General features: G+C 60.2%; 33 protein-coding genes, 1 pseudogene and 1 riboswitch. Of the genes and pseudogenes, 12 read left to right on the forward strand and 22 right to left on the reverse strand.

Annotation, left to right across the window (positions count from 1 at the left end; all coding sequences use genetic code 11):
- Positions 1–817 precede the first annotated feature (817 nt).
- A riboswitch (FMN riboswitch) is annotated at positions 818–1,037 on the forward strand.
- A gap of 6 nt (positions 1,038–1,043) precedes the next feature.
- The 5 genes from DMP06_RS09975 to DMP06_RS09995 all read left to right on the forward strand — a co-directional run bounded on the left by DMP06_RS09975 (position 1,044) and on the right by DMP06_RS09995 (position 5,608).
- Positions 1,044–1,631 carry an ECF transporter S component gene (locus DMP06_RS09975; RefSeq protein ID WP_123209621.1) on the forward strand — a complete coding sequence of 196 codons (588 nt, stop codon included), beginning with the start codon at positions 1,044–1,046 and terminating at the stop codon, positions 1,629–1,631.
- 159 nt (positions 1,632–1,790) lie between these two features.
- Positions 1,791–3,788 carry an energy-coupling factor transporter ATPase gene (locus tag DMP06_RS09980; protein ID WP_123209594.1) on the forward strand — a complete coding sequence of 666 codons (1,998 nt, stop codon included), beginning with the start codon at positions 1,791–1,793 and terminating at the stop codon, positions 3,786–3,788.
- The gene (locus DMP06_RS09985) at positions 3,785–4,585 is read left to right on the forward strand and encodes an energy-coupling factor transporter transmembrane component T family protein (protein ID WP_123209595.1); all 801 of its coding nucleotides are present in this window, start codon (positions 3,785–3,787) and stop codon (positions 4,583–4,585) included. The genes DMP06_RS09980 and DMP06_RS09985 overlap by 4 nt, the downstream gene beginning before the upstream one ends.
- A gap of 14 nt (positions 4,586–4,599) precedes the next feature.
- On the forward strand, positions 4,600–5,013 hold the full coding sequence (locus tag DMP06_RS09990; RefSeq protein ID WP_123209596.1) for a pyridoxamine 5'-phosphate oxidase family protein: 414 nt from the start codon (positions 4,600–4,602) through the stop codon (positions 5,011–5,013).
- 175 nt (positions 5,014–5,188) lie between these two features.
- The gene (locus tag DMP06_RS09995; RefSeq protein ID WP_123209597.1) at positions 5,189–5,608 is read left to right on the forward strand and encodes a pyridoxamine 5'-phosphate oxidase family protein; all 420 of its coding nucleotides are present in this window, start codon (positions 5,189–5,191) and stop codon (positions 5,606–5,608) included.
- 292 nt (positions 5,609–5,900) lie between these two features.
- On the opposite strand, the gene DMP06_RS10000 is transcribed toward DMP06_RS09995, so the two are convergent.
- The 8 genes from DMP06_RS10000 to DMP06_RS10035 all read right to left on the reverse strand — a co-directional run bounded on the left by DMP06_RS10000 (position 5,901) and on the right by DMP06_RS10035 (position 17,487).
- Positions 5,901–7,172 carry a YkvI family membrane protein gene (locus DMP06_RS10000; RefSeq protein ID WP_148042530.1) on the reverse strand — a complete coding sequence of 424 codons (1,272 nt, stop codon included), beginning with the start codon at positions 7,170–7,172 and terminating at the stop codon, positions 5,901–5,903.
- Positions 7,173–7,506: 334 nt separating this feature from the next.
- Positions 7,507–8,631, reverse strand: coding sequence for a pyridoxal phosphate-dependent aminotransferase (locus DMP06_RS10005; RefSeq protein ID WP_161957905.1), 1,125 nt, complete (start codon positions 8,629–8,631; stop codon positions 7,507–7,509).
- Positions 8,632–9,025: 394 nt separating this feature from the next.
- Positions 9,026–9,355: a DUF1292 domain-containing protein gene (locus tag DMP06_RS10010; protein ID WP_123209600.1), complete on the reverse strand. Its 330-nt coding sequence runs from the start codon at positions 9,353–9,355 to the stop codon at positions 9,026–9,028.
- 10 nt (positions 9,356–9,365) lie between these two features.
- Positions 9,366–12,191 carry a protein translocase subunit SecD gene (gene secD, locus DMP06_RS10015; protein WP_380783694.1) on the reverse strand — a complete coding sequence of 942 codons (2,826 nt, stop codon included), beginning with the start codon at positions 12,189–12,191 and terminating at the stop codon, positions 9,366–9,368.
- Positions 12,192–12,376: 185 nt separating this feature from the next.
- A complete protein-coding gene (locus DMP06_RS10020) occupies positions 12,377–13,261 on the reverse strand; it encodes a methionyl aminopeptidase (RefSeq protein ID WP_123209623.1) in 885 nt (294 codons plus the stop codon).
- 867 nt (positions 13,262–14,128) lie between these two features.
- Positions 14,129–15,277 (reverse strand): tRNA guanosine(34) transglycosylase Tgt, encoded by a 1,149-nt coding sequence (gene tgt / locus DMP06_RS10025; protein ID WP_123209601.1) that lies wholly within the window; start codon positions 15,275–15,277, stop codon positions 14,129–14,131.
- A gap of 370 nt (positions 15,278–15,647) precedes the next feature.
- The gene (gene queA / locus DMP06_RS10030) at positions 15,648–16,733 is read right to left on the reverse strand and encodes a tRNA preQ1(34) S-adenosylmethionine ribosyltransferase-isomerase QueA (RefSeq protein ID WP_123209602.1); all 1,086 of its coding nucleotides are present in this window, start codon (positions 16,731–16,733) and stop codon (positions 15,648–15,650) included.
- A 16-nt stretch (positions 16,734–16,749) separates the two neighbouring features.
- The gene (locus DMP06_RS10035; RefSeq protein ID WP_123209603.1) at positions 16,750–17,487 is read right to left on the reverse strand and encodes an epoxyqueuosine reductase QueH; all 738 of its coding nucleotides are present in this window, start codon (positions 17,485–17,487) and stop codon (positions 16,750–16,752) included.
- A 93-nt stretch (positions 17,488–17,580) separates the two neighbouring features.
- Here DMP06_RS10035 and DMP06_RS10040 point away from each other — a divergent pair, with 93 nt between their 5' ends.
- Positions 17,581–18,438 carry an HAD family hydrolase gene (locus tag DMP06_RS10040; protein ID WP_123209604.1) on the forward strand — a complete coding sequence of 286 codons (858 nt, stop codon included), beginning with the start codon at positions 17,581–17,583 and terminating at the stop codon, positions 18,436–18,438.
- A 326-nt stretch (positions 18,439–18,764) separates the two neighbouring features.
- On the opposite strand, the gene DMP06_RS10045 is transcribed toward DMP06_RS10040, so the two are convergent.
- The 8 genes from DMP06_RS10045 to DMP06_RS10080 form a co-directional block, all read right to left on the reverse strand.
- On the reverse strand, positions 18,765–18,968 hold the full coding sequence (locus tag DMP06_RS10045) for a cold-shock protein (RefSeq protein WP_123209605.1): 204 nt from the start codon (positions 18,966–18,968) through the stop codon (positions 18,765–18,767).
- 397 nt (positions 18,969–19,365) lie between these two features.
- Entirely contained in the window at positions 19,366–19,773 is a 408-nt protein-coding gene (locus DMP06_RS10050) for a hypothetical protein (protein ID WP_123209606.1), read from the reverse strand.
- A 57-nt stretch (positions 19,774–19,830) separates the two neighbouring features.
- Positions 19,831–20,862 carry a Holliday junction branch migration DNA helicase RuvB gene (gene ruvB / locus DMP06_RS10055; RefSeq protein ID WP_245962479.1) on the reverse strand — a complete coding sequence of 344 codons (1,032 nt, stop codon included), beginning with the start codon at positions 20,860–20,862 and terminating at the stop codon, positions 19,831–19,833.
- Positions 20,863–20,902: 40 nt separating this feature from the next.
- Positions 20,903–21,490, reverse strand: a complete 588-nt coding sequence (gene ruvA / locus DMP06_RS10060; RefSeq protein WP_123209608.1) for a Holliday junction branch migration protein RuvA — start codon at positions 21,488–21,490, stop codon at positions 20,903–20,905.
- An 8-nt stretch (positions 21,491–21,498) separates the two neighbouring features.
- On the reverse strand, positions 21,499–21,957 hold the full coding sequence (ruvC, locus tag DMP06_RS10065; protein WP_338056827.1) for a crossover junction endodeoxyribonuclease RuvC: 459 nt from the start codon (positions 21,955–21,957) through the stop codon (positions 21,499–21,501).
- A 93-nt stretch (positions 21,958–22,050) separates the two neighbouring features.
- The gene (locus tag DMP06_RS10070) at positions 22,051–23,226 is read right to left on the reverse strand and encodes a lysylphosphatidylglycerol synthase transmembrane domain-containing protein (RefSeq protein WP_245962480.1); all 1,176 of its coding nucleotides are present in this window, start codon (positions 23,224–23,226) and stop codon (positions 22,051–22,053) included.
- Positions 23,227–23,602: 376 nt separating this feature from the next.
- Entirely contained in the window at positions 23,603–24,010 is a 408-nt protein-coding gene (locus tag DMP06_RS10075; protein WP_245962481.1) for a DMT family transporter, read from the reverse strand.
- A gap of 9 nt (positions 24,011–24,019) precedes the next feature.
- Positions 24,020–24,337 (reverse strand): DMT family transporter, encoded by a 318-nt coding sequence (locus DMP06_RS10080; RefSeq protein ID WP_123209611.1) that lies wholly within the window; start codon positions 24,335–24,337, stop codon positions 24,020–24,022.
- Between the two features lie 254 nt (positions 24,338–24,591).
- Between DMP06_RS10080 and DMP06_RS10085 the strand changes: the two genes are divergently transcribed.
- Positions 24,592–25,680, forward strand: coding sequence for a MerR family transcriptional regulator (locus DMP06_RS10085; protein ID WP_123209612.1), 1,089 nt, complete (start codon positions 24,592–24,594; stop codon positions 25,678–25,680).
- Positions 25,681–26,448: 768 nt separating this feature from the next.
- Here the strand turns inward: DMP06_RS10085 and DMP06_RS10090 are convergent.
- Together DMP06_RS10090 and nhaA are read right to left on the reverse strand one after the other, a co-directional pair.
- A complete protein-coding gene (locus tag DMP06_RS10090; RefSeq protein ID WP_123209613.1) occupies positions 26,449–27,252 on the reverse strand; it encodes a YebC/PmpR family DNA-binding transcriptional regulator in 804 nt (267 codons plus the stop codon).
- A 495-nt stretch (positions 27,253–27,747) separates the two neighbouring features.
- On the reverse strand, positions 27,748–29,439 hold the full coding sequence (nhaA, locus tag DMP06_RS10095) for a Na+/H+ antiporter NhaA (protein ID WP_245962482.1): 1,692 nt from the start codon (positions 29,437–29,439) through the stop codon (positions 27,748–27,750).
- Positions 29,440–29,766: 327 nt separating this feature from the next.
- Between nhaA and DMP06_RS10100 the strand changes: the two genes are divergently transcribed.
- The 3 genes from DMP06_RS10100 to hpf all read left to right on the forward strand — a co-directional run bounded on the left by DMP06_RS10100 (position 29,767) and on the right by hpf (position 34,026).
- The gene (locus tag DMP06_RS10100; RefSeq protein WP_245962483.1) at positions 29,767–31,530 is read left to right on the forward strand and encodes an amidohydrolase; all 1,764 of its coding nucleotides are present in this window, start codon (positions 29,767–29,769) and stop codon (positions 31,528–31,530) included.
- Positions 31,531–31,600: 70 nt separating this feature from the next.
- Positions 31,601–33,202 carry a pyruvate kinase gene (gene pyk / locus DMP06_RS10105; RefSeq protein WP_123209615.1) on the forward strand — a complete coding sequence of 534 codons (1,602 nt, stop codon included), beginning with the start codon at positions 31,601–31,603 and terminating at the stop codon, positions 33,200–33,202.
- Between the two features lie 254 nt (positions 33,203–33,456).
- On the forward strand, positions 33,457–34,026 hold the full coding sequence (hpf, locus tag DMP06_RS10110) for a ribosome hibernation-promoting factor, HPF/YfiA family (protein ID WP_123209616.1): 570 nt from the start codon (positions 33,457–33,459) through the stop codon (positions 34,024–34,026).
- A gap of 335 nt (positions 34,027–34,361) precedes the next feature.
- On the opposite strand, the gene DMP06_RS10115 is transcribed toward hpf, so the two are convergent.
- The gene (locus DMP06_RS10115; RefSeq protein ID WP_245962484.1) at positions 34,362–36,104 is read right to left on the reverse strand and encodes an FAD-dependent oxidoreductase; all 1,743 of its coding nucleotides are present in this window, start codon (positions 36,102–36,104) and stop codon (positions 34,362–34,364) included.
- 241 nt (positions 36,105–36,345) lie between these two features.
- Between DMP06_RS10115 and DMP06_RS10120 the strand changes: the two genes are divergently transcribed.
- Positions 36,346–37,854, forward strand: a complete 1,509-nt coding sequence (locus DMP06_RS10120) for a helix-turn-helix domain-containing protein (protein WP_161957906.1) — start codon at positions 36,346–36,348, stop codon at positions 37,852–37,854.
- 143 nt (positions 37,855–37,997) lie between these two features.
- Here the strand turns inward: DMP06_RS10120 and DMP06_RS10125 are convergent, their stop codons facing one another.
- Positions 37,998–38,528, reverse strand: a complete 531-nt coding sequence (locus tag DMP06_RS10125; protein ID WP_161957907.1) for a helix-turn-helix transcriptional regulator — start codon at positions 38,526–38,528, stop codon at positions 37,998–38,000.
- A 358-nt stretch (positions 38,529–38,886) separates the two neighbouring features.
- Between DMP06_RS10125 and DMP06_RS10130 the strand changes: the two genes are divergently transcribed.
- Positions 38,887–39,822 carry a 3-hydroxyacyl-CoA dehydrogenase gene (locus tag DMP06_RS10130; protein ID WP_123209619.1) on the forward strand — a complete coding sequence of 312 codons (936 nt, stop codon included), beginning with the start codon at positions 38,887–38,889 and terminating at the stop codon, positions 39,820–39,822.
- 197 nt (positions 39,823–40,019) lie between these two features.
- Here DMP06_RS10130 and DMP06_RS10135 read toward each other — a convergent pair whose 3' ends face one another.
- Together DMP06_RS10135 and DMP06_RS10140 are read right to left on the reverse strand one after the other, a co-directional pair.
- Positions 40,020–40,793: an amino acid ABC transporter ATP-binding protein gene (locus tag DMP06_RS10135; protein WP_123209620.1), complete on the reverse strand. Its 774-nt coding sequence runs from the start codon at positions 40,791–40,793 to the stop codon at positions 40,020–40,022.
- Positions 40,794–40,803: 10 nt separating this feature from the next.
- Positions 40,804–41,175: pseudogene (locus tag DMP06_RS10140) on the reverse strand (amino acid ABC transporter permease); the annotation flags it as partial.
- Positions 41,176–41,303 lie beyond the last annotated feature (128 nt).

Genomic DNA, 41,303 nt, shown 5'->3' on the forward strand with positions numbered 1-41,303 from the left:
TCGGCGGCCTCGGCGTGCGTCATGCCCTCCTCCAGGGCGAGCAGCGCAAGCTCCACCACGTCCCTATCATACATGCGGACCCCCTTCCGGACGCGTGAATCGCGTCCAACTTTTCGTCCGCAGTCCCGATTTTCTTCAAGTTGGGCAGTTTTCCTGAGTATGTAATCCTGTCTCACGTTTTTTTCAACTCAAGAGGGCGCTTTCATGGGCTGAGATTGCCAAACGATACCCCATTAAGATAATTGACCAGGCGTTTTGTCGCGATATCGAAATCTACCGAACACTCAATGTGAATCACGGACAAAAAATCGATGCGCAGTGGATTACATACTCAGAAAAACTGCCCAGCATTGCGTTCGAGGGGCAGAATATGGATTACATACTTGAAATAACTGGCAAACAGACTCGGAACCGCACTTGGTTTTAGCCTGAGTTTACATTCGCGATTCGAGCCAAACCGGGACCGGGGTCGAAATCGAATCCAGAACCGGATCTAATCCTGCATCCGGAAGGCAAACCGAAAAGAAAACCGAAGCCAAAGCGGCGTAGAAGCTGAAGCCAGAGCCAAGAGTCGAACCGAGAAGGAGCGAAGCCAAACCGGGCCAAAGACGAATACGGAGTTAGAGCCGGATCGGAGCTAAAAAGCGCATCCAGGGCAGGGCCGGGTACGGAGCCCAAAGCCAAATCTTAAGGCCGGGAACGAAACAAAGCAATCAGGCCAATCCAATCGTAGATGCATCGGCGGAGGCGAATGGGATTTCGCCCCACCCGGATAAAGTGGTTCACAATACAATTTCGTGGTGCTACAATCTCCCGCGTACTGTTTCAGGGCGAGGTGGAATTCCTCACTGGCGGTAAATCGGACGCAGGACGCGCGTGCCCGCTCGGCGGAAAGCGCGGTTACACCTGCGTGCGTCTGGGCACAGGGCCCGCGCTCACCGATGAGCCCGCGACCCTGCCGGCGTTGGTTCGCTTGGCAGGCTGATCCGGTGAAAACCCGGGGCCAACGGTCAAAGTCCGGATGGAAGAGGCAGGTGATTTTCATGTCTGAACAGTCGAAGACCGTCCAATTCCAGAACACGAATGCGTGGGACACCCGTCAGTTGGTGACCATGGCGCTTATGGCGGCCATTGGCGCATTGCTGGCGTTCGTGCAGATTCCGCTCATTCCGGGCGTCACGTTTCTGACGTACGACCCATCGTTCGTACCCGCGATGATCTGCGGATTCGCCTTTGGCCCAGGTGCCGGCGTGGCCGTAGGGTGCATCGGCGTGGTCATCTACGGCCTGATCATGGGCGACTGGGTTGGCGCGTTGATGAACGTAATCATGGCAGTATGCTACATTCTGCCCGCCGCGCTTATCTACCGTAAGTTCCACACCTTCAAGGGCGCCATCGCCGGCTTTGCCGTATCGTGCGTGACCATGCTCATTGGCGCGATCATCGCCAACCTGACCGTGGGCGTATGGTTCTGGTACGGCAGCGCCGATGTGATCATGCCGCTGCTGCTGCCCGCCGTGGTGCCGTTCAACCTGGCCAAGGCCATTCTGAACTCCGTGCTCACCATGGTTATCTACAAGGCGGTTTCCAACCTGATCACCCCTAAGAAAAATCAGGTCAAGGGCCGTTAGAAAGTCTCGCAAGTCCGGCAGGCTCATCTTGCCGGACTTGCTGCATTTTGGGTGCCGGCGGTTGCGAACGCCCGTCAAGGCAGAAGGCGACCCGTTAAGGCAAGACGACACCGAACAACATCGACTCCTATCATCAATCGATACAAGACAAGGCACTCCATGATCGACAGCACCAACCTCGGATTCACCTACGACGGGCAGACGTTCGCCCTGCGCGACGTGAACGTACACGTAAACGCAGGCGAATTCGTGTGCATTCTCGGCGGCAACGGAAGCGGCAAGAGCACGTTCGCCAAGCACATCAACGCGCTTCTTGCGCCCGACGAAGGCTCTATGACGGTAGACGGCAACGACACGCGCGACCAGCGGGCGCTCTACCTGATTCGCTCCACCGCGGGCATGGTGTTTCAAAACCCCGACGATCAGCTGGTGGCCTCCCTCGTGGAAGACGACGTGGCGTTTGGCCCCGAGAACCTGGGCGTCGAGCCCGCCGAAATCGCCTCGCGTGTGGCCCGATCGCTCGCTGAAGTGGGCCTTATGGGCTTCGAAAAGCATGAGACGCATGCGCTTTCCGGCGGTCAAAAACAACGTGTGGCGATTGCGGGCGTGCTGGCCATGGAGCCCAAAATCCTCATCTTGGACGAAGCGTCCTCCATGCTGGACCCGCGCGGCCGTAAAGGGCTTTTGCGCGTATGCCGCGAGCTGCACGAAGCGGGACTCACCATCGTCATGATTACGCACTTCATGGAGGAGGCGGCCGAGGCAGACCGTGTGATCGTGCTTGAGGAAGGGCGCGTGGCGCTCGAGGGCACGCCGGACGAAGTGCTGGTGCGCACCGACGTGCTGGCGCGTCTCAATCTGGAGGTGCCGTTCGCGTGCGATTTCTCAGTTCAGTTGCGGGATTCGGGCGTGGATGTGGTGCCGTGCGTGCATGAATCGGCCCTGATTGCACAGCTGCGAAACGCAGCTCCGGCCGCGTTCCCGTGCACCGAAGGGTACACCGTGGCGCAAGACGCTTCCGCCGTTTGCGCGATTGCTCCCATGAAACTGCCGCCCCTCCCCCGTACGAGCACGGCCGAGGGCACCCCTCTGATCGAATTCGACCACGTGTCGTACACCTACGACGCCGCCATGGCAAAGCGCCAGCAGAAGGCGGCGAAGCGCGGCAAGGCCTCAACCGACGTGCAGGCAGAACGCGCAAAATGGGGCAACGACCCCGATGCGCTGTGGGCGGTGCGCGACGTGACCTTTTCGGTCATGGAGGGTGAGTTTCTAGGCATCGCCGGTCATACGGGATCGGGCAAATCCACCCTTATTCAGCACATGAATGCGCTCGTTCGCCCCACGATGGGCCGCGTGCTGGTGGACGGGAAAGACATTTCCGACAAAGCGGCAGCCACGCAGGCGCGCTCGCTCGTGGGCGTGGTGTTCCAATACCCCGAGCATCAGCTGTTCGCCGCCACCGTGTTCGACGACGTAGCGTTTGGGCCGCGCAACATGGGGCTTTCCGAGGAGGAGGTTGTAGAGCGCGTCAAAGAGTCGCTTGCCCAGGTGGGGCTTGATTATGACGAGGTGCAGGAGAAGAGCCCGTTTGAGCTTTCAGGCGGCCAGCAGCGCCGCGTCGCCTTCGCCGGCGTGCTGGCGATGCGTCCGCGCGTGCTCGTGCTAGACGAGCCCGCCGCGGGCCTTGACCCCGCCGCGCGTCGCGACTTTCTCGGCATGATTTCCGATTTGCACAAGCGCGGCCTCACGGTTGTGATGGTATCGCACAGCATGGACGACCTCGCACGCCTCACCGACCGCGTGCTCATCATGAAAGAGGGCGAGATGTTCTGCGTGGGCACGCCGGCCGAGGTGTTCATTCACGCTGACGAGCTCAACGCCATTGGCTTAGGGCAGCCGTGCCCGCAGCGCATGGCGGGCAAGCTGCGCGACGCCGGCATGCCGTTGGATATCAGCGTGCTCTACGACGAGGCATCGCTCGTCCGCGAGGTGGCGGGGCGCGTCGCTCAGGCGGTCGCCGAAGGCTCCGCTGCGCATGATGCTGCGCAGCCGACCCCTGCGTCGGCAGAATCCGCAGCAGAGGGCTTCGCGGCGAATAATGCCGCGGCTACCGCTCTGGACCATAATCAGCACAACGAAGGCGGTGCGCGATGAACGGCGCATTCTCTTTCGGAAGCTACTGCCCCGGCGACAGCCCCCTGCACAAGATGGACCCGCGTGCCAAGCTCTTGCTGGGCTGCGCGTTCATCGCTGCCGTGCTGTGCGCGCAGGGTTTCGCCGCGCTGGGCGTGGTGGCCCTCTTCGTGCTGGCGTTCTACGCAATCTCGCGCGTGCCGCCCAGCAAGGCCGCCAAATCGCTTGCACCGCTGCTGTTCATCTCGCTGTTCGCGTCGCTTCTGAACCTGTTCGTGGTGCAAGACGGCGCCACGCTTGCGCAGCTGGGCTTCATCCGCATCAGCGAGGGCGGCGTACGCCAGTGCCTGTTCATCGGCGCGCGCCTGGTGCTCATGATGATGGGCATGAGCCTGATTACCATGACAACGATGACACTCGATCTGACCGAGGCGTTCGAGCGGCTGCTTTCTCCGTTTTCGCGCATAGGGCTGCCCGCCCACGAGCTGGGCATGATCATGGGCATCGCGCTGCGCTTCATGCCGCAGTTTGCCAGCGAGCTTGTTACCATCCGCCGCGCGCAAATCAGCCGCGGCGCATCGGTGGCAGGCGGACCCGCAAAATCGGTGCGCATGCTGATCTCGCTCATGGTGCCCCTGTTCGCGAGCGCATTCCGCCACGCTGAAACGCTCTCGGCCGCCATGGACGCGCGCTGCTACCACGGTAAAGTCGGGCGCACGCGCCTACACCCCCTGCATTTCGCGCCGCGCGACGGAGTGGCGGTTGCGGTAATCGCGCTCCTGTTCGCCGGCATTTTCGCCGTAAACGCCCTGGTGTAAAGAAAGGACCCGCTATGACTCCTGGAATGAAAACCGTTCTCGAGTATTTGACCTCCATCCCCGCATGGTACCTGGCCACCAGCGTGGATAACCAGCCGCACGTGCGCCCGTTCAGCTTTGCCGCCGAGCAAGACGGCAAGATTTGGTTTTGCACCGCCACCACCAAAGATGTGTGGGAGGAACTGCTGCAGAACCAGCTGATCGAGGCGACCGCGTGGTGGCCTGGCCATGGCTGGCTGATTCTGCGCGGCCGTGCGGGACTTGAGGATCGTGCAAACGCCGAGATGCGTCAGGCAGGATACGATCACTTGACCGGCCTAAACGAGCACTACGACGGACCGAACGATTCCACGCTGGTATTTTTCTCGGTCGAGGAGCCAAAGGCGTGGATCTGCAATCACGACGAATGGGTGCCTGTGGAGCTGTAGAGCGGCATGCGAATGGCACGGGGAGAGGCGTTTTTGAGCACGAGGCATTCAAGCGCAGAGGCTTAGTACATTAGCAGTAGGTTGAAAAACGCTAGCGCGGATTGAAATACGCCGCTAGTGAGTTGAAATACGTTAGTAATAGGTTGAGAAAGCGGGCCAAGAAAGGAATCGCATTATGGACGAGATTCTTGAGTATCTGACCGGCATTCCGGCGTGGTATTTGGCCACGATCGACGAGCGCGACCCCGAGCAACCGCGCGTGAGGCCGTTCAGCTTCGCCGCAGTGGACGACGGCAAGCTGTGGTTTTCCACGTCGCGCGATAAGGACGTGTGGCGCGAGCTTTCGGCGCATCCCAAGTTCGAGGTTTCTGGATGGAAGCCCGGCGAGTTTTGGATCGTGCTCTCCGGCGAGGCGAACCTTGCCGATGACGCCAACGTAAGCGACGCCGTACGCCAAGCGGGCTTTGAGCATATGGTGGGTATCGGCGAGCATCACGACTCCCCCAACGATGGGCGCCTTGCCTTCTTCAGCGTGAAGCACGGCGTGGCTCGCTTCTGCGACATCGACGGCAGCGAGCGCCGCTTTGAGTTCTAAACGCGGCGCGCTCTCAGAGCGAGCGGCCGTACCTCAATAGTAGACCGACGGACATGAAAAAGCCTCCCATTTCCCAGACTCGATTTCTTTGTCCAGGAAATGGGAGGCAATTCACAGACGGTTCTGCCCGTTTTCTTATCGAATCATTCTTACCGTGCAGATGGGTCCGACGGCAAGCGAGCCAGCCAGCCGTCAAGCGTAACGCTACCAGCAAGCAGCAGCGGGGCGACCGCGAAAAACAACGCTTCCCAAGAAGATCGCGCCCTCTCCCCCGCCGCTTCCCGATCGGATCTTACCCGCGAGTCGCTTCCGCGCTCGTGGAAACCTCCGCATCCTTTTTCAGAAGCAGGGGCGTCTCAACGTCAACGCCGCGCTTTTTGTTGTACAGCTCAATGAGCTGGCGCACAACCACGCACGCGATGAACGCGATGCCGATGTAGCCGGTGTAGGGGTAGATGATTCCCATGAGCTGGCTGTAGCCCAAGGGGCTTACCGCGATAACAAGCACCGCGGCGCTGAACAAAACCAGCACGGCCTTGTTGCGCTTGGTGCCCTCAGGGGCAAAGCGGTTCACTGCCGTCCACATCATAGGAGCCGCCGTGGAGTAGATGCCGCACAGCACGATCACGGCGAACACCACGCTCAGCGCGGGGCTGATCAAATCAGACAGGTACAGCGTGGGCACGTCCAGCATGTACACATTCTCAATGTGGCACAACAGGGCGACGTTCATGAGCATTGCGGCGCCGATGAACGCGATGCCGCCCAGCACGGCACCGATTTTAGCCTCGCGCGGCACGCGGGCGGTACCGCCGGTTTGTGCGAAGAACGGCACGGATCCGGCCACATTGTAGGCCACGTACAAAAGGCCGCCCAAAGCCCACAGCGGAGCGCCGTTGGTGGCGTTGGCCATTTCCGCAAACAGGCTGCTCTGCTCGCCCACGTTTGCCAGCCCCTGCGGGTTGGAGGCAATGGCGTAGCCGGCAATGGCCAGGGTGAACACGATGATGATGGGGCCCACCACGCCGATCACGTCCACGATGCGATGGAAGCCGAAGATGTTGGTGATGAACACGATCAGGCACATGGCAAGCGAGCCCGCCCATGCCGGAATGCCGAAGTACTGCGCCAACGTGGCACCCGCACCGGAGGTCATCACGATGCACACAAGTACGAGGAACAGCGGGATGAACCACGCCAAAAACGCTCCGAAGTACTTGCCCGCATAGTAGCGGAAAGCCCGGTCGGACATTGCATCGGGGCCCAGGTCTTTATGCCTGTACCCGTAGTTCATGAGAACCTTGCCCAACCACGCAAACAGGATCAGCGCGATGAGCAATCCTCCCATGGACCAGATGCCGTATGCGGTAAAGAACTGCATGATCTCCTGACCCGTCGCATAGCCCGAGCCAATGAGAAACGCCACGAAGGCACCGGCGAACTTGATGATGGTGAGCACGCTCGCCGATTTGCTCTTGGCGCCTTGCTCGGGATTGGATCGCCCGAGGCTCCCCTGCCCCGCCGCGTATCCTACCGCGGCTTCGTTGGTGGTTTTCTCCGACATGGTTGTTCCTTTCTCTTTGCCGGATTCCTTTCGCTCCGCCGATTTCGGAAGACGCACGGCGGGTGCGCCCCGCCTTCCGAGGATGGCGAAGGGCATTTCGCCATCCTTGGGAGGCGTTCGCCTTGGTGCGGCCTCTGGACCGCTGGGAAGGCGCTCCCGATATACAAAAAGGCGCCGGGTTGCGGCGCCTTTTCATACCAAAATGCTTACAGCCAATGGCAGGCAGCAACCGCAGTCATGAGGTCTTGCTAAAGTAAAATCGATATGCAAACTGCCACATAACCATTGATTGCCTTTCCTTTTGCCCGTTCGTTGCCTTTACTTGTGAATCCCGCTACTTGCTTGAGCCGCCGCTTGCAATTGCCCGGCCGGCAAGCTCATCCACCTGGGCGATAAGCTCCACCAAGGCATCCACGTTTTCGTGCAGGTTCAGCCGCACGGCGTTTTTGCCCAAGCCGTCGTACCCCGCGCACGTGACCACGCGTACGCCCGCCTGCGCGAACACCTGCTCCAGGTCAATCTGGTCATCGTCCACATATACCATGGAGATGCACACGCCGTTGCTGCTGTGCGCGACGTGCAGGTTCTTGCAGGCGGCAAGCGCGTCAAGAACGCGAGGCTTGTCGCGCAGCACGCGCTCACGGGTACGCAGCGCCCAGCCCGAGGCTATTGCCTGGCAGGCGAGCTCATGCGCGATGGAATTCTTGGAATAGGGCACGTTCACCTTGTGCAGGGCTGCCGCCACCTGCGGCTGAGCCACCGTGTAGCCAAGCCGGACGCCCGCCAGGCCCCACCCTTTCGAGAAGGTGCGCACCACGGCAAGGTTGTCGAACTCGGATACAAGATTGAGCGCCGATTGGTCGTCGGGCATGTAATCGCCATAGGCCTCATCCATGGTGATGAACGAGCCGGCATCGCGCGCCGCCCGCACAACGCGGCGCACATCCTCCAGCGGAAACACCTGGCCGGTGGGATTGTTGGGATTATCCACGTACACATAAGCACCCGGGTTTTCCTCGATGGCATCGATAAGCGCCTGCGCATCGAAGGCGTAGTTGTCTTCGGGGCGCAGATACACGCGCTTGAACGCAGGCCCATACGTCGCCATGTCGTCGGTGACGGCGGTGAAGGTGGGGGCCATGCATACGATCGTCTTGCCCGGCACCATGCACATACGCGTGAGCTCCATGCACGAGGCGATGGAGCCGCACGAGAACACAAGCATGTCGGGCGTGATGTCCAAGATGGGGGCGAAACGCTCGCGTAAGGCGCTCACGAGCGCCGCGTCGGTCTCGGGGTATTCCGCAAGATCGCGCAGGGTGATTTCGGGAATCGAAATCGGCGGCGTGCCGTAGGGATTTGAGCCCATGGAGCAATCAAGCTTGAAATCGCCTACGCTCAAGTGCTCTGAGTAGTCGCCTCGAACCTGCGTGAGCAGGACTTCCCGAATGCCGTACATGTGGTAGAACCTCCGTGCAATGCCCATGGAGCCAAAATGAAAAATGCCCCATGGAGAAAAACCATGGAGGCACAATAGCGCTTTAACACAGTGGAGTAAAGTAGCGAATGCGAAATTGAGTGTTAAATTGGTGTTACTCCGCTCGATTTTGCCGCTACTCGATGCGTCGAACGCCCCAAGCATAACGCCGACAAAGCAAACGAGCATGAGGCCCCACCCAGGCGCACGAAACGCAAAATCAGAGGCCAATCCTGAAGTTGCGGAAATCCTCGGCCCCACCCAGACGCACGAAGCGCAAAAGCGTGTAGGGGGCGAGCGGGGCAAAGGTGCGCATACAAAACGGGCGAGCCGATCATGCCGGTCTCGCCCGTTATCCGATTAACACGACCGCAGCTTATGCGAAGCGGTACAAATCCTTGGTTGCCTCGCGGAAGTCGTCGTAGACCTCCTGGGCGATGGCCTCGTCTTCAACCAGCTCGAACTCGGCGGGCTGGCCCTCCTCATCAAGCTCGGTGACCTCCAAAATGAGCACCTCGCCAGACGATTTTGCCGGATGATCGTCATCCACGGGGAAGAAGAATCCATAGCGGCGATTTTCATGCAGGATGAGGCCCAGGAACTCGAGCTCCTGCGTATCGCCCTTCTCGTCCTCAAAGGTAAACGTGATGCCCTCTTCCACGGGAGGGGCGAAGTTGGGCGCGCTGCCCTCGCGAATCTCTGCCATTGCGTTCCTCCTACTTCTTTTTCTTGCCGTAGTGGTGGTTGCTCTTGCGCGACGAGCCCTTGGCAGGCTTGCGGGACGAACCCGTGCGCGCCGTCGAGGAGCCGCCGAGCGCCGCACTCTTGGATGATGCGGCGGAAGCGCCCTCGTCGACGCCCTGGGAGCTTTCGGAGCCCGCGCCCGACGCAGCGCCGCCCTGTTCGCCCGCCGCCTCGGAATGGGCCGTCTTTGCCGCCTTATCGGCAGCCGCCTGCGCCTTATCCGTGCGGCCTTCGTGATACGCCTCAGCTGCCGCAACGCCCGCATCGGCGGCTACGGGGGCTGCCTCTAGCCTGTTCAGGAAGAAGCGGCGCACGTCTTTGCCGTACTTGCGCACGAGGCGCGCGTTTTTAGGCTCGCGCTCCTTCCAGATGCAGTACAGCGGCGTAGCGATGGCGATGGACGAGTAGCAGCCGCACACCAGGCCGATGGTCATGGCAAGAGCGAAGTCTTTGAGCGTCTCGCCGCCGAACAGCAGCATCGCCACAACCGGGATAAGCGAGGTGATGGAGGTATTCATCGAGCGAATGAGCACCTCGTTCACGGAGTGGTTCGCCATGCTGGAGAACGTGCAGCCCGGGCCGCCCTCGGCCTTCATGTTCTCGTTGATGCGGTGGAACACCACCACCGTATCGTAGAGCGAATAGCCCAGGATGGTGAGCAGCGCCGCGATGGTGTTGGGCGTAACCTCGCGGCCCACCAGCGCATACACGCCGAACACGATGACCAGGTCATGCAGCAGCGCCACCACCGCGGTAACGCCCATCTTGGGATCGCGGAAGCGCACGCTGATGTAGGCGATGATCAGCAAGAGGCTCACGGCGAAGGCGATGGCCGAGCTCTGGATCACGCTCGCGCCCCAGTCGGGGCCGATGGTGGTCACTTCGTAGGAATCCGCGCCCCAGCCGAAGGAATCCGCCACCTGGCCGGCCACTGTGGCGGCATCCTGCGCCGAGGTGGACGCTGTGCGCACCAAGAAGCCTTCCTCGCCATCGGCGTTGGTGGTCTGGATGACCGCATCGGGATCGCCCGCATCGGCGAAGGCGTCGCGCACCTGCTCGATGGTGGTGTCGCCCGTGCCGTGGAACGTGACCGAGGTGCCGCCCACGAACTCGATGCCAAAGTTGATGCCGCGGATGCCCACCACGGCAATCACGGCCACGATGAGCACGGCGGAAATGGTCAAAAAGATGCGCTTCTTGCCTACGATGTCGAAATCGCGCTTGATGAAACGGCCACGCAGCTTCTCGCCAGCGCCAAGCTTCTTTTCGCCCTCGAAGTAGGGGGCGGCATCCTCGCAGTCGCGAATGCCCCAGAAACCGGGATGCTTCTTGATGGCGCGCGGCGCAAGCAGACGAATGATGGGCGCCTTGAACACGAGCATCATCACGATGTCGCACACGATGCCCAAAGCAAGCGTCATGCCGAAGCCCTTGACCGATGCGCTGGCCAGGAAGAACAGCGTGAGCGCCGAGACAAGCGTTACCAGGTCGGCGTCGATGGAGGTGAGGATGCCATGGCGCACGCCCGTATCCGACGCAGCGCGCACGGAGCGACCCATGCGAATTTCCTCGCGGAAGCGCTCAAGCACCAGGATCGAAGAGTCGGCCGCCATGCCGATGGTGAGCACGATGCCAGCGATGCCCGCAAGCGACAGGCTGAACAGGCCAAAGGCGGAAAGCAGCGCGAGCAGGCCCAGATAGAGCACAGCAAACACGGCCATGGCAGCGGCGGTGATGAGCCCCAGGCCATGGTAGAACAAGAGCAGGTACAGCATTACGAGCGCAAGTCCAATGCCCGCCACGATCACGCCGGACGCGAGCGCATCCTGGCCGAGGGTGGGGCCAACGGTCTGGCTCTGCGCGTATTCGAAGCTCACAGGAAGCGAGCCGGACTGAAGCACCGTCTGGAATTGCTGCGCCTCTTCGAGCGAATAGCCGCCGGTGATAGCCACATCGCCGTTGGGAATCTCGTTTTGCACGGCGGGCGCCGACTGCACCACGCCATCCAGCAGGATGACGATCTTGCCGTGGTCGGCGGCGAGCTCGCTCGTAGCCTGGGCGAACGCGGCAGCGCCCTCGGAGTTCAGGCGGACGTTTACGGAATAGTCGGTCGAGCCCTCGCTGGCGCGACCCACCTGCACGCTCTCGATCTGATCGCCTGTGACAATGGGCGTGTAGGTGCCGCTCTCGACCTCCATGGTGTATTCGACATCGCCCGTGGGGAACTGGTTGCCCTCCGCATCGGTCACCGTCTGCTGCTGCATGTACTGACCGGAGTCGATCTGCTCGCGCACCGTTTCGTCGGTGAACGAGTCGAGGCGCGCGAATTCGAGCTTGCCGGTCTTGCCGATGGTGTCGAGCGCCTGCTCGGCATCGGTCAGGCCGGGAATCTGCACCAGAATCTGATCGGTTCCCTGAAGCGCCACCGTAGCCTCCGAGGCGCCCAGCGCATTAACGCGGTTCTCGATGATGGCGCGCGAGGCTTCCATGTCCTCGGCCGAAACGGCGCCGCCGTCATCGGATTTAGCGGTGAGCACCACCGAGAGACCGCCTTGAATGTCCAGGCCCTGGTTGATTTTCTCCTGCGGGGGCGTGAACAGGGCAATCGACCCTATGGCGAGCAACGCCGCCAGCACCAGCAGCCATATATTGCGACGGTTGGCGCCCTTGCCGCGCGCGCTCTTGCCCGCACGGCCCGAGCCGCGCTGCGCTGATCTGCCCATCGGGGCCGCTTTATGTGCGTCGGCGTTTTGCCCCTGCGCGGAAACCTTCTTAGATGAACCTTTGCCGAATTTCATTGGTCTCTCTTCTTCGCAAGCTCTTCACTCGACCGCCGTGCTCGAGCGCCGCGCTTGGCAGCACGCCCGCGAAAAACCGCCAGACGGTCATTTTCGTCATAACTTTGTTATTTTGCCACAATCGAGAATAAGGCGCACGGTTTTCCATGCGCCCTGCGAGGTTTTCCATTGCAAAATATGAGCAGTTACCAGCTGATGAGCTCGTACCCCGTCTCGGTGACAACGATTTGAACTTCCCACTGTGCAGTGTCGGAGCCGTCGGCGGTGCGCACGGTCCAGCCGTTGGGATCGGTTATGTCGATGTCGGGCGCACCCGCGTTGATCATGGGCTCGATGGTGAAGCACACGCCCGGAGCCAGCACCATGCCCGTGCCCGGCTCGCCCACGAATCCCACAAACGGATCCTCGTGGAACTCCAGGCCGATGCCGTGGCCGCCGAATTCTCGCACCACCGAATAGCCGTTGGCCTCGGCGTGGGCCTGCACCGCATGGGCCACATCGCCCAGCGTGCCCCAGGGTTTTACGGCCTCGAGACCCTTTTCCACGCACTCCTTGGTAACGCGCACCAGACGCTCGCGTTCGGGGCTTACTTCGCCGATGCAGAACATGCGCGACGAGTCGGAAAAATAGCCATCTTTGACGGTAGAGCAGTCGATGTTGACGATATCGCCCTCTTTGAGTACCTCGTCCTCAGACGGAATGCCGTGGCACACCACCTCGTTAACAGAGGTGCACACGCTCTTGGGGTAGCCCTCGTAATCGAGCGGGGCCGGAATGGCGCCGTGGCTCACCGTGTACTCGTGCACCCACTCATCGATCTGCTGGGTGGTCACGCCGGGCTTGATGCGCTCAGCGACGTAATCGAGCACACCCACGTTCACCTCCGCGCTGCGCTTGATGCCTTCGATATCCTCGCGCGTTTTGAGCAGAGCGCGAGCAGGCACCTCGCGCCCCTGCTCATAGAGATGCTGGAGCTGCTCATCGATAGCCAGATGGCACTTCTTATACTTCTTGCCGCTGCCGCACCAGCATGCGTCGTTGCGCTCGGGCTGGCCCTCTCCGTCATACATAGTCATGAGTCGATTCCTCTCGCGATGCCCGCGGGCAGCATGCATCGTCATGCGATTTCGCCCGGAGCAACCATTATCATCCGCACGTCATTATGACGCTTGCGAGGAACAAACGCACGCTTTCAGGAAAATACCCAGATTACCATTGCCCGCAGCCGCCCTCTTAGCTTGCGATTGCCGATGCCCACAGCGTCCTCTTCGCTTGCAATCGCCGATACCCACAACCGTCCGCATCGCCTGCAGCCCCAGAAAAACTCCCCTCAATGCCGCAGGCATCGGGTCCGCCGCGCATTCCCATATAAGCACCTCGCGGCCACCTTCCCAATACCGCAGGCATCGGGTCCGCCGGCGCAATGACACCCGTACAACGCCGGCTACGTCAATGCCGCCCGCACCAATGCTGCCGGCGCAACGCCGCCGGCACCGATGCCGCCGGTATAAAAATCGCGTTATCTGCTAAGTTTCGAGGGGCTCGGTATAAAAACGACGTTATATGCGCGAGCAAACGGCGCCGGATTCGCCGAAACCCGGGCACGAGCCATGGCAGACCCGTGAAACACCAGTCAGAATCACGCCTCCGTCCATGAACCCTCTTCATACACCGATGCGCCCGCACATATAACGCCGTTTCTGGAAAAGACCCCCGGAAAGTTCGCAGATAACGCGATTTTTATACCGGGCACATGCCAATGCGGCGGTGGTGTCTCTACCGGCATACGATGCGGCGGCGATGCCGCCACCGGCCCTATTGCTCGGCGGCGGCTGCGGAAGCACCCCTCCAAAACCTATTGGCAAAACTATACGAACTCCCCCAGCATGCCCTTCTGCAGCCCTGTCGAGCCGGTCGAACGCTTAAAGCTCGACGCATCAGTAGTCGTTGGCGGCCGGGGAATTCATCCAGTCTTGATAGAACGCCTCGTATTCGCCTGCCAGCACGGCTTCGCGTGCCTTGGCCATGAGGTCGATAAGGAAGTGCAGGTTATGGATCGACAGCAGAATGCCGCCCAGCATTTCGTTCTGCTTGACCAGGTGACGCAGGTAGGCGCGCGTGTATTGCGTGCACACCGGGCAGCTGCACTGCGGGTCGAGCGGCGTGAAATCGGCCTTGTACTTGGCGTTGCGCAGATTCATGCGCCCCTCGTGCGAGAACGCCGTGCCCATGCGGCCCGTGCGCGTGGGCAGCACACAGTCGAACATGTCCACGCCGGCGCGCACTGCACGCACGAGCGTGGTGGGATTGCCTACGCCCATCAGGTAGCGCGGACGGTCATCGGGCAGCGCTGCGCACACCTGGGGCAGGGTCTCAAACATCACGTCGTGCGGCTCGCCCACCGAGTACCCACCGATGCCGAATCCCTGGAAGCCCTTGTGGCCAGCCGCGCGGCTGCGCTCGTCTATGTCGAGCAGGCGGCGCACGCTCTCAAGGCGCAAATCAAGATGCATACCGCCCTGCACGATTCCGAAGAGCGCCTGGTCTTCACGCGTATGGGCGGCACAGCAACGCTCGGCCCATTCCCACGAAAGCTTGGTAGATGCGGCCACATCCTCCTTGGCAGCCGGGTAGCCTATGCATTGGTCTAGCTGCATCACGATGTCGGCACCGATGCGCTGTTGGATATCCATATTGATCTCGGGGGTCCAGCGATGCTTGGAGCCGTCGTAGTCACGCGCGTGGAACGTTACGCCATCAGGGTCGGTCTTCATCATGTGATCTAGGCTGAACAGCTGAAACCCGCCCGAATCGGTGAGCATGGGGCCGTCATAGTTCATGAACTTCTGCACGCCGCCGGCCGCCTCGATAATCTCTACGCCGGGACGCATGTAGAGGTGGTACGTGTTCGCAAGCACCACCTGGCTGCCGATGCCGCGCAGCTGGTCAACCGTTACGCCCTTTACCGTGGCGTGCGTACCTACCGGCATGAACATGGGCGTATGCACGGTGCCGTGCGCGGTTTCGAACGTGAGCGCTCGAGCCTCCCCGTCGTGCGCATCGATGGTTACGTCAAAAAGGGACATACTCGGTTCCTTTCTTGGAAGCAGCACCTTGTCCGGCCCAGACCCTGGTCAAATTATCAGCAAATGGGCGAAAAGTGCGTTCGATTTCTCAGTCTTGGTCATTTTACTTTCCAATGGGCGATTACAGAGCGTTTTGCGGCACTCAAACGCTGCATAGCGAGGTAATCGACCCCTCGAAAAGCGCGTTTTCAAGCCGAGCAAGACCGAAACCACTCACTCCAAGCAGCCAAATCGCCCATTCGAGAGCAAAATGACCACACCATGGAAAACGAACCTCGATGCATCGCATTCCAGTCGCCATGCGACGCATCGAGTCATTGAGAATCGCTTACGGTAGCCGGGGGCGCCTCATGCCCCCGCAAAACCTCCCCTAGTGAATAAACATGGCATCGCCGAAGCTGAGCATGCGGTAATCATTTTCGATCGCATGCCGATAGGCAGCCATCACGTTGTCGCGGGTCGAAAACGCGCTCACGAGCATCATGAGCGTGGAGCGCGGCACATGGAAATTGGTGATGAGCGCATCCACCACGCCAAACTCGTAACCCGGAAGAATATAGAGGCTTGTGGCTTCGTGCTGGCGCGCTCGCAAACGCCCCAGTTCACGGTCGAAAGCGCTCTCCAGCGAACGCACGCTCGTGGTGCCCACGGCAATCACGCGGTTGCCACGCGCATGCGCCGCGTCGCACGCATCCACCACCTCCTGGCTCACGGTGTAGAGCTCGGTGTGCATCTTGTGCTGGAGCGGGTCGTCCTCGTCCACAATGCGGAACGTGTCCAGCCCCACTTCCAGTTCAACCGTGCGCCATTCGACGCCTTTTGCCTTGAGGCGCTCGATGAGCTCGGGGGTAAAATGCAGACCGGCAGTGGGAGCGGCCGCGCTCTTCTCCTCGTTGGAGTACACGGTCTGATACATCTCCTCGTCGCCTGCGTAGCCTTTGATGTAGGGCGGCAGGGGCGTGTGGCCTACGGCATGCAGCGCCTCATCGAGCGATGCGCGCGGCGTGGTCAGACGGGCGACGCGCTCGCCTTTTCCCTCGTCATCGCCCCAGTCTATGATCTCGGCGGAAAGCGCAACCTCGCCTGCCGCATCCGTGAAATCAACGATGGCGCCGCTGCCGGGCTTTAGGCGTTTGCCGGGACGCACAAGCACGTCCCACACAGCAGACGAGCCCGTCTTGAGCTCGCGATCGAAGCGCTCGCGCAAAAGAAACACCTCGGCCTGACCGCCCGTGCCCCGCTTGGCGCCCAGAAGGCGGGCGGGCATCACGCGCGTGTCGTTTGCCACCAGCACATCGCCCGGCTGCAGATAGTCATAGATGTCGCGGAAAATACGATCCTCCAGCGCTCCCGTCTTGCGGTCCATCACGAGCATCTTGCACGCGTCGCGCACTGCAGCAGGCTCCTGCGCAATGCAGCGCTCAGGCAAATCGTAGTCGAAATCCTCGGTTTTCATTGCTGCCTTTGTCCTTCTATTCATCCTGCGCATCGGATGGATGCGCCTGCTTGTATGCCTTCAACGCCGCACGCTGAGCCGCTCGCTTTTCGGCGTAGGCCTGGCGCTCGGCGCGCTTCTTGGCTCGCGCCGCCTCTGCCGCCGCGCGCTTGGGCGCCTCCGCCGCAAGCTTGGCAGCCTTTGCCGCCGCGCGCTCGATGCGACGCTCCTCGCGCTCCTGCTCGGCCTCCTTTTTGGAGACCGCACACCCGCAGTAGTTCTGGCGATACATCCCCAGCGCCTTGCTGCGACGCGTAGCCTCGGGATATTGATCCGTATAATCGCGAAACACCGGCACCAAGCCTCGCAGGGCACACGCTGCCTCCAACTCCTCGCGGATGATGTCCGTATACTGATACGGGCTTACCGTGAGCGTAGTAGCAACCCCGTCGAAGCCGTTGGTCAGCGCATAGTCGCATGCTTCGTCCAGCCTCTGCCGATAGCACGCGCGGCATCGCCACGGGCGCATGGCCGGGTCGTTCGCGTACACGCCGGCCGTATTGGCCCAGGCCTTGGGGCTGTAGACGCCCTCGACCACGGGAATGCCCTGCTCGCGCGCGAATTCCATCAGCGTGTCACGACGATGCTCGTACTCCGCCTGCGGGTGGATGTTCGAGTTCATGTAGGCGATGGTGATGTCGTGCCCCTCTTCAAGCAGCAGGCGCAAGGGCTCGAGCGAGCACGGCCCGCAGCACGCATGCAGAAGCAGCCTCATGTTACGCCTCCTTGACAAATCGCCCTATCGCAAACTCATGTATAGTACCATGCACCAACAATCAAAACGCCCCCTGCCAAAAAAGGACAGAGTATGACTGAAAATAACCCGACCAACCAGAATGCGACGCAGAGCGGGGCGAACGCCCCTGCGCCCTTTGATACAAACCGCGCGCATAATGCGCCCGAGGCAGGTCATGCGACCGTTTCCGAGGACCAGCTCGCGCCCCGCTCGTACACCACCGTGTTCTTCGACCTGGATGGCACGCTTTTGCCCATAGACACCAAAACGTTCATGAAGGGCTATATGGCGAGCATCGGCCGATTCATGGCCGAGCACGGGCTCGATGCCGAAGCCGGAGGCGAGGCGCTGTTCGCCGGCGTGATGGCCATGGGGCAAAACGACGGCAGCGCGACCAACCGCGATGCGTTCTGGAAGGTGTTTTGCGAACGCATGGGCAAAAGCGCCGAAGAGTGGGAACCGTTGTTCATGGATTATTATCTGAACCGCTTCGACGAGGTTGGCGCAGGCGTTGAGGCCAACCCTGCTTCTGCCGCGGCGGTGCGCGCCCTGAAAGAACGCGGCTACCGCCTGGCCGTAACCACGATGCCCATGTTTCCGCTGGTAGCGGTTGAGGCCCGCCTGCGTTGGGCGGGGCTTAACCCGGAGGATTTCGCCTTTGTCACCACATATGAGAATTCGACCTCGGTCAAGCCTTACGAGGCGTATTACGCCGAAGCGCTCGGGCGCGCAGGCGTAACCGGCAAAGAGGTGCTCATGGTGGGCAACCATAACCGCGAAGACGGCGGCGCCACCAAAGTGGGATGCGACATATACTTTGTGACCGATCACCTGATCGAGACCGAAGACGGCTTGGATGTGTCGGCATGCAAGCATGGCACGATGGAGGAGTTTGCTCGATTCTGCGAGGCACTGCCCGCTGTTCGATAGCATGCCCCTGTTTGTCCTTCTGCGAGGTGCTGCTCGCTGTTCGATAGCATGCCCCTCTTAGCCCACGAGCCCCCTTTCGACCAACGAGCCTCCCAACCAGCTGCGACCTCCGATCGACCAACGAGCCCCAACCAGCTCGCGACCTCCGATCGACCCACGGACTCCCAACCAGCTCGCGACCGAAAAGCTTAGGGCATACGTTTTTTGCCTATAGTCCGAAACTTGTCCCCTGCATGAAAATGGGCTCGCAATTGCGAGCCCATTGTGTGCTGGATTACATGCGGTAGCAGGGATGCCAACGAAGTGCAAGCCGATGGCCTTGTAAGCTAGAGCTTGACCACGTTGCTTGCCTGAAGCTTGCCGTTTGCCCCCTCGGTTACCTCGAAGGAAACGCGCTGGCCTTCATCGAGAGTCTTGTAGCCGTCCATCTGGATCTCGGAAAAATGGACGAAGATGTCATCGCCATCTTCACGGGAGATGAACCCATAGCCTTTTTCGGGGTTGAACCATTTGACAGTACCTTCAGCCATTTTCGGCCTCTTTCCCCTTCCCTTGCTTAGGGGGAAGTAAAACGCCCGGCGAACGCCGGTAAACCACATTCCATCCTACCGAAAGTCAAACCGTTCAACCAAGGCAAAACGAAGCGCTCCAGAGGTGGAACCATACATAGCCATCGTCAAACATTCGTCACAAAAAATACGTAAGGTTTCGGTAAAAGGGCGTAATACACCGCTGAAAGGTTACGTGAAAATAACTCTAAAGATAGTTAAGAGTCGGCTACGCCGGAATACAAGCACCCGGGTGGCAGAGGCGAGGGGCGGAGAACTTCCCGCGGCGGAGGCTGGGTGCAGCGAGCACCCAAGCGGCAGAAGCAAGAAATAACGCGAACGGCATTTGAGCGACGGAGCGGGAAAACGAGTCGGGTCCCTACACGTCGAGCTCTTGCTCCATCCGATCGAGATCCTCCTCGGTGAGAACGCCGTCGCCCTCGGGAACATCCACCCCGAAAGCTTGAGCGAGAGCATGGGCCTGCCCGCGGCGCAGCTCAGCCACCTGGCCCGAACCCGCCTGGTCGAGATAGTGCGCCTCGAGCAAAAGGCCGCGCACCAGGTACTCCGCAACGCGCGGATCGGTACCCGAAACAGAGAGGATGGAGGCGAAGCTCTCGGGATTGAGCCCCAAAACAACGCCGGCATCCATATCAAGCGCCTGCGAGATGGCGTCCTCCACCGATTCCGCCGCCTCGGTCGGATCCACCATGCCATGCTCGAGACTGCGGCGAAGGCCGCGCACGAACTGCATGATCAGGCGCATCAAATAATCTTGTTGAAGCATCGCTCTACCTCCGATGTGCCGCTCTACCTCCGATGTGCGCAGTTGCAGCAGATTGCCTTATTCGTGCTTGATGCCCAGATGCTCGAATGCGCGCCCCGTTGCCTGACGGCCTTTGGGCGTGCGCATGATAAGGCCCTGCTGAATCAGATAAGGCTCGTAGACGTCCTCCACCGTGTCGGGGTCCTCAGAAAGCGCCGACGCGAGCGTAGAAAGCCCCACCGGACGACCGCCGAACGACACGCACAAAAGCTCGAGAATCTTGTTGTCCAGCGCGTCAAGACCCAGCGCGTCCACCTCGAAAAAGCTCAGCGCCCGCGCCGCGGTATCTTCGTCTATATCGCCCGTACCGCGCACCTGCGCCCAATCGCGCACACGCTTGAGCAGGCGGTTTGCCAGACGCGGCGTGCCACGGCTACGGCGGGCTATTTCTAGCGCACCCTCTTCATCCACCGCTACGTCCAGAATTCCGGCGGAGCGCTTCACGATGTCGGCGAGCTCCTCGGGCGTGTAATAGTCGAGCCTGAACACGATGCCGAAGCGATCGCGCAGCGGACCCGTGAGCAAACCCGTTCGCGTGGTTGCGCCCACGAGCGTGAAGCGCGGCAAATCGAGACGGATGCTGCGCGCAGCGGGCCCCTTGCCAACGATGATGTCAAGCACATAATCCTCGAGGGCAGGATAGAGGACCTCCTCCACCTGACGGTTGAGGCGGTGGATCTCATCGATGAACAGAACATCGCCCTCGTCGAGGTTGGAGAGAATTGCCGCCAAATCGCCTGGGCGCGCAATGGCGGGACCGCTCGTGGTGCGAATATTGGCACCCAGTTCGTTGGCGACCACCGTGGCGAGAGTGGTTTTGCCCAAGCCGGGAGGGCCGCTGAACAGCACGTGATCCATGCACTCGCCGCGCTGCCGCGCTGCTTGAATCAGAATCGCCAGGCTTTCTTTCACACGCGTTTGCCCCAGATAGTCATCCAGATGCTTGGGACGCAGCGAGCGATCGAGGGCCAGATCGTCCTCGGTGAGCTCGGGCGTGACCGCACGCATGGGCGCAGATGAGCGCGAGGAGGAGCTCCCCGCCTCAAACATCACGCCTTCCAATTGTATTCCGTCTTGCACCATAGAACTCCTAGCCTAGCCTCTTGAGGGCATATTGTAGCAGCGCGCTTTCGGTGCTGGCAGATTCGGGAGCATCCTTGAGTGCAAGATCCGCCTCGGCCGAGGTGAATCCCATGGCGAGCAGCGCATCGCGCGCACCCTTGAGGCGCTCTGCCGCCGCGGCAGCCTGCTGCGTGAACAGGGTATCCTCCGCCTGCGCATCCAAGCTGCCCTTGAGCTCGAGAATCAAACGCTGGGCGGTCTTTTTGCCCACGCCCGGAATAGTGGACACCGCCTTTACGTCCTGCGATTGGATGGCGGCGATAAGCTCTTGGGGCGAAAACGACGAAAGCGCGGCAAGCGCAACCTTTGGGCCTACACCCGACACCGTAATCAGACGCTCGAACAGGGCTTTTTCTCCCTGATCGAGAAAACCGTAGAGCGCGATGGCATCCTCGCGCACGGCGAGGTAGGTGAACACGCTCACTGCGGCACCGCGATCGGGCAGTTTGGCTATGTCCGATGCCGGCATGCCCACCTGGTAGCCTATGCCGTTCACATCAATAAAGGCGTGCGTTGCGGTACGGCCTGCCATAACACCCTTCAAAAAAGCTATCATGCGAAATCCTATCCGTGCGTTACGTAGCAGATGGCGGCGGCGAGGGCGTCGGCCGCATGATCAGGATGCGGAACCTCATCCAACCCCAGAATCTGTTTGACCATATATTGGACCTGGGCCTTCTCCGCATTGCCTTCGCCTACCACAGCAAGCTTGATAGCCGCGGGCGCAAACTCGCCCACATCAAGACCGCCTTCGGCGCAAGCCACGAGCACCGCCCCTCGCGCCTGCCCCGTGGCAAACGCGCTGGGGGCGTTCAGACCGAACAGAACCGTCTCGATTCCCAGACACGTGGGGCCATAACGCTTCACCACGAGCGCCATCTGATCATGCAGCTTCAGCAAACGCTGCGCCAACGACATGTCTTTTGTGGTGGAAATGCAGCCGTACGCCACGCATGAGAGCCGCGACCCGCGCTGCTCGATTACGCCCCAGCCCGTATTGGCCAGGCCCGGATCGATTCCCAATATGGTTCGCGCTTGCCGCTGCACTACGCCGCGCCGCCTTTCTATCAAACGTCTGTTCGATAATAGTAGCACGAAGTCAAGCGACAACGCGGCTTATTTCAATTTTTCAGAAAGCTCTCGAGAATCGCAGGCATCCTTCTGCGGCATGCTGCTAGCGGCCGAACCCTCTTCCGTTGCAGCGGCCGAACCCTCTTCCGTCGCGGCGGGCAGCTCCTCGGCGCGCCCGCGCCCGGCGATGCGCTTGCGCGCCTTCATCTCGGGCTGATCGGCGCCGCGGAAGGTCTTGGTGCGCTGAATGAGCACCGCACCGATCAGGAAAGGCATCCAGAACACAATGCCGCGATACACAAGCACCGCCGCCATGCCCGCCGCCGAATTCACGTGATAGGCGTTGAACAGCACCACCACGGCAGCCTCTACAACGCCCACGCCCTGCGGCGTGATGGAGATCATGGCAAAGAGCGTGGCTACTACGTAGCCGCAGATGAGCGCTTCGGCGCCGTGAATCCCAAACGCCACGCCGCATAGGCAGAACGCCGCCAGCTCGCATGTGCTCGCAATGATGGAGCAGCCGAACGCCTTCAAGGCGGTCTTGGGATTATGGGCTATGATGCCCGCGGCTTCGCCGAAAGACGCCACGGCGGTTTCGGCCCAGGGGCGCAGCTCCTTCTTCCTGAATTTCATCATCACCTTGTTCACCAGGCGCTCCACCGGATGCAAAAGGCTCACCAACGTAGCAGGGCTCTTGCGCCCCACCACCATGATGCCGCCCATGAACGCAACCAAAAACACCACCACAAGGCCGAGGAGGAACCACGCGGGGCTCAAGTTGCCCGTTATCTCGAGGATGATGAAGCCGATGATCATGATGGTCATGAAGCCCGACTCGATGGTCATTTGCATGAGCAATGCCGCCGAGGTTGCCTTGCCGCCGGGGATGCCGCGGCGGCGCGCGTCATCCACCACAAGCGTAGCACCCGCCATGTTGAGCGACGGCGCGACCGTGTTCATGAAAAACGTGCCGAACACTAGAGGCAACGTATCGCGGGGGCTCATTTTTTCGCCTACCGCAGCGAACGAGAAATGGTACGCCCAGCTTTGTGCATAGTATTTGCCCAGCTGAGTGAGCACAGCAAGAATGAGCGGAATGATGGAGCCGCGCTGCACGGTTTCCGCGAGCTCAACCAGCTGGTCGCCGCGCATGATGATAAACACCAAAACGATGACGATGACCACACCGATAAAGATGTTGCGAATGCTTGGCTTCAAAGCGCTCCTCGCTATCCGCATCGCAGGCGGAAACGCCGAGCGAATGCATCACGGAACCAATAACCGCCTGATTATACCCGTTGCATAGCGTTTCGCGCGAGCATGGGCGCAAGGCGTCATAAACCGAGGCGTCATTGGAGCCGCGCCGTAACGCTCCCGTTGCCGCACCGTCACCTGTGCGAGGAGGAATAGCGCGAGCGACCGCACGAAGGCGGAGCAGCACTCGAGTAAGGCAATCGACTAAGCGGCGTTGCCGCAGGCGTAGGATCGAGGTGACGAAGCATGCACCCGCCGGGACATACAGCAGCGATGCGCAGACCTGACAAGGGCGCGCATCCGTTGTCACGACGCCCTCTCGCCGCCAGCCGGCCTACCACTACGCCGCCTGGTTGGCCTTTGCCACCTGCTCGTCGTTGTGCTGCTGCGTGCCGGCATTCATAAGCACGATGCCCGCCACGACGAGCGCGATACCCAAGCCCGTGTACAGGGAAAACGGCTCGCTCCAAATAACGCATCCGATAACCGTGGTGGCAACCGTGCCCAAGCCGCCCCAAATGCCGTACGCCAAGCCCAGGGGCACATGCTTCAATACGAACACGAACAAGCCGAACGAGATCACATACGCCACCACAACCAAAAGCGACGGCACTAACACGGTGAAGCCCTCCGACATCTTGAGCATGGTGGTGCCAAACACCTCGGCAACGATGGACACGGCCAAAAGGGCGTATCCGATCCCGTCGCCGCCGAGCTTCTTCCTCAGGTTCTTCTTCATCTCACCCATGGATCGCACCTACATTCCCATTTCCAAAATCACTACGCCGCCTATGATGCACGCCAGGCCAAGCGCCTTTTTCAGGTTGAATCCTTCGTTCCACACGATCGCGCCCACCACCGCGGTAAGCGCGATGCCCAAGCCCGTCCACATCGCATACACCGGACCTATGGGCAGATGCTCGAGCGTTTGGGCGATGAAGTAGAACGCGATGGCATACCCCGCCACCGTGCCCAAGAGCGGCAGCTTACGCTGAAAGCCGTTCGAAAGCTTCATCATGGAGTCGCCGAACACCTCGGCCGCCACCGCGATTGCCATCATTAAAAACGGATGCATATTTCCTCTTTCTACCTTCCCGTGTAACCGCAGCACCACCCCGCAAGGGTTCTGCGATTCTCCGCGAGGGTTCTGCGATTCCCCGCGAGGGCTCTGCGATTCCCTTTCTTGTGCTCCGATAGGTTAAACTATCCCATAATGGGAGAGTCAAGCGATATTTACGCATATGTCCCGAACGCAAAAGACAAGCAAAAATGCGTCGAACGTGCCCTATCGAAAGCGCAGGCTAACAAGATGAAGAAAGGGCGGCACGCATGAAGGGTGAGCTGCTGAGCATCGGAGAAGTGTCGAAAATGAAAGGCGTAGGCGTGAAATCGCTGCGCTATTACGAACGCATGGGCGTGCTTCCGCCGGCATACGTAGACCCCGATAGCGGATACCGATACTACTCCATGCACCAAATGGTGGACATCGATATCATCACCACCTGTATTGACCTGGGAATTCCCCTGCGAGAGCTGCGCAGCTACATGGATGAGGGCGGCATAGCCGACCTTGAAGCCTTGCTCGCGTGGAGCCGCGAAATAGCAGTCCAAAACCTGCGCCGGGCCGAAATCACACTCAGCCAGCTTGATGGCTATCTAGACGAAGCGCGCACGCAGAAGAAGCTTGCCGAAGCGCCTACGCCGCACGAGCGCAGCCTTCCCAAGCAGCTTTTGCTCTGCAAGCAATGGCGCGAAGAACGGTTCAATCTAAAACGTTACACCACCGATACAACTCAACTATACGAACAGGCCAAGGCGGCGGGAATCATCCCGCTCTATGCGCAGGGGCTGGTAAGCTTTGCGCCCAACTGCGCCGAGTCGAGCGTCGCAAAGCCATCCCCGAAGACAGACTGCATGCCGCCAAGCGCTCCGGACGCATCCAACGTCCCTGACGACAAGAACGAACCCCATCCCTCGGATGCTGCCTTGCTCGTCGGCGACGACACGGGGGCAAACCCGCTCGATACCCACCAAGCAAGCGACGCGCCGTACAGCGGCGCTCATTCACATCGCGGCAATGCGGCAAACACCAGCGCGAGCCCATACTGCAGCAATATCGCAGGTCACCGACGCACCTGGTATACATTCGTTGCCGTCGCTATTCCTTCATGGATGACAGTGCGCCATTCGCACGAAGCAATTCGCGCGGCGGGCGAAGGGCGCATCAAGACAATTCCAGCCGACACGTTTCACGGATGGCGTATAAAAGCCCCCACCTTAAGCGAGTGTCTTGAGACGTTGTTCGATCACTGCGAGCGCGTAGAGAGCACCGTCATCTCAACCGAAATCTGGGATGCTGGCATCAACGGAGCCAATTATGCAGTAGAAGTTTTGACAACCCGCTCGCCGTCCTTTTGACGCACTTCTATAGCCTCGCCCTGATGCCTACGCCCCGATGGCGCGTAGGCAGCGTTTGGACAAACCCGACGTGTACCGACAACAATACGGCACCCAACGATATGACTACGAGGGCACTAAATTGGTCAAATATCACTCGAATGGGCGGCAACGTCGTTCATTTCGCGCAACCTGGTCATTTTTGCTTCGAATGGGCGATTAGGGCATTTTAAAAACGGGATCACCGCAGAAAATGGCACATCTAGAGGGCCCAAGCCGACATCAGAACGAGTGATTCCCCGTATTTGCCGCTTTTGACCATGAATTTAATCGATGGTATGCTCGAATGGACGAACAACGAACCGCGCAATCGCCCATTCGAGTGATATTTGACCAAAGCACAAAATTCCTACGACCGCGCCGCCCATTCGAGTGAAAAATGACCATTTCCTGACGCATCGGATCCCCCGGCAGCCCGGACTCCACTGCATTCGGAGAAAACCTCAACGGTTTATGATTTTCCGCACAAAGATGTCCTAGCGATCCGGAATTCCGCTCCGACGGTCCAGAACCCCATCGCACCAGAAGCGCCTCCCAACCGCCACCGGTTTCGCGGCGTCAGAGAAACATCGAGCGGTCCGCAGCTTCGCGGCACCGGGAACCTTGCACCTCAGCAATTTGCCACGTCGGAAACACCCCCAGAGATTAAACATTCCGCAGCCGCATGGCGCCACCAACAAAAAAGCGGCAGCCACTCGGCCGCCGCTTTAGTGTAGCTTTTTCGAATCGCTACTCTTCGTCGAGAGCAGCCACAACCTCATCGGTCATGTTCATGGTGTGGTAGACGCTCTGCAGGTCCTCGAGCTCTTCCAGCTTGTCAACCAGACGCATGACCTTCTTGGCATCGTTGGGGGTAACATCGGTGGGGGTGGTGGGCTCCATGGTCATCTCGGCGCCCTTCACCTCGATGCCCTGCTCCTCCAAGCCGCGCTTAACGGCCATCAAATCGGTGGGGGCGGTGTACACAATCCACTCGTCCTCAGCATCCTCGTAGTCGGAGCCGCCGGCCTCGGCAACGGCCATCATGAACTCGTCTTCGTCGGCAGCAGCGCCATTGGGCTTGACGGGATTCTTCTTGTCGCCCGTCTCAACCTCCTTGGCCACCATAACCTGGCCCTTGCGCTCGAACATGAACGCCACCGAACCGCTGGTGCCAAGGTTTCCGCCGTGATGGTTGAACGCAGCGCGCACGTCGGCAGCGGTGCGATTGCGGTTGTCGGTCAGAGCCTCGCAATAGATCGCCACGCCGCAAGGGCCATAGCCTTCGTACACCACGGTCTCGTAGTTGGCGGCATCCTTGCCGGTGCCGAACGCTTTGTCGATAGCAGTCTTGATCTTGTCCTTAGGCAGCGAATAGCCCTTGGCCTTCTCGATGGCGGCAGCCAGCGACGCGTTGTTGTCGGGGTTGGGGTCGCCGCCCTCCTTGGCCGCAACGGTGATGTTGCGGGAGAGCTTGCTGAACAGGGCGGAACGCTTCGCGTCCTGCGCGGCCTTGCGGTGCTTGGTGGTTGCCCATTTAGAATGGCCTGACATAATCGCCTCTTTCTTGGTATCCATCGCGAACGGCGGCATGCAGGCCTGTGCCCTCGCCGGCCATTGCCCCGCCGCTCGACGCCTTCTATCGAAGCGCCCTGCGACGCGCCGCGTTCCCGATATCGCTCTTAGGAAAATTCCGACGCGCTAGTTTACTGCAAAACCCCTGCACTCGTAAAGAAAAGGACGATTATCGCCACGTCATTGCCATAGAGCGGCGGCAAAGACCAGAAAAAACCAGACCCAGAGACGGGCACGAAGGCGGGCGCAGAGCGGCAGGCGCAAGAGCCCAGACGTAAAGGACGTCAAATGCACGGTGAAACGAAGCGAACTGGGCAGTTTCACCGTAGCTTTTGACGTCCTTTGTTGGAGAGGGGAAGCTTGAGAGGACGAACGGTTGCAAGGTCGAGACCACCCGTGCCGTTTGGCGAAGCTGCCTCCACCACCTCGCTTAAAGATGAGGGCGTTTGCGCGCGCCAGTCGCCACGCGTTTCGTTAATCCCGCTTCACGTGCGCGGCAACCTCATGCACGCCGCGACCGGGACGCGCGAATTCCTCCACATGGGCGCGGTCGGCGTCCTCGATGGCATCCAGCAGCTCGCGGCTTGCCTCGGTGGCCTCGGCATCTGCCACCTGTAGGTTCGCATCTGCACCGGCGCTGGTCACATACACCACGCCGCGCTTGGCATCGGCGCGCGCGGCGGAAAGCAGCACCACGAAGCCTATAATGCCCGCCAGCGTGGACGCCGCAAGGATGGCGGCCTTCGCGCACGTCACATCGGCGGGATCCGTATACGCGAGGTTGGCCACAAAGATGGCCATGGTAAAGCCGACGCCGCCCAAGATGGACGCGCCGAACACGTGTTTCCAGGTGACGTTTTCGGGCAGGTGAGCCAGCTTGAACACCTTCACCACCGCAAGGCTGAACAACATGATGCCAATGGGCTTGCCCAACAGCAGGCCAAAGAACACGCCGAACAGCGCCGGGTTGGCAAAGAAGCTCGCCGGATCGGAGCCCACCAGCATGACATCGGCGTTGGTAAGCGCAAACAGCGGCAGAATTGCGAAATACACCCACGGATACAGCGCGTGCTCGAGGCGCGTGGCAGGAGGTATGGCCAGGCGCGCCACGGAAGAGAGGTTGCTCACGTTGCGCATGTATTCCTCCTGGCCGATAATGGGCTCGTCGGGCTTGTACGCCTCGTGCGCCTGGCGGATCTTCTTGCCCGACCACGCCGTGAAGCTTTTCAGGTTCACGCGCGAGCCCGACGGAATAACGAACGCCAGCAGCACGCCCGCGATGGTGGCGTGCACGCCGCTCATGAACACGCAGTACCACAGCACCACGCCCACCAGCAGATACGGCACGAGCGAGTACACGTGCGCTTTGTTGAGCGCCACGCCCACCAGCAGCACCACGGCCGCTGCCGCTATCCAGGCGAGGCTGGGCGCCTGGCCGTAGAAGATGGCGATCACCAGAATGGCGATGATATCGTCGGCAACCGCCAGCGTGGAAAGAAACACGCGGATGCCGCTGGGCACGCGACTGCCCAAAAGCGCGAGGATGCCCAACGCGAACGCGATGTCGGTAGCAGTGGGCACGCCCCATCCGCCTGCCGTTGCGGGGTTGCCGGCGTTGAAAATGCTGTAGATCACGATGGGCGCTACCACGCCGCCGCATGCCGCAACTATAGGGAGCAGCGCCTGACGGATATTGGTGAGCTCGCCTACGGTCATCTCGTATTTGATTTCCAGGCCAACGAGCAGGAAGAACACCGCCATGAAGATGTCGTTTATCACATGCCCGAACGACATGGAGGCCACCTGGTCACCAAAGAATACGCCCACCGGCTCATGGATGAAATGCTCGAACGCCTCGCCCGCCGGAGAGTTCACCAAGACGAGCGCCGCAATGGCGGCGAGCAGCATGATGCCGGCGGCTTTGGTAGCCGAGTGGGTGAATTCGACAACTTTCATATAGCGCGCCTGGTGGCGGCTCACTTCATCAATAAAAAGAGGATGCTCGCCCTGGCCATCGGGGGTCTGATGCTGGGCCTGGGATCCTTGGCCGTCAGGGGCCGAATGCCGGGCTTGGGGATGCGGCGCCTGGAGCCCATCCTGAGTCTGGGAATGTGGTGACTGGGGGGCACCTTGCGCCTGCTGGGAGTGCTGAGTTTCTTGGGTCATTCGCTCTACTCGTTTCTCTTCGGGAGAATGGCCTTATTATCGCGCCTTTTCATCGTATGCGCTAATGTGCGGCGCACAGGAATCGCCAAGGGCGCGCCGCGTATCGCAAAAAACATGGGCGCCATTATATCCAGCGCTCCCGGCTCGCTTGCGCCCAGGCGCGTCCGTCGCGAAATTGTCACCAAAACACCGACAAATCCCGCGAAGCTGCCTTTTCACTTTTGTATACTCTTTCATAAATCGCGCGTTGGCTGCACAATATCCCCAAGCACACAGCGCATCGAACGTCGGCACCAACCGATGCGCCACCCACGCGAAAGGCAAGCCATGGAACCATCCGCAACCGCATCAGCCCCCTCCCGCGAAGCCGAGCTCATCATCATAAGCCGCAACGTGTTCACGGGCGTGGAGGCGCGGCCTGCGCCGTACAGCGCCCTCAATGACATGATGCCGTCGCTGCCAAGCATCCCCTTCCCGCCCCCGCCCGACGCGCGGCCCGCCGCCGTGTGCGTGCGCGATGGACGCATCATCGCCGTGGTCGACCCCGCCGATGCGCATGCGTTCCGCACGCCCGCCACACGCGTAGTCGATTACGGCGACGCATTCGTGTGCCCCGGCATACACGACGCGCACGTGCATGCCTTCCACAGCGCACTTTATGCGAGCCCCTTGGCGGAGAGCTTCTTGGGCGAAAGCGAGGCCGACTGCGTGAACCGCATGCGCGCCCTTGCCGCCCGCAAGCCGCAGGGCTGGCTGCTCTCGCAGGGCTGGCGCGAATACCGCTGGAACCCGCCCGTGCTTCCCAGCAAGCATTCGTTGGACGCGGCTTTTCCCAACCGTCCTGTGGCGATGTATTCAGGCGATGGACACACGCTGTGGCTCAACTCGCGCGCGCTCGAGGAGCTAGGCGTCACGCGCAACAGCGTGCCGCCCCAAGGAGGCGCCTTCGAACGCGACGAGGCGGGCGAACTCACCGGAATCGTACGCGAGGCCGCCGCCATGGAGCTTCTGCCCCGCATCATGGCCACGTTTACGCGCGAGGAGGTCGCGCAGGCCTACCGCGGCTTTTTGCGGCGTATGGCGAGCCTGGGCATCACCGCCCTGTGCGACATGAGCCTTGCCGCCAATCCCGGCATGGACTTCATCCGCGACGACGTGTGGAGCATGCTTCTCGACGCGGGAGAGCTTACCGCGCGCGTACATCTCTTCCCCACCCTGACCGGCGATTTGAGCCGCTTCGAGAGCATGCGCCGCACCCTGCGCAGCCCCCTTTTACAGGCATGCGGCCTCAAGCAGTTCTTCGACGGCGTGTCCAGCCAGCACACCGCCTATCTCAAAGAGCCCTATACCAACGCGCGCCACCCCGGCGATCGCGGGCATTTGACCGTGCCGTTCGAGCAGATGCGCACGATGATTCTGCACGCCAACAGCAAGGGGTACCCCGTGCGCATCCACACGATCGGCGACGAGGCCATCCACCTGGCGCTTAACATCTTCGAAGAGGCAGAGGCGCTCTACGGGCGCCCGTCGATGCGCACGAACGGCGAGTCTGCCCTCTGCCGCAACACGCTGGAGCATCTGGAGAACTTCCAACCCGAGGACATCGAGCGCCTGGCGCGCTTGGAGGTAGTGGCCTCGGTGCAGCCGCCGCACATCACGCTCGACCCCGGCGGCCCCGAGCGGGACTTGGGCCCCGAGCGCTGCCGCTGGATGTGGCCGTTTGCAACGTATTTGGACAAGGGCGTGCAGATGGCGTTCGGAACCGACTCTCCCGTGGTTGACATCGACCCCATGCCCGTGCTGTATGCAGCTGTGACCAGGCAGGACGCAATCACGCACGAGCCTTGGGGAGGGTGGCTGCCCGAAGAGCGCATCCCGATGCGCGCCGCACTTTCGGCCTACACCTACGGCTCCGCATGTGCCGCCGGGGCGAAAGGCGCGCTCGGCACGCTCGAGCCTGACATGTGGGCCGACATTGCCGTGTTCGACCGCGACCTGACGAGCAACGAGGTGCGGTTGAATCCCGAGCTCATCCTTAACACGCACGCCATTGCAACCTACCTGGCGGGACGGCAGGTGTTTGGGGAATAGGGGCGATTCGGAAAATCCTGAATGAATAATTCGGAAAACACGGATCACCTGGTGAACAAGGAGAGCCAATATGCGACGCACGAAAATCATTTGCACGCTGGGGCCTGCGGTGGATAGCGACGAAGCGGTGCGCGCGCTGCTGGAAGCCGGCATGAACGTGGCTCGATTGAACTTCAGCCACGGCACGCACGAGGAGCATGCGCGTCGCATCGAGCGCGTGAGACGCCTACGCGAGGAAACGCGCACGCCCTGCGCCATCATGCTCGACACCAAAGGCCCCGAGATCCGCACCGGGCTTCTGAAGGACGGGCGGCCAATCCCCCTTCGCGCCGGCCAGACGATCGTGCTCACGAGCGATGCGACCGCCGATGGCTCCAACGGGCGCATACCCCAGGATTGTGCCGATCTGGCGCAAAGCCTCGCGCCCGGCGCACACCTGCTGATAGACGACGGGCTCATCGAGCTCGAAGTGACGCGCATCCTTCCCCACCGGGAAACGTGCGACGGGCAGTCCGACGGCTCAAACGAACGCAACAGTTCGCGTGACGGGCGGGCAGGCAACGCGAACGGACTCGGCAACGCGCGTACCGGGCGAATCGATAACGCAAACGCCCAAGGCAACTCATGCGCCGTGCGGTTCGACATCGAGTGCATCGCGCTGAACGATGGCGTGCTGGGCGAACGCAAATCCATCAACGCGCCCGGTGCTAAGCTCCCCCTTCCTGCCGTCACCGAACAAGATCGCGCCGACCTGCTGTTCGGCATCGACCAAGGCGTAGACATCGTGGCGGCGTCGTTCATCCGCGACGGCGACGGCGTGCGTGAGATAAAGCAGTTCCTCGCCGAGCACGGAGGCGCCGATATCGCCGTTGTGGCGAAAATCGAGGCGGCGGGCGCACTGGGCAACATCCACGACATCGTGCGCGAGGCCGACGGCATCATGGTGGCGCGCGGCGATTTAGGCGTGGAGGTGCCGGCGTACAGGGTTCCGCGCCTGCAGAAAGAGATTATCCGCCTGTGCAACCGCGAATCAAAGCCCGTGATCACCGCCACGCAGATGCTCGACTCCATGATTTCGCGGCCTCGGCCTACACGCGCCGAAGTTGCCGACGTGGCCAACGCGATATACGACGGCACCGATTGCGTGATGCTTTCGGGCGAGACAGCGCAGGGGGCGCATCCCGTAGAGGCCGTGCGCACCATGGCGAGCATCGCGTGCGAAACCGAGCCGCACCTGTTCGATAACCACGAGCCCGACAGGTGCCGCACCCGCGTGCGAGCCTCGCTGGCGGTAGGAATCGCCGCAGTTCAAACGGCGGAGACGCTCGTCGCGGCTTGCATCATCGCGCCCACGGTTACAGGGCGCACCGCGCGCCTCATATCCAACCTGCGGCCCCGCATGCCTATCTACGCCGTCACGCCCAACGAGCGGGTCATGCGGCAGATGCTGCTGAGCTGGGGCGTAGTCCCCCTTTTGGACGAGGTCCAGGGCGAACGACGCCAGGTGATGGCGAACGCACTTGCGAAGGTGCGCGACGCAGGATACGTGCAGCCGGGCGACCTTGCGGTCGTGACCACGGGCGACCCGAATACGGCGCCAGAGGAGGATGTGCGCCCCGGCGTGCCCGGCATCGCCCCCACCAACGTCATGCAGGTGGTGCAGGTACGATAGCTATGCCCGGATGCGTTGCATGAGACAGGTGGCCACGCGCGGGCACGTGGACGCAGGTCGCATCACAGAATGGCAACGCGTGGCAGCAATATGGCGCGAAGTGCGCTACCATAGCAGTGGACAAATACTTTTCCGCAGTAAAGCGGAAACAAGTCGTCGGCATTTTGCGCAGGCGACACGCACCGAGACATGTTTTCGTGGAAAGCCTTCACCTGAACGGTGGGCGAAGGCCGACACTAGAAAGGACGGAAAGCATGGAGATCAGAGTCATCGGCAGGAAAGTCACGGTAACCGACGCGCTGAACGAGTACGCCACCGAAAAAATCGGCAACGCGATGAAGGTGCTGAGCCTTGACATCCCCACCGCCGAAGTGGTGCTGCGCGTTGAGAAGAACCGCCCCGTGCCCTGCATCTGCGAGGTCACGCTGCGCCCCAAGGGCCACACCATCCATGTGGAAGAGCACGAGGAAGACATGTACGCCGCTATCGACGTGGCAGCCGCCAAGGTGCTGCGCCAGCTGCGCAAGTACAAGACCCGCGTCATCGATCATCGCATGAAGGAAACCCTGAAGGCCGCCGAGCCCGCCATCGAGCCCACGGGCGTCGATTTCGACGAGCTTATGGCAGAGCTTTCCGCGGACGACGAAGTGGTACGCGTGAAGGAGGTCGAGTTCACCCCGCTCACCGAGGAGGAAGCGCTGGTGCAGATCGATCTTCTGGGTCACGACTTCTTCGTGTACACCGATCGCGACACCAACGAGGTGCACGTGCTGTATCGTCGCACCGGCGGCGGCTACGGCCTGCTCAAGCCCAAGGCGGAATAGCCGGCGGGCGCAACGCGCAAAAGCATACGAGCATATCTCGCTCAGCCAAAGGGAGCCTTCGGGCTCCCTTTCTTGTGCGCAGCATGCTGACGGGAAGGTACGCCAATGCACGTCACCGAGCCTTGGCTCATAACGCCACGGAACCTAACCTCCATCACGCCGAGACAGTAAGAAACGCCTAACAACTTAGCACGCACTGGATGCGCAAATCACGAAGAAGACCGCAAAGCGGTCTTCTTCGTTCCGGTCGCCCGAAGGGAAAGGCAACCACCTTGAATTGGATGACGCACAACTCAAAAGGGAGGGGTGTCGCGCGTCTCGAATAGTTAATTGGATTATGCGATCTGCAGGAACTTACCCACCGATTTGCCGCACTCGCGGCCGAGCGTAATGGCAAAACCTAAGCTCACGCCCGGAATGGGCGTAATGTACTCATAGCCAAAACGCCGACCGCAGTCGTTACCGGAAACATATAGGCCCGGAATTGGCTCGAAGTTCTGATCAAGCGCATTCTGTTCGCCATCGGTGATAATGCCGCCGCATGTCACCATTGTCTCGCCCAACACCGGATCGAACGTGCAGGCATAATACGGCGCAGTGTCAACAGGGAACAGCACCTTGGCGTCGCGACCAAATTCCATATCGGCGCCTTGCTCGCAATACGAGTTGTAGGCTTCGATGGTTGCCAAGAAGTTCTCCAGTGCCTCACCTTCGTATCCAAGCTGTGTAGCCAGCCCCTCAAGGGTGTCGTCGGCGATGTATTCCACCTGCGTAGCAGGTCCGCCACCGCCAGGACCCTCCTCGCCCGTCTCTTCAGGCTCTTCATAAGTACCCTTGAACTTTGCATAGGCAGTATCAAGCGCCTCCTGAAGCGATGCGATGTTTTCTTCGGTTGCAGTAAAGCCTGCGTGTTGCGGGATGGTGTACTGACGATACTCGGGGAAATTGGAGTCGCAGATGGCAAACTTTGTCTTCCTGGAACGATACACCGTAGCATAGCCGCGCTGTTCAGACGTAGGATAATACTCATTGCAGAATCGCTTGCCGTTCTCATCCACCCACACGGCCTGAGGCAGACAGTTCATCTTGCCAGGAAGGGAAAGGCCCTTCATGTTCATGCCGGGAATAGGACAGGTCTCCAAATGCGCACCGGCCCAGTAAGCCATCTGGACGCCGCGTCCGTCGTTAGTGGACATCGAGCTCAACGTCTCGTCGCCCACGAGTGCGCCCGCCATATCGGGCATCAGGTCGGTCATCATCTCGGGGTTGCCGCCAAAACCGCCACACGCGATGACGACGGCCTTGCAATTGAACTTGATGTTTCCATCGGGGCCGGTTGCCACAAGCCCCGCAACGGATCCCTCGTTCATAACCACATACTGAGCCTCGGTGGAAAACATGAATTCGGCACCAGCCTGTTTTGCGAGGTCACGATTGTAGCCATGTATCTTGGTCTGATTGCAGTCACCGTAGAAGCTGCAAACACTCGGCCAGAACTTAATACCGGAGAGTTCATCCATCTGATGCTCGGTCTTCGGGAAAAACGCCGTAGTCATGGTGGCGAAATCTTCTTCGGTGAGCGCCGACAGATACCAGTCCATATTGGCACCCGAATTCTGGGCGTATTTCATCACGAGCTCTTGATTGGGATAATTACCCGTAATTCGCATCCAGTTTTGGAAAAACTCCACCGGATCGATCTCGGGCACGCCACGCTCTTTGAGAATGGAGGCATTTAGAACGCCGGCTTCGTTGCCGACAGCAGCATAGGTGTCTTCGGACTGTTTTTCAACCAGATATACCTTTGCACCCTCTTCAGCGAGCTCGCGACAGGCGGTAATTCCGGCAAAACCATGGCCGCACACCACAACATCGCAGTCGATTTCTTGCACGAACTCGGTGATTTCCGCAGGAGCAACACGCCAACCTGAATCCTGCGCGCCCTCTGCCGAACCCCCTTCGCTATCGGATGCGGCGGTCGAAGGCGAGCACGAAGCCAGCGCTCCTGCGGCAGCGGCGCTCGCTCCCACGATGCCCATTCCTTTCAGAAAGTTACGACGAGTGAGATCCTGCATCATTGGAACCCCTTCCTTTTCAAACGATCCTCTCCTGAATTACGCATTCGCAGCAGCGGCCAAGCCGTGTGCTCCTGTGCTTGCTCCCTGGCGAATGCTTGAGGGGATGCTATGCCCTTGAGGTTAACTTGAGGAATCGCAGAATTTGATGATTAGTACGTAATACCAGTTCAGAAGCATCATAGAAATTAGGTATTGCCCTCCTGAAAGCCTCGCCTATACAATGCCCAAGCAAGGAGGGGAAATGAATGCCATTAATGATTCGATAGGTCTAGAAACCCTTGCGCTTCTGGCGTTTTTCGCCACCATGCCCATTTATTCACCTAACGTTGTAGCATTTCAGGAATGCCTCGACAGCCTCGATGTCATGAGCGCCTTAGTCAGCAGCATGATGGGGGCAAGCATACTTGCAAGTGCGGTATATCTTGCAACATCGTTATTTCGCCCCAATTTTATACAAGACCATGCACGTTTAATCAGGATTGTCGGCTGCATACTTTACGCCGTAGGAATGGCGCTGTTTTTGGGCATATGCGTAGTTGCCGCCCTCAGAATCGCCGCCATCGCCAGCTGCATAGGATGCACAATAGGTGCCGGCTTGAGCATCATGGTAGTCACCTGGGGAACAAGACTGTCGTCATACGGCCTTAAACATGCGCTTTTGCTGATTTGCGTGATATGCGGCAGCACCGCTGCCATTAACTGGGTATTTTCTTTTTTACCCGACATGCCGCTCGTCGCCATTACGGCAGTCCTTGCCGCTATCGGAACATTCTATCCCCTATTTGTTCCAGCACAGCACCATCCATCCCCTCAAACCCCAACCGAAAGCGTTCACGCCTTAAAAGAAGGCGGAGACATCCACGACACCGCACTGCGCGGCGCTTTCTCCGAAAGCTCGTCTTCTCCCCTAGGAGCGTCCGCGTCCCGCATCGACATGATGAAGCGATTCATCTCGGTACTTGCCCCAGCGCTCACGGGTCTTTCCATGTTTGCTTTCTTCATGGGCGTAAGCCGAGTTACCGTGTTCGACAACATGCACGCAGAAGTGCTGGGCAACGTTTTTGCCGCTGTTTTGCTGTTGCCGCTCTGCTTTTCCACCTCAAAACGTCCGTTTTTGGTAGTGCTCTGCAATGTGGCACTTCCCCTCGTTGCGTGCGCCATGCTTTGCATCACGGTGCTCGCTTACGACTTCGGCCTTTTCGCCGCCCTCGTTCCCCTTGGCTCATACACTTTTTTCTGCGCAGTTGCGCAGATATCACTCGCACTTGGCGTAGCAAGCATGCGGCCGCGCGAATTTCCTCCTTGCATCACCTGGACGTTTTACCTTCTACTGTTTTCGCTCTTCAGCGCTTTTGGTCTTCTGTTTGGCCACCCTAGCGCATTTGGCCAAACCGAGTTCCTCTCATCGTCTCTGCTTGCTCTCTATTGCTCGGCGCTCATTGTATATGCGATTTTCGAGCTTATGCGCGACACCCTTCCTGTGCAGGAAGCAAACACGCCCTCCGTAGACGAGGCGTCTTCTTTCGAAAAGCGGTGCGACGACCTGGCACAGAAGTTTGGACTTTCACCGCGCGAGCGAGAAATAATAGCTTTTCTTGGGCGTGGACATACATCTGCCTACGTTGCCAAAAGCCTCATTATTTCTGAAAGCACCGTGTACACGCATACGCGCAATATCTATCGCAAACTCGGCATGGGTTCGAAAGAAGAAATAATCCAGGCGCTCTCCGATCCACGCGATGCTCGTTAATAATCCTGAAGCCTATGTCCATCAGGCCGAGTGGATTCCTGCCCCAGCAAGCCGCATCCGCCGGTCGATTCGTACGCCCATTCCACCGATGTCGCACACAACCATAGCATGACCGCTACGCGCAGTAATCCCGCCACGCTGTCTTATCTCTCTTCCTCCAGGCGCAATATAAGCTCCTCTTTAGACGAGATCCCCATCTTGCGGTACATGTTGCGCATATGGGTACGCACCGTGTTCTCCGATATGAACAGCTTCTCGGCAATGTAGGGCGACCCATGGCCTCCCGCCAAATACGTCAGCACCTCTGCCTCGCGCGCCGAGAGCGCATACCGGGCCGACAGACGCTCGCACGCCTTCGGCATGCCAGCAGAGCCAGCGCCCTGCCCCGTCATGCCCTCCCTTTTCGCCATGCGTTCGATAAGCCTTCGGGAACGAATGAGCGCCGCAAGCACCACGTAGGCAAAATACGCCGATGCCACCGGCAAAAGAGCAGGGCCAATGGAATCGGCTCCCACCAGGGCATAAAGCCGCGCGCCTAAAAACGAGCACACAGCAGCACCCGCATACAGCCCGCCGAGCAACGTCCAAGGGGAAATCTCCCGCTTGCTCGAAACTTCGGCCAAAAGGGCGAACGCCAAAAGCACGATAAATACGTGGCGGGTCTGTAAGGGCATATCGGGGCGGCCCCACACCCCTCCCATGGGGTCGCCTAAGCCGCTATCAGGGCGATTTCATACCCCTCCCATGAGATTGCCCATGCCTCCGTAGAGGCGGGGTTCCATACCCTTCCCGTGGGGCCCCGCCTATGTCACGAACGAGGCGACCCCATACCCCTCCCGCGGGGCCGCCCTCAACCTTTAATCTCGCATCGCGCGTTCTATGCCGTCGCGTCAGACGCTCTATGACGTCGCGTAATTGATACCGCTTGCATATCATTTATGCCCGCTGCCCCGCCACAGGCACTTCTTGATGCCCTACGCACCTACAATGAACTGCGAAAACAGAAGATAGGACACGACAAGAGGAGCGACCATGAATATCAAAAACGTTACCGTGGCGGGCGCCGGAGTGTTGGGAAGCCAGATTGCCTTTCAAACCGCATACAAAGGCTTCAACGTTACCGTCTGGGTACGAAGCGAAGCGTCCATCGAGCGCGCCAAGCCTAAGTTCGCCGCACTTGAACAAACCTATGTGGCAACCCTTGAGGCCATGAAGACCAACCCCGCTGCCTTCGCCCGCGGGCTCGCCTCCGCCGACGCCTCGGCGGAAGAGCTGGACGCGCTCAAGGCAAAAGCGCACGAGGCTCTCGAGGGCATTCGCTTCACCACCAGCTACGAAGAGGCCGCCCGCGACGCCGATTTAGTAATCGAGGCGATCGCCGAGGACCCCGCGCAAAAGACCGCCTTCTACACCGAACTGGCCAAGCACCTGCCGGAGCAGACCATCGTGGTCACCAATTCCTCCACGCTTCTGCCCAGCGCGTTTGCGGAATCCACAGGTCGCCCCGAGAAATACCTGGCGCTGCACTTTGCCAACCAGATTTGGCAGAACAATACCGCCGAGGTCATGGGCCATCAGGGAACCGGCGAGGCGGCGTACCGCGAGGTGGTAGAGTTCGCCGACGCCATTGGCATGGTACCGCTCGAACTGCACAAAGAGCAGCCGGGCTATATCCTCAACAGCATGCTGGTACCGTTCCTGAGCGCGGCCCAGGCGCTTTACGCAACTGGAGTAGCCGATCCCGCGACCATCGACAAAACCTGGATGCTCGCCACGGGCGCGCCGCTTGGGCCCTTCCGCATTCTTGATATCGTCGGAGTTACTACCGCGTATAACATCGTCTCCATGAAGCCGGAGGCCGCCGACCCCGAATCGGTCATGGGCAAGGTTGCCGCCATGCTCAAGGAGATGATCGACGCCGGCAAAACGGGCGTCGCCGCCGGCGAAGGCTTCTATTCGTACCGATAGAACATCGCCCTTACCGCGCAGAGCACCATCTCGAAGGTGGCGGCATTGCCGGTGAGCCCGCCGCCGCCTTAACACGCAGAGCAGCATCCTTCAACACATAGAGCCCCGGGAAACCGAGCCGCCCCGCCTCTCAAGCACGAGAGACAGGGGCGGCTCAACCGGGGCTCTTAGCATTATTGCAGGCGGACAGGCAGGCGTTAGTTGTTCTCGTACCGCGCCAGGAAGTCCTGCGTGCGTTTGTGCTGAGGATGATTGATTACCTGATCGGCAGGACCCTCTTCCACGATCACGCCGCCGTCCATGAACACGATGCGATCAGCCACGTCGCGTGCGAATTGCATCTCATGCGTAACCACCACCATGGTCATGTGCTCGGCCGCAAGCTGCTTGATCACCTTGAGCACCTCGCCGGTAAGCTCGGGATCGAGCGCACTCGTGGGCTCGTCGAAGAACACGATCTCGGGGTTCATGCATAACGCACGCGCGATGCTCACGCGCTGCTGCTGGCCGCCGGAGAGCTCGCACGGGACCTTGCCCTCGTTGCCTTCAAGGCCCATCTTGGCGATCAGCTCGCGCGCCTGGCGCTCCACCTCGGCCTTGTCGCGCTTCTGCACGCTGATCGGGGCGTCCATGATGTTCTTGAGAACCGTATAGTGGGGGAACAGGTTGTAATTCTGGAATACCAGGCCAAAGCGCGATTTTGCCTGCTTGATCACGTCCTTCGCGCCATAGACCGCCTTGTCGCCCTCGGTGTGCGCAACCTGCAGATTGCCGTAGGACAGTTCGCCCGCGTCGAACGTTTCAAGCAGCGTCGCGCATCGCAGGAGCGTGGATTTGCCGCCGCCCGAAGGGCCGATCACGGCAACCACCTCGCCGGGATACACCTCCAGCGAGATATCCTTGAGCACCTCGACCTCGCCGAAGCTCTTCTTCACGTGCGACAAACGCACAATGGGATTCTGGTTAGTCATCTACTCTCCCCTAGTCGTGGTAGTAGTCGAGTTTCTTTTCCACGCGGTTGAGAACAACCTCCACCACAAAGTTGAACACCCAGTAGAACACAGCGGCAATCACGAACGGCACCATGCTCACCTGCGACGCCACGAGCGCCTTGGCAGTGCTGAACATCTCGGCCACGCCGATGGCGAACGCGAGCGACGTGTCCTTCACCAGCGTGATGATCTCGTTGCCCATGGCGGGAAGGATGCGCTTGACCACCTGCGGCAGCACGATTTTGCCGAACGTCTGCAGGCGCGAATAGCCCAGCACTTCGGCAGCCTCGTACTGGCCCTTAGGGATGGATTGGATGCCGCTGCGATAGATTTCGGCGAAATATGCCGCGTAATTGATGATAGGGGGTGCGGCAGAAATCCTGGAAGGCGGGGCGGGCCGTTCGTTCGTGCTAGGCCGCCAGGCCCAGCGACTCCCTGTACGCCTTCGGGCTCAGCCACCCGAGCGACTCCTTGATCCGGCCCTCGTTA

It is taken from the genome of Slackia equolifaciens (genome assembly GCF_003725995.1).
GTDB classification, from domain to species: Bacteria; Actinomycetota; Coriobacteriia; order Coriobacteriales; family Eggerthellaceae; genus Slackia; species Slackia equolifaciens.

Excerpts from the sequence above, each read along its gene's own strand:
- DMP06_RS09975 (WP_123209621.1), top strand. The coding sequence starts at position 1,044 with ATGTCTGAACAGTCGAAGACCGTCCAATTCCAGAACACGAATGCGTGG.
- DMP06_RS09980 (WP_123209594.1), top strand. The coding sequence starts at position 1,791 with ATGATCGACAGCACCAACCTCGGATTCACCTACGACGGGCAGACGTTC.
- DMP06_RS09985 (WP_123209595.1), top strand. The coding sequence starts at position 3,785 with ATGAACGGCGCATTCTCTTTCGGAAGCTACTGCCCCGGCGACAGCCCC.
- DMP06_RS09990 (WP_123209596.1), top strand. The coding sequence starts at position 4,600 with ATGACTCCTGGAATGAAAACCGTTCTCGAGTATTTGACCTCCATCCCC.
- DMP06_RS09995 (WP_123209597.1), top strand. The coding sequence starts at position 5,189 with ATGGACGAGATTCTTGAGTATCTGACCGGCATTCCGGCGTGGTATTTG.
- DMP06_RS10000 (WP_148042530.1), bottom strand. The coding sequence starts at position 7,172 with ATGTCGGAGAAAACCACCAACGAAGCCGCGGTAGGATACGCGGCGGGG.
- DMP06_RS10005 (WP_161957905.1), bottom strand. The coding sequence starts at position 8,631 with ATGTACGGCATTCGGGAAGTCCTGCTCACGCAGGTTCGAGGCGACTAC.
- DMP06_RS10010 (WP_123209600.1), bottom strand. The coding sequence starts at position 9,355 with ATGGCAGAGATTCGCGAGGGCAGCGCGCCCAACTTCGCCCCTCCCGTG.
- secD (WP_380783694.1), bottom strand. The coding sequence starts at position 12,191 with ATGAAATTCGGCAAAGGTTCATCTAAGAAGGTTTCCGCGCAGGGGCAA.
- DMP06_RS10020 (WP_123209623.1), bottom strand. The coding sequence starts at position 13,261 with ATGTATGACGGAGAGGGCCAGCCCGAGCGCAACGACGCATGCTGGTGC.
- tgt (WP_123209601.1), bottom strand. The coding sequence starts at position 15,277 with ATGTCCCTTTTTGACGTAACCATCGATGCGCACGACGGGGAGGCTCGA.
- queA (WP_123209602.1), bottom strand. The coding sequence starts at position 16,733 with ATGAAAACCGAGGATTTCGACTACGATTTGCCTGAGCGCTGCATTGCG.
- DMP06_RS10035 (WP_123209603.1), bottom strand. The coding sequence starts at position 17,487 with ATGAGGCTGCTTCTGCATGCGTGCTGCGGGCCGTGCTCGCTCGAGCCC.
- DMP06_RS10040 (WP_123209604.1), top strand. The coding sequence starts at position 17,581 with ATGACTGAAAATAACCCGACCAACCAGAATGCGACGCAGAGCGGGGCG.
- DMP06_RS10045 (WP_123209605.1), bottom strand. The coding sequence starts at position 18,968 with ATGGCTGAAGGTACTGTCAAATGGTTCAACCCCGAAAAAGGCTATGGG.
- DMP06_RS10050 (WP_123209606.1), bottom strand. The coding sequence starts at position 19,773 with ATGCTTCAACAAGATTATTTGATGCGCCTGATCATGCAGTTCGTGCGC.
- ruvB (WP_245962479.1), bottom strand. The coding sequence starts at position 20,862 with ATGTTTGAGGCGGGGAGCTCCTCCTCGCGCTCATCTGCGCCCATGCGT.
- ruvA (WP_123209608.1), bottom strand. The coding sequence starts at position 21,490 with ATGATAGCTTTTTTGAAGGGTGTTATGGCAGGCCGTACCGCAACGCAC.
- DMP06_RS10075 (WP_245962481.1), bottom strand. The coding sequence starts at position 24,010 with ATGGGTGAGATGAAGAAGAACCTGAGGAAGAAGCTCGGCGGCGACGGG.
- DMP06_RS10080 (WP_123209611.1), bottom strand. The coding sequence starts at position 24,337 with ATGCATCCGTTTTTAATGATGGCAATCGCGGTGGCGGCCGAGGTGTTC.
- DMP06_RS10085 (WP_123209612.1), top strand. The coding sequence starts at position 24,592 with ATGAAGGGTGAGCTGCTGAGCATCGGAGAAGTGTCGAAAATGAAAGGC.
- DMP06_RS10090 (WP_123209613.1), bottom strand. The coding sequence starts at position 27,252 with ATGTCAGGCCATTCTAAATGGGCAACCACCAAGCACCGCAAGGCCGCG.
- nhaA (WP_245962482.1), bottom strand. The coding sequence starts at position 29,439 with ATGACCCAAGAAACTCAGCACTCCCAGCAGGCGCAAGGTGCCCCCCAG.
- DMP06_RS10100 (WP_245962483.1), top strand. The coding sequence starts at position 29,767 with ATGGAACCATCCGCAACCGCATCAGCCCCCTCCCGCGAAGCCGAGCTC.
- pyk (WP_123209615.1), top strand. The coding sequence starts at position 31,601 with ATGCGACGCACGAAAATCATTTGCACGCTGGGGCCTGCGGTGGATAGC.
- hpf (WP_123209616.1), top strand. The coding sequence starts at position 33,457 with ATGGAGATCAGAGTCATCGGCAGGAAAGTCACGGTAACCGACGCGCTG.
- DMP06_RS10115 (WP_245962484.1), bottom strand. The coding sequence starts at position 36,104 with ATGATGCAGGATCTCACTCGTCGTAACTTTCTGAAAGGAATGGGCATC.
- DMP06_RS10120 (WP_161957906.1), top strand. The coding sequence starts at position 36,346 with ATGAATGCCATTAATGATTCGATAGGTCTAGAAACCCTTGCGCTTCTG.
- DMP06_RS10125 (WP_161957907.1), bottom strand. The coding sequence starts at position 38,528 with ATGCCCTTACAGACCCGCCACGTATTTATCGTGCTTTTGGCGTTCGCC.
- DMP06_RS10130 (WP_123209619.1), top strand. The coding sequence starts at position 38,887 with ATGAATATCAAAAACGTTACCGTGGCGGGCGCCGGAGTGTTGGGAAGC.
- DMP06_RS10135 (WP_123209620.1), bottom strand. The coding sequence starts at position 40,793 with ATGACTAACCAGAATCCCATTGTGCGTTTGTCGCACGTGAAGAAGAGC.